This window comes from Marinobacter sp. F3R11 (assembly GCF_003318275.1).
Taxonomy (GTDB): domain Bacteria; phylum Pseudomonadota; class Gammaproteobacteria; order Pseudomonadales; family Oleiphilaceae; genus Marinobacter.
Genome location: NZ_QOCH01000003.1, coordinates 64,618 through 122,288 on the forward strand (window position 1 = coordinate 64,618; position 57,671 = coordinate 122,288).

Genomic DNA, 57,671 nt, shown 5'->3' on the forward strand with positions numbered 1-57,671 from the left:
GGAAGCGGCCCATTATTGTCAAACCCATACCAGCAAAAACTGAAGACTCCTGAAATACTACCCCCGCCCTTCCAGTGCAGCGCGCATCTTCAGAGTAACCAGCACAGTATTCAGGTGAGGTACTGGAATTCCATGATGCCGGGCTAATGCCACCACATTTCCCAATACAGCTTCCCGCTCAATCGGGCGATCGTTCAGATAATCCAGGGCCATGCTGTTCTTGTAGGCAGGCATTTTGCGGGTACCCTCGATGTTCTGATCGATCAATTCGTCAGCCATCGGATAGCCTTCCGCTGCAGCCACATCCATCACCTCACGCATCATTGCCCGGATCAGTTCTTCACCACCTTCAGTATCCAGAATGGTTCGGGTATCCGCACCATTGGCAATAACCGACAAAGGATTGAAAGGTGTGTTCCAGAGGCACTTGCGCCAGCGTTCGCCTACAACACGCTCAGTCAGATCGACCTTGATACCCCCTTCCGTAAACAGCCGGGACAAAGCCTGGCAGTTTTCGTCCACGCCTTCCGGGTAGCGCCCCATGACCAGTTTGCCATAAGCCTTATGCTCTACCACTCCGGACTCGGTACGGCTCACTGCAATAAATGCCAGGCAGCTTATAAGAGGGTTGTCCGGATAGGCAGCAGTCATTTCCTTCTCAATATCCAGACCGTTTTCGATCAACACCAGACGGGTATTCTCACCCATCCAGGGTGCAACCAGTGCAACCCGGTCTACACCGGGCAGAACTTTAACGCACAGGATCAGAAAGTCTGGAGCTTCATCTGGCAAGTCGCCATCACGGTATACATGATCGGGCTTGTAGGAAAGGTCTCCGAGTGGACTGTTGATACGAACACCCCTGGCTCTGACTGCCTCATAATCTGAGCGCAACACAGTGCTCACAGAGCATCCTGCTCTTTTCAGTATGGCTCCATAGAAACTGCCGATAGCTCCCGCACCAACAATCAGAATACTGGGGGTGTTTTTCATGATCCCGTCCTGTCTTTCCATTCTTCTTCCTGAAGCGCTCGCCACATGAGTTTACCCGTAGGGGATTTCGGCAAAGCCGTTACAAATTCAACAATAGTGGGCACTTTATAGACCGCCATCTGCTCCCTGCACCAGCTGGTAATGTCTTCAACACTGGTATTCGCCTCAGCTTCAGGCGTCAGCACTATGCAGGCCTTCACTGTTTCACCACGCTTGGGGTCAGGCGCAGAGATGATACACACTTCATGAATGGCGGGGTGGCGGTACATCAGTGCCTCAACTTCCGACGGCCATACCTTGAATCCGGACGCGTTGATCATTCGCTTGAGGCGGTCAACCATGAAGAAATACCCATCTTCATCGTAATACGCCAGGTCGCCGGTGCGGAAGAAACGCTTACCATCAATTTCGATAAACGCCGCATCAGTTTCAGCTGGCCGGTTCCAGTATCCAAGTGTTACTTGCGGCCCAAAGGACACAATCTCACCGGTTTCCCCTGGCCCCACTTCTTTTAATGTCTCCGGATCAATAATCCGGCTATCCACATCAAATACAGGAATTCCCAGGCACTGGGTTTTGGGGCGGGCATTGGGGTTGATGTGGGTTGCCGCCATGGTTTCTGACATGCCGTAACCTTCAATATAATCAAGCCCCGTAAGCCTTTTCAGCTTTTCCGCAACAGCGGCAGGCATGGCTGCTCCTCCACCACCGATCATACTGAGACTGGAGAGGTCGTAGTTGTCAATATCCGGATTAGAGAGAAAATCCACTGCCATGGTAACGATATTGGTCCAGCTAGTGACCTTGTAACGTTCAATAAGCCTTGAGGCAGTAGTGCGATCCCAGCGCGTCATAATCACCGCCGTGGACCCTGAAAAAATTGGTCCGTTCATGGAACCTGTCATGCCGGTTACGTGGAAAAATGGCAGCGTAGCCAGCTGCACGCTGTTGGCGGTGCTCAGATTCCAGAAAGCCCGGTGTACTGTGGTTGCCATTACCGAACGATGGGTGTGCATACAGCCTTTGGGCGCGCCGGTTGTGCCGGAGCTGTATGGAAACACCGCCAGATCATCCGGGCCCGCCGTGTGTTCTGAAGGGCTGTGGCCAGCCCCCATAGCCTCCTCCCAGCTCACCACACCAGGCTCATTACCCGACCAGACCGGCGCTGCCACCTCGGCAGGCAAATCCAGGTCGGTATCAGGTTTGATATAGGTATTGTATGAGGCCACCACCACCTGTTCCAGATCGGTTGTTTCCAACAGTGGCGAAATGTAATCCACAAGTTCCTGACCAGCCATGCACAAAGCCGAACTGGTATCTGCAATATAGTGTTCCAGCTCTGCTGCACGGTTCATCGGGTTTACCGGAATCACGATGGCATCAGCACGCAGAATTGCATAATAGGAAATCACATATTGCGGTGAATTCTGCATATACAGCAGTACCCGATCACCTTTTTTGACACCCTGAGCCTGCAGGTACCCAGCCATCGCTTCCACCTCTGCCAACAGGCGACGGTATGTGATGGGCGCATCATAAAAAATAATAGCCGTATGATCAGGATAACGCAGCGCCGAGATTTCCAGGTTGGTAAAAACACTGGTGTTCGGCAGGGTCAGGGTTTTGGGCAACTCTTTGGGCCAAAAGGCATAATGACGTGTGAACATGGTAATTGTTCTCTTCAGGTTAAAGTCACAGTAATGCGGACAGATCAAGTTCTCTGGTATTCCCCGGCAAGGGCTCTTCGTGTCGCAGTGGTGCAATGGCGATGGCCTTATCTCTCAACACAGACACGTCGGAGTCAGGTGCAACTATGTGCCGGGAGCTACGATCAAATCCAAGCCACCAGTAAGGCAGGCTGCGGGCATCCTGCCCAGCCTGCAGCCGGGCATGCCGGATGGAACCGCTGGACTGATGGCACAAACGCGCAGAGACAATATCTTCAGCGTTGCAGGCTGGAAAATTCACGTTCCAGGCCAGGCACTCGCCCGGTTGCCAAAGCTGCCGGATTATCGTCTCTCCGAAATGTTCTACGGGCGACCACAGAACGCCATCCCTGGATAAAAAAGCCTGACTCAGGGCAATGGCAGGAACATTCATATGCCGGGCGCTGAGCACAGCCCCCACAGTGCCCGAATATTGTACGGAATCACTGATGTTAGCCCCGCAATTAACGCCAGACAGCACCAGATCCGGGGGCGATTCGCCAAACCACCGGGCAAGTGAATAGAGCACACAATCTGCCGGAGTACCGGAAACCGCATAACGCTTGTCCCCGGTTTCGTATACGCGCAAAGGATCGTGGATAGAAATACTCTGTCCTGCACCGCTACGGTCGTGTTCGGGAGCAACCACCCAGACCTCTTCCGCCAGGTTGCGTGCTATCTTTTCCAGCCTTGCCAACCCCGGGGCATTGATTCCGTCGTCGTTGGTTATGAGGATACGCCGCACTATAGGCCCATTCATTTCCGCTCTCCCTCGCAAGCAATTTTCCAACCTGTTTCAGCCAGAAGGCTCGCCCGCTTTCCTACATCCAGAGCATTGGAGTTGGCGGCATTGCCATCCAGCGCACGTTTATAGACACCCTGAACAATAGAGGCTAACCGGAACAACGAAAACGCCAGATAGACATGCCAGTCGGCTATTCCTTCACGGCCAGTTCTCGCACAGTAACGGGCGATGGTTTCCTGCTCATCAGGAACGCCCAGCGCTTCAAGGTCCTCGCCTTTCAACCCACGCATACCTGGCATGTCCGATGGCATGTGGTATGGCAGGCAATAGTAGGCAAGATCTGCCAGGGGGTGCCCAAGTGTAGAAAGCTCCCAGTCCAGTATGGCAATCACCTCCGGCTTGTCCGGGGCCAGCATCAGGTTGCCGAAACGATAATCACCGTGGGCAATCCCACACTCATCCGTCGAGGGAAGGTTTTCCGGCAGCCATGCCATAAGTTTGTCCATGGCGGGCATTTCATGGGTCTTTGCAGCCAGGTATTGTTTGCTCCAACGGGCAACCTGCCGGGCCACATAACCTTCCGGGCGGCCATAGTCCCCCAGACCTATCGCATTCACATCAACGGAATGCAGATCTGCCAGGGTATCAATGGCGGAGTGATGGGCCGGCAGCCTGTCCCTGCGGTCCAGCGCGCGCAGGGCAGAGTGGCTGATGATGCGACCTTCCAGAAAGTCCATCACATAAAAAGGGGTACCGATAATATCACTGTCTTCACAGAGAACTCTGGCCCTGGGCACTGGCAAGCTGGTGTTGTCTGAGAGCGCACGGATAACCTTGTACTCCCGCTCAACCATATGGGCAGAAGGCAGTGTTTTTCCCGGCGGTTTCTTGCGCAGGACATAGCGCCCTCTTTCACTGTCCAGAAGGAACGTGGGGTTCGATTGGCCACCCTGAAACTGTTTTACTACAAGGCGATTGCCAAAATCCGGCATGGCTTTCTGGAGCCAGGACAGGAGTTTGGCTTCGTCAAATTTGTGGGCCGGGAGGACGTCTACCAGCTCTGGGGTTATGCTCATGTTTTGTTGCCTTCAATTGGGATGGCGGCAGGTACTGGTGGTAATGGGCTGCGGGTTCGGGCGCTTTTCTTCCGGGAAAAACAACTCGCTGCGCTCAGACATTTTTTCCCTGCAGAAAAACGCCCGCACCCACGGACCTCAAGCTATCTTCGTACTGTCATGCTCAACAGATGGTTTCGCCGCCGTCGGCTACTATCGTCTGTCCCGTTATGTATGCACTGGCTTTGGTTGACAGGAATACGGCCAGGCCCGCGATATCTACCGGATCACCAATTCTTCTCAATGGTGTTTTGTCTTCTGCACGCTTCACACGCTCGGGATCTTCCCAGAGGGCCTTGGCAAAATCGGTTTTGATCAGGCCAGGGGCAATGCTGTTGATGCGGATGCCTTTCGGGCCCCATTCCACAGCCAGATTTCTTGCCAGTGCAGCTTCTGCGGCTTTGGATACACCGTAGGTTCCGATGGTGGTGTTGCCGCGGATTCCTGCAATGCTCGACAGCAGCACAACGGCACCCTCACCTTTCTCTGCCATCTGCGGCAGTACCATTCCGGTAAGCCAGAAGGTGCCTTTAACGTTGGTGTCCATAATCTTGTCCCAGGCCTCATCCGTCATTTCGGAGGTTGGGCCATAAACCGGGTTGGTGGCGGCGTTGCAAACCAGTACGTCGATAGAGCCCCAGGCTTCGTTTGTCTTGTTCACCAGGTTCTGCAGGTCGTCTTTTTTACCAACGTGGCAGGGTATGGCCATAGCCTCATACCCCCGGGCTTTCAGCTCACTTGCAACCTGCTCGCAGGCATCGGCTTTGCGGCTGGAGATAACAACTTTTGCGCCCAGGCTAGCCATTTCTTCGGCAATTGAACGGCCTATGCCTTTGGTGGACCCTGTAATAAGGGCTACCTTGCCGGTCATATCAAAAAGTGGGTTGTTCATATCATGCTCCTCATACTCGCCGGGGAGGCTGACAGGAAGAGAGCTCTTCCCGTCAGAGTGCCGGTTCGGTTAGCGATACTGGCGCAGTTCAATTTTTGCGACCGAATCCAGATGCACCTCATCCGGGCCATCCGCGAGCCTCAATGTCCGAACCTTGGCCCAGGCTGCCGCAAGGAAGGTGTCCTGGCTCACGCCAGCCCCGCCGTGTACCTGAATGGCGCGGTCGAGGATCTTCAGCGCCATGCTGGGAGCAATCACCTTGATCATGGCAATTTCCTGGCGGGCTACCTTGTTACCGACGGTATCCATCATGTGAGCAGCCTTGAGTGTTAACAGACGAGCCTGCTCGATCTCGATACGGCTACGGGCAATGTCCTTACGAACAGAGTCAAAGCCGGACAGAGGTTTGCCAAAAGCCTCGCGCTCACTGGCACGTTTGCACATCAACTCCAGCGCACGTTCCGCCACACCAATGGTGCGCATGCAATGGTGAATTCGGCCAGGCCCAAGACGGCCCTGGGCAATTTCAAAGCCGCGGCCTTCACCAAGCAGAATGTTGCTGACGGGCACCCGTACATTTTCATAATGAATCTCAGCATGACCATGAGGCGCGTGATCGTATCCGAATACAGTCAGCGGCCGGACCAGCTTTACACCAGGCGCGTCCAGCGGTACCAGAATCATGGACTGCTGCTGATGCTTTGGCGCGGTCGGATCGGTCTTGCCCATGACGATGGCAATTTTGGAGGAGGTCGTCATGGCACCTGACGACCACCATTTTTTGCCGTTAATCACGTACTCATCACCCTCACGACGAATCTCGCAGGCAATGTTGGTGGCATCTGAAGAGGCTACGTCAGGCTCTGTCATGGAAAAGCAGGAGCGAATTTCACCTGCAAGCAAAGGTTTCAGCCACTGCTCCTGTTGCTCTTCATTACCGTAACGGGCAATAGTTTCCATGTTGCCGGTGTCTGGAGCCGAGCAGTTGAATACTTCCGGTGCCATTTCGGAACGGCCCATAATTTCGCACAGGTGAGCGTATTCAAAGTTGGTAAGGCCGGCACCCAGATCGCTCTCAGGCAGGAACAGATTCCAGAGCCCTTCGGCCTTCGCCTTTGCCTTCAGCTCTTCAATGATCGGAACCGGTGCCCAGCGGTTCTCTGCCTGTTCAATCTGTTGGTGATGCGTATGTTCGTTGGGATAAATGTACGCATCCATAAAATCCTTCAACTGCACCTGAAGCTTCTTGGCTTTATCAGATAACTCAAACATGTCGATTTCCTTTTATTGATATTGATTCGACGGCCGGTCTTTGCAACCGATCTCTTTTGTTTCATGAATTGGTGGTCAGATAGGAACGCCTTCTGGCTTATCACTGCCAGAGCGGATTCGGAACGTACCTTCAGCGATGGCAAGCAGATTACCCTTATCATCATGAACTTCGCCGGTGCTGTTAAAGATTCGCGTACCACCTGCCCTCTTTCGGGCGCTCACTCGAATGGTTCCACCAGAACACTGGCCGGTGAAGGTCGTCGTCAGGGACAAGGTTATGGCTTTACGCAACCGCCCGGGATAGGGGCAATAGGTGCCGGCCTGAGCCAGGGCAATATCAAGCAGTGACGTGAGCACACCGCCGTGAATCACACCACCAAGATTCAGGTGTTTAGGCTGCAACTTCAGCTCAATAACGGCTTCCTCTTCCTCCCAGGAAACCTGTTGATAACCAAGCAGATTGTGAAAGCCCGGTAATTCGGAGCTGTCGGCATAAAGGGGTTCTTGTTTACTCATTACACTTTCATTCCTGGCAGGTTCAGGGAAGCCGTATTGCCGCCATCCACCGGTAGCGCCTGACCGGTGACATAACTGGCGTCATCACTTGCGAAAAACAGGATGGCAGCTGCGATTTCTTCCGGGTCGCCATAGCGACGCAGTTCACAGCGATTTCCCAGCTTGTGGGCTTTTTCATTGGCGCGGGCGTAGTCAAATACCGCTTTCGTCATACCCGTCTCTACAAGGCCAGGGCAGACTGCGTTAACCCGGATATTGTGATCACCAAGATCGCATGCAGCGGTCATGGTCAGGTTGATGACTCCTGCCTTGGACGCGCTGTAGGCATTGCCGCCGGCACCAGAGCGGATACCAGCCACCGAAGCAGTGTTGACAATGGAGCCCAGCTTGCGCGCCTGCATATGCGGGGCCACATGTTTGATGAGCAACATGGTGCCAATCAGATTAACCGCCAGCACCTTTTCCCACTCTTCCCGCTCGTTGTCCGTTACTCGTGGGTGGCCTTTACCCGTACTTGAAATACCGGCAATGTTGCACAGGACGTCGATTTTCCCGAAGGCTCTGATGGTTCCGCTTACCAGCTCCTTTACCTGAGCCTCATCGGCAACATTCACGAGATAGCGGGCGTACTCTGCACCTTCCGGCATCAGATTTTCGCTCTCAACCAGCCCCGACTCAGACGTGTCCACCATAGCCACCCGCGCTCCCTCACGGGCCAGCCGTATGGCGGTCGCGCGGCCTATGCCACTTCCAGCTCCGGTGACAATAGCCACCTTGCCATCAAAACGCCCCATACCGATGCTCCTTCTATCTTTAATTTTGTTATTGCGTTATCGGTTTTGCTTTTACATTAATTTGTCACGACTTCCGTTTTTGAGTCAATATAAACGAAAGTAAATTTCACTAGACAAAACACAATAGCAGCATAAGGAACAAAAATGAAAAATAACCTGAACGAAATGCCTGTGTACGCACCCATAATCCAGAGCGAATCCATGGAAGCCATCGGTCACAGGATCCAGGAGTTTGCATTCAGCCGCGCTGACCATCCGGCACTGATCAGCGAGCAGGGCACCCTGAGCTGGCGGGAGCTGCTTGACCGGACCAACCAGATTGCCAACCGGCTCAGGGATGCGGGGCTTGAGCGCGGTGAATCCGTTGCAGCCTTGTCGGAAAACAGTGCCGACTATGTCGCGCTCTACCTGGGCGTTATTACTGCTGGCGGCTGCATGGTGCCACTTTCAGGTATGGCCAGTGCAGAAGCACTAAGCCTGATGTTGTCCGATTGTTCCGCTCAGTTTCTGTTTGTGTCACAGAAAAACCGTGAGCTCCTGCAAAGCTTCCGCTCCGGGCTGAAGGGTTTGCCGGATGACCGTATTATTTCTCTGGATGCGGATAACGATGGTATTGGCGAAACATTGAACGACTGGCTCGCCGGCGCCTCCACCGAGGCCAGGCCTGCGGACGTCTCACTGGATGATCCTTTCAACATCATCTACAGCTCCGGAACCACAGGCACCCCCAAGGGCATCCTTCACGACTACCGGTTCCGGCAAAGACAGATGGTGCGCATGAGTCGCTTCGGACTGGATAGCGACGCCATTAATCTGGTTTCCACTCCGCTGTATTCCAACACCACACTGGTTTCAGTCTTGCCGACGATATTTCACGGTGGGACGATCGTGATCATGGCCAAGTTCGATGCACGACGGTTTCTGGAACTGGCAGAAACACACCGTGTCACTCACGCCATGCTGGTACCTGTGCAATACCAGAGAATCCTGGCCGACAAGGAGTTTGACCGTTTTGACCTTTCCAGCTTCAAGCTGAAACTGTGCACCAGCGCACCGCTACGAGCAGACGTCATAGGGGAAGCCATGGCCCGCTGGCCAGGCAACATCCGCGAAGTCTACGGCCTGACAGAAGGCGGCATATCCACCAGCCTGGACTGTGGCGCGCACCCGGACAAATGGAACACCGTGGGCGTACCCACTGAAGGCGCGGAAGTGCGCGTGATTGACGAAGATGGCCATGAGCTGCCCAAAGGCGAAACCGGTGAATTGGTGGGCCGCGCTATTTCAATGATGCGAGGTTACGTAAACCGGCCTGAGCAGACTCAGGAAATGTTATGGACCAGCCCTGAAGGTGAGGTCTTCTATCGCAGTGGTGATATGGGGCGAATCGACGAGGACGGGTTTATCCATATTCTCGACCGCCGCAAAGACATGATCATTTCCGGTGGATTCAATATTTACGCAGTAGATCTCGAAAAAGCTCTGCTGACCCACCCTGCGGTGGATGATGCAGCCGTCATCGGCATTCCCAGCGAACAATGGGGTGAAACTCCTCTGGGGCTGGTGGTTCTTAAGCCCGGACACAAGAATTCCGGGCCTGAGATACTCGAATGGGCCAACGAGCAGCTTGGGAAAAGCCAGCGCATCTCGGCTATTGAGTTCCGCCATGAACTACCCCGCTCCACCATAGGCAAGATCCTGAAGCGGGAACTGCGTGAACCCTACTGGCAAAAGACTGCGCTTTAAGCCTCCCTTCAGCGCCGGGCCAGCTTATCCAGAGCGGCCCGGCAATCCTCGGACCGGAGACGCTCAGAAAACACATCCCGCTCCCGCTCCAGCGCCTGCATCACCTGTTCGCGCCAGGGAGCCCGGATCAGCCGTTTGCTGGCCCGCAGCGCTTCACGGGGCTTGCCTGCCAGGCTTGCGGCAACAGCCATCGCCTCAACCAGAGCCTGCCCATCGTCCACAACCCGGCTTACGAGCCCGCACTCTCTTGCATCATTGCCACTGAGCACTTCACCCAACAACAGAAAATCCGTGGCTCTTCGAGCCCCAAGATGCAGGGGCATGGTTACCGTAGATGCGGCCTCCGGAACCAGCCCGAGATCCACAAAGGCTGTTTTGAATTTTGCATTTTCTCCAGCTACCACCACGTCCACATGCAACAGCAAAGTGGTGCCGATACCAATAGCCAGGCCCTCAACTGCGACTATTACCGGTGTATCACAGTTGATCAGCGCCTCGATAAATGCCAGCCCGGCAGAAGGCTTAGGATTAGCATCAGTAGCACGGGCACGAAAATCATCCAGGTCATTTCCAGCGGTAAAAACCCCTCCCGCACCCGAGATAACAATAGCGTTAACTGTCTCGTCATTATTGGCGCGGAAAATAGCATCGCCTAGCTGCTGGTACATATCCCGGGTCAGAGCGTTCTTCTTCTCTGGCCGGTTAATAACGAGTTGGAACACACCTTGAGACTGCTGAGATTCAATCATTAAACTACCTCTTTAGAAAAATTCTGACGCCTAAGCTTAAAACATCCTATTGCAAAAACCCGATCTTGTGATAGATTCAGAAAACATTAATCCACCATGCAGTCGTTAGTTCTGCACAGTGAAATAACAATAAGTACCATTACAACAACGAACGAGGCACAGCTATGAAACTCTTTGCCAAAGCACGCAAGACACTGACCGTTTACGCGTCAGCCCTGACTCTGGGCATCACCGCCGCCTTGAGTGCCGCACCCGCAGCTGCTCAGGAAACCTTCACCTGGAAAGTACAGTCTCACTGGCCTGGCGCCAGCAGCTCCTACACCGACAGCCTCGTAAGACTGCAACGGGTTCTGGAGGAGCGCACCGACGGACGCCTGAAGCTTAATCTTTATGAAGCCGGCGCACTGTTCAAGGCGAAGGACACATTCAATGCCGTCAGCCGCGGCATTCTGGAAATGGGCACCATTTCCCCCTCCTACGCTCAGGACAAAATCTCTCTGGCAGGCATTGCGTCCGGCCTGCCTTTCGCGTTCCGTAACGTCTGGGAAGCGGCCTACTTCCATCAGGGCAAAGGCTTTGAACAAATGCTTCGTGACGAAGCCGCAGAGCACGGCGTTTATTGGGCAACTGACAAGGTGTACCCCACTGAAATGGTCATCAAGAAGCCGATCAACAACTGGGATGATTTCACCAGCCTGAAGATCCGCTCCTCCGGCGCTCTGCAAAAATTCCTGACCGAAGCTGGCGCGGCAGCATCTTACATCCCGGGCAGCGAACTCTACTCTGCACTCGACTCCGGCATTGTTGACGGCGCCCACTGGGGCGCAGCTCAGGGCGCAGCCAGCATGGCTCTGTATGAAGTGGCCAAGTACCACGTTCAACCGGCCCTGAACATCGCCGGAACGGACGTGATCATTGTCAGCCAGAAAGCACTGAACAAACTGCCGGAAGACATGCAAAAGATCGTCAAAGATGCGCTTGACGAGCAGTTCTGGATTCGGACCAATGAGTACCTGTTTAAAGAGCGTACAACGCTGGCCAAGGTCATCGCTGAACAGGGTGTGCAGGTAAACATTATGCCGGACGACGTTCAGGACAAGCTGGTACAGGCCGCTCAGGGGATGTGGGACGAGGAAGGAGAGCGAAGCGACAACGCCAAGAAGGCGCTGGCTATGCTGAAAGACTACCTGGTCGAACTCGGCTACCTCTAAACCACAATTCCAGCAAGTAAGTAAGGGCCGGAGTTTTTACCTCCGGCCTTTTTATCCCTAAAAAAAATCAACGTCCTCCCGGAGAATGCCATGAGTGTACTGACCGCATTCATAAAAGGGGTAACCCGTCTTAACGATTTTGTCGGGCGCTGGATAGCCCTGCTCGTCTTTGCCATGTTCGTCCTCCTGCTTCTGGAGGTGGGGTTCCGTTACCTGTTTAGCGCACCTACAGTCTGGACCAACGAGCTTACCCAGATGCTGTTCGGCGTTTATGCGGTTATGTCCGGGGGCTACATCATGGCTCACCGGGGCCACGTCAATGTCGACCTCCTGCACGCCAAACTTCCCCCTCGCAAGCGGGCGTTTATGGACATAGTTACATCACTCATATTTTTCATTTTCACCCTTGCCCTGCTGTGGTTCGGTATCGATATGGCGAGCGAATCCATATCAGGCTGGGAGACCTCATACTCTGCCTGGAACCCCCCTATCTGGCCGGTCAAACTAGCTATTCCTGTCGGCACAGGCCTGCTAGTGCTGCAAGGCCTGGCAAAGCTCCTGGAAGACATCGCCATTGCGTTTAACCTGGATTACTACCGCCCGGATCAGAGCATTTCAGAAGGAGAGCAGCTGTGAGCATTGAAATCCTGACCCTCCTGTTTTTTGGTTCCCTGCTGTTCTTCCTGTTACTTGGCCTGCCACTGGCGTTTGTTCTTGGCGGCGTTTCGGTGGTCTTCCTCTATTTCACCTGGGGATTCGACTCCTTCTACATGGTGGCCTCACAGATCTGGGGCACCATGGAAAGCTTTACCCTGGTAGCCATACCCCTGTTTGTCTTTATGGCCATGGTGCTGGAGCGGACCGGTGTCGCTAAGGATCTGTACAGGATGATGCACCTGTGGTTTGGCGGCCTTCGCGGCGGTCTGGCTATAGGAACGCTGGTTATCTGTGCGGTATTTGCAGCTATGGTCGGTATAAGTGGCGCAGCAGTGGTTGCAATGGGAACCATCGCACTGCCCTCCATGCTGGAACGGGGCTATGACCGGAAAATGGCACTGGGCGTTATCAATACCGGTGGCGGCTGGGGCATTCTGATCCCACCCAGCATCCTGATGATCCTCTACGCTTTGATTACCGGTGTATCCGTAGGCCAGATGTTTGCCGCCGGCATTATGCCGGGAGTGCTTCTGATGGTGCTCACCGTTATTTACATTCTGGTGCGCTCTACTCTTCAGCCACATCTGGCACCGGCCCTGCCTCCGGAAGAGCGAGGCACCTGGTCCGAGAAGCTGCGCGCACTCAGAGCTGTACTGCTTCCCATCGGCGTTGTATTCATGGTGCTCGGATCCATTATCGGCGGCATCACTACGCCAACAGAAGCCGCCGCCATGGGCGTACTAGGATCACTGATATCAGCGGCAGTCTATCGCCAACTCAAGTGGAGCATCCTGCAGGAAGCCGCAATCCGCACATTCAAGCTGACAGGTATGATCATGTGGATCCTGTTTGCTGCTCATGCATTCAGTGCGGCATATCAAAGCATGGGCGCACAGGATCTTATTGAAGGCATGATGCAGCATATTCCCGGCGGCCCCTGGGGCATCATCATTGCCATGATGATCATCATATTCTTCCTGGCCATGGTGCTCGACCCGGTCGGAATCATGCTGATCACTCTGCCGGTGTTCATGCCGATTGTGAAATCCCTGGGATTCGACCCCATCTGGTTCGGCATCCTGTTCGTGATCAACATGGAAATCGGCTATAAAACACCTCCCTTCGGCTTTAATCTGTTCTATCTCAAAGGTGTTGTTCCGCCAGGTATTACGATGAAGGACATCTATACCTCCGTCATCCCATTCGTGATCATCGAGATACTGGCTATTGCCATCATCATGGTCTTTCCACAAATCGCAACCTGGCTTCCAGGCGTGTTTTTCTGACCACCGCTAACCCCGCTTGAGCACTCGTTGCGAGTGCTCAAGCGCCCCTGACACCCAAACGGTCAAGATAGACGTGTAGCTCAGCCTCACTCATATCAACGTATTCAAGCACCCGGCCATATAGCATGACCGTAGGTACATTACGCCCGTTCAGCTCTTTCTGAGTCTCATGTATGACGTACAGAATCAGCCTCTCGGTGCGCGTCAGCCCATCACGAACATCCGGGATGACCTCCAGAACAGACTGCCACTCTTCAGGGCTCATATCACTCCCATGCGCAAGCCATTGTCTTCTGCATAACCCGAACAGGCATAAAGCATGTCGGGCGTTATGCCTTGTCCTTCAGATCATGTCCACCAACCCGCAGCTTCGGCCGGCCGGAATCTACTTCAGTAAGAGGCGAGCATTCTCTCATATTCTCCAGACACCGCTGTGTCAGTACCTGATATTCCCGGGTACCGTTCAGCTTCCAGCTAACTTCCTTGTCGCTCAACTGGCGCAGTACCCTGGCCGGCGAGCCCACGATTAATGATGCAGGCTCACAACTGAATCCACTTTTCACAAACGCTGCTGCCCCGACAATAGAGCGGGCTGCTATCACGGCTTCATCCATTACAACCGCATTCATCCCCACCATGGCGTCTTCTTCAATCACACAACCGTGCAAAACGGCCCCGTGGCCTATGTGGCCGTTGCGTTGAATAATGGCATCTCGCCCGGGAAACGCATGAACGACACAGGTATCCTGAAGGTTGGCCCCCTGTTCCATCTCAATGCGGCCAAAGTCACCACGCAAGGACGCACAGGGGCCAACATAACAATCGGGTCCGATATGCACGTCACCGATAACCACGGCCGTGGGATGCACATAAGCCGATGGATGTACCACTGGCGTCACACCATCAATCCGGTAATAGGGCATAAAACTCTCCTTATAACGTGTTTGTTTTTTTGTATTTTAATCTACATTTTCTGTATCAGAATGATCAACTCGTGACTCACAGGCTTACAAAGAGCGACAGCTCTCTGTTTTAGCATCATCTACGACTAAAGGCTAACATTTGAAATAACCATAAAAATCATAAATCTACAGATAAATCCCTTACAAGAATATCAACGTGATACAAAAAACCGCCCTCATATTCTTGACCGGTATCAATTCAAACCTATACTCTTTCCTGATATCGAACAAGGCCGGACGCTCTCGTGCGGAAGCTGCCTTGATCATTGTCAGGCTTTACCGACAAACCATTAAAACAACGCAATGCCGGAATCGCTATGCCACAGATACTGCTCCCAGAAGGGCCAGATCAGGGCGTTCACCTGTTAACGCTTTATCGCCCTGAAACCACCCCGGAACCCAGAATAAATTCAAACACCCGCACAAATTAACCAAAGCGGATTTCACTGCTACAACAAGGATTCTTCCATGACCGAGCAGAGTGTGCTTCTCGATATCGATCAGGGGATTGCAAAACTAACCCTGAACCGCCCCAAGAGCCTCAACAGCTTTAACGTCGAAATGCATGAACAGATGCGTGCCGCACTGAACACCATCAGCAATGACCACACCGTGCGCGTATTGCTGCTTACCGGTAACGGCCGTGGTTTCTGTGCAGGCCAGGATCTGTCGGATCGAAACGTAAAGCCCGGAGCTGAAGCTCCGGATCTGGGGTTCTCTATCGAGAACTACTACAACCCTCTGCTGCAGACCCTTCGGGATCTGCCCATGCCAGTGATTTGTGCGGTAAATGGCGTTGCCGCCGGTGCTGGCGCAAACATCGCTCTGGCTTGTGACATTACGATTGCAGCACGTTCTGCAAATTTTGTTCAGGCTTTTTGCAAGATTGGCCTTATTCCTGATTGCGGCGGCACCTGGACCCTGCCGCGCGCAGTAGGAATGGCTCGTGCAAAAGGCCTGGCCTTATTGGGTGACAAGCTGAGTGCTGAAAAGGCAGAGCAGTGGGGCATGATCTGGCAATGCGTAGATGACGATGCCCTGCAGGACGAAGCCATGAAACTGGCCCGTCATTTTGCCACCCAGCCCACCAAAGGCCTGGCGATGATAAAGCGTGCCCTGCACGCAAGCGCCAATAACAGCTTTGAAGAACAGTCGCTGGTTGAACGGGATTTGCAGCGCCTGGCTGGCCGCACGGATGACTACCGTGAAGGCGTTACCGCTTTCATGGAAAAGCGCGCACCTGAATTCAAGGGGAAATAGGCATGCAGTCACTTGCCACTGACATTGCTGTAGCAGTCATCGGCGCCGGCGCCATGGGTTCCGGCATTGCTCAGGTAGCCGCTCAGGCAGGCCACCGGGTTTTTCTGCTGGATCAGCGCGAAGGTGCAGCTGAAGCCGGGCGCCAGAGCATTGCAAAGCAACTGCAGCGCCGGGTTGATAAAGGAAAGATGGAGCAATCCGCACTGGACGCACTTCTTGATCGCATCAAGCCGGTTAACCAACTCAGCGAGCTTGCATCAGCGGGCCTGGTGATCGAAGCCATCGTTGAGGATCTGGAAATCAAGCGTGGCTTGCTCGCCAACCTGGAAGAAGTTTGTGGTGACAACGCCATTCTGGCTACCAACACCTCGTCCATCTCAGTAACGGCTCTGGGCGCCAAAATGAAGTGCCCTGAGCGCCTGGTGGGCATGCACTTCTTTAACCCGGCACCGCTGATGGCACTGGTTGAAGTCATCAAAGGCCTGGCCACCAGCGACGAGGTAGCACAGCGGGTTTATGCCACAGCCACCCAATGGGGCAAAAAACCTGTAACCGCCACGTCCACTCCAGGATTTATTGTTAACCGGGTTGCACGGCCGTTTTATGCCGAAAGCCTGCGCCTGCTACAGGAACAGGCAGCTGACAGCGCAACACTGGACGCCATCCTGCGCGAAGCCGGCGGCTTTCGCATGGGCGCCTTCGAACTGACCGATCTGATCGGTCACGATGTCAACTACGCGGTTACCTCCTCGGTTTTCAATTCCTACTATCAGGACACTCGCTTTTTGCCTTCTCTGGTACAGAAGGAGCTGGTTGAAGCCGGGCGCCTGGGCCGTAAGAGTGGTCAGGGCTTTTATAGCTATGCGGAAGGTTCGCAAAAACCTGAACCAGTAGCCGAAGCAACGGCCAGCAGCGGGGCCAACACGCTTATCGTAGAGGGCAACCCGGGGCCTCTGACAGCACTGATAACGCGCCTGAAAGAAAGCGGCTTCAACATCATTGAGCGCGACGGCTCAGGCCGCCTGCGTTTCGGCGAAGCCGTTCTGGCACTGACTGATGGTCGCATGGCAACTGAGCGCGCCGCAGCAGAAGCCTGCAACAACCTTATTCTTCTGGACCTGGCGTTCGATTATGCCAAAGCCAGCCGTCTCGCTATCACCGCTGCCGATCAGGCTTCCTCTCAGGCTGTAGCTGACGCCTGCGCCCTGCTGCAAAAAGCAGGAATATCCGTCAACCAGATCGCTGACCGGCCGGGTCTGGTAGTTATGCGAACTGTGGCCACCCTGGCGAATGAAGCTGCCGATGCGGCTCTGCAGGGTGTTGCTTCTGTCGGTGATATCGACCTTGCCATGAAAGCCGGCCTGAACTACCCGGAAGGCCCGCTTCGCTGGAGCGACAACCTCGGTTTCAGCCTTGTGCATACAGTACTGACAAACATCCAGCAGAGCTACGGTGAAGACCGTTACCGGCCGGCATTGCTGCTGAGGAAAAACCGGTTCTCTGAAAAGGGGTTCTATTCATGAGCAACGAACATCACACACCCGATGCGCAAAAATTAGCGCAGGACTGTGCCGAATCCATGTACCAGCGGGACGCGGCCAGTCGCAACCTAGGCATGAAAATAACCCATGTGTCCCCGGGCAAAGCCACCGTCACCATGCCGGTCACCAGCATAATGATTCAGGGCCACGGCTCCTGCCATGGCGGCTACCTGTTTACCCTTGCTGACTCCGCGTTTGCCTTCGCCTGCAACAGCTACAACAAAGCTACAGTGGCATCAGGCTGCACCATCGATTACATGCTCGGCGCCCGGGAAGGCGACCTGCTTACCGCCAATGCAGTTGAGCAGTCCCGGGGCAACCGCACCGGCGTGTATGACATTACTATCACCAACCAGAACGGCCACGTGATTGCCCTGTTTCGCGGCAAGTCCTATCAGGTACGCGGCGAAGTCATCCAGTCGGAGAACGATCAATGAGTAACGAAAAGCGCTTGCAAGATGCCTACATAGTGGACGCAGTACGCACGCCAATCGGCCGCTACGGCGGTTCCCTTGCAACCGTGCGGGCCGATGACCTGGGTGCCATTCCCATCAGGGCACTGAAAGACCGCTACAGCGACCTGGACTGGACTGCCATTGACGACGTGCTGTACGGCTGCGCCAACCAGGCTGGCGAAGACAACCGCGATGTAGCCCGCATGTCGCTGCTACTGGCCGGCCTGCCCGTTGATGTCCCGGGTAGCACGATAAACCGCCTTTGTGGCTCAGGCATGGATGCCATTGGCAGCGCCGCACGCGCGCTGCGTACAGGCGAAGCTGGCCTGATGCTGGCCGGCGGCGTGGAATCCATGTCCCGGGCGCCTTTCGTTATGGGAAAGGCAGACTCCGCGTTCAGCCGTAAAGCCGAAATGTTCGACACTACCATCGGCTGGCGTTTCGTTAACCCTCTGCTGAAGAAACAGTACGGCATCGATTCCATGCCGGAAACTGCCGAAAACGTCGCTGCCGACTTCAATATATCCCGTGAAGACCAGGATGCCTTTGCTGTGCGCAGTCAGCAACGTACCGCTGCTGCCCAGAAAGCCGGCCGGTTTGATAATGAAATCGTGCCGGTGAGCGTACCCCGCCGCAGGCAGGAGCCCCTGATCGTTGATACCGACGAACATCCCCGGGAAACCAGTCTGGAAAAGCTCGCCAGCCTGGCAGCCCCCTTCCGTGAGAACGGCAGTGTCACCGCGGGCAATGCCTCTGGTGTAAACGACGGCGCATGCGCCCTGCTGCTGGCCAGCAGCGATGCACTTGAACAGCACAATCTCAAGCCCCGGGCCCGGGTCGTTGCCATGGCAACTGCTGGTGTCGAACCGCGCATCATGGGCATGGGCCCGGCTCCCGCCACCCGCAAGGTACTGAAGACTGCCGGGCTGGAACTGGCCGATATGGATGTGATCGAGCTGAATGAAGCCTTCGCCGCCCAGGCTTTGGCCGTGCTGCGTGACCTGGGCCTGCCTGATGATGCCGGACATGTGAACCCGAATGGCGGAGCCATCGCCTTGGGCCACCCTCTGGGCATGAGTGGTGCGCGCCTTGTGACCACTGCACTGAATGAACTGGAGCACCGTCATCAGCAAGGCCTGAGCGCCCGCTATGCCCTGTGCACCATGTGCATCGGTGTAGGCCAGGGCATAGCCTTGATCATCGAACGCGTAGACAGTGCTGAGTAGTAGTTGAAGCAGCCCGGAAAATCCGGGGCGTGACACAAACTGAAGCTGCCCCCGGCCCTGAGCCGGGGCAACAAGAACAAGACAGGAAACAACAATGAGTCTACCCATGCAGAAACTCGGAAAACTGGACCGGATGGAAACCGCCAGTGTCGACGAACTTCGTCACGAGCAACTTCAGCGCCTGCGCTGGAGCGTTTGGCATGCTTATACAAACGTACCCCATTACCGCAATGCGTTTGACGCTGTCGGCCTGAAGCCGATGGATATAAAAACCCTTGAAGACATCGCCAAAATTCCCTTTACCGGAAAAAACGACCTTCGGGATAACTACCCGTTCGGCATGTTTGCAGTGCCCATGAAAGAAGTCGTCCGGGTTCACGCATCCAGCGGCACCACCGGCAAACCCACAGTAGTGGGCTACACCCAGAGCGACATTGAGACCTGGTCAGACATAGTTGCACGCTCCATCCGTGCTGGTGGCGGCAGCGCCGGAGACAAAATCCATATTGCCTATGGCTACGGTCTGTTCACCGGTGGCCTGGGTGCCCATTACGGTGCTGAGCGCCTGGGCTGTACTGTGATCCCCATGTCGGGCGGCCAGACCGAGAAACAGGTTCAGCTGATCAAGGATTTCGAGCCTGACATCATCATGGTCACGCCTTCCTACATGCTGAACATTGCGGATGAGCTGGACCGTCAGGGCATTGATCCCAGGAAACTTCCATTGCGACTTGGCATTTTTGGCGCAGAGCCCTGGACCAACGAAATGCGCACAGAACTGGAAACCCGTCTGGGCATTCAGGCTCTGGATATCTACGGCCTGTCTGAAGTAATGGGCCCCGGCGTGGGCATGGAATGTCTGGAAACAAAAGATGGCCCGACCATCTGGGAAGACCATTTCTACCCGGAGATTATCAACCCGGAAACCGGTGAAGTGCTGCCCGACGGTGAATACGGCGAGTTGGTATTCACCTCCCTCACCAAAGTGGCCATGCCGGTGCTGCGCTACCGCACACGGGATCTCACCCGCTTGCTACCGGGTACAGCCCGCCCCATGCGCCGTATCGACAAGATCACTGGTCGCAGCGACGACATGCTGATTATCCGCGGCGTGAACGTATTCCCCACTCAGATTGAAGAGCAGGTGCTGAAATGCCGTGCGCTGGCACCACACTACGAAATCGAAGTTTACAAAGAAGGAAACCTGGACTGCGTTGATGTCCGGGTCGAGCTGAAACTGGATGCAGAAGGTACCGGCCTGAAAGAAAACGCAGCAAAAGAGCTTGCGCACCACATCAAGTCGTACATCGGCATAAGCACAAAAATACAGGTGCAGGATGCGGGAACCCTGAGCCGCTCAGAAGGCAAAGCCAGGCGAGTGTTTGATCGCCGCAAGGACTAAAACCCACGAAACCGGGGCAGGTAGTAGTGACGCCCCGGTGATTTATTTTTCCTTAGGACCTCAATCATCCAAAACAAATCATAAATGCAAAACATTTAGTTGTTATTTTTCAACCATATAAATGCACAAGCAACGCCACAAAAAGCAAACATGATACAAAATACGACTCCTTGATATTTATTCAGTATCATATAATATGGAGACATCGACCGTGATCCGTCACGGCGCCCTGCTGCACAACTCCAGCAGACCAAAATAAGCCAGATTCGGAGAGAGAGTTATGTACGCACAGCTCGTTGATACCGGTACCAAGCGCCTTAAGACCCTGGAAGAAATGTCTCCCGAAGAACGGGAATTCCAGGAAAAGGTAGACGCAGAAATCAAGATTGAAGCAAAAAACTGGATGCCCGACGGCTATCGCAAAACCCTGATTCGCCAGATTTCCCAACATGCCCACTCAGAAATTGTCGGCATGCTACCGGAAGGCAACTGGGTGACCCGGGCACCCACGCTGAAACGCAAGCTGCAGTTAATGGCCAAGATTCAGGATGAAGCAGGCCACGGCCTTTACCTGTATAGCGCCATGGAAACTCTGGGCGCTGACCGGGATGAAGAAATCCAGAAGCTGCATGACGGCAAGGCCAAATATTCCAGCATTTTCAATTATCCAACCCTGAACTGGGCCGACATGGGTGCGGTTGGCTGGCTCGTTGATGGTGCTGCCATTGTCAATCAGGTGGTTCTTCAGCGAACGTCCTACGGCCCGTACTCCCGTGCCATGGTTCGCATCTGTAAAGAAGAAAGTTTCCACCAACGTCAGGGTTACCAGATCCTGCTGGACATGATGCGCGAAGGCACCCAAGAGCAGAAGGATATGGTTCAGGACGCTATCAACCGTCTTTGGTGGCCAGCGCTGATGATGTTCGGTCCGCACGACGATGAATCCCCCAATTCCCAGCAGTCCATGGTCTGGAAGATCAAGCGCAAAAGTAACGACGAACTGCGCCAGATGTTTATTGACCAGACAATTCCACAACTTGAATTCCTCGGTTGCACCGCACCCGATCCGGATCTGAAGTGGAACGAAGAAACAGGTCATTACGACTTCGGCGACATCAACTGGAAAGAGTTCTACGACGTGCTGAAGGGTGATGGCCCTTGCAACCGTGAGCGTCTGGCCACCCGTCGCAAAGCAATTGATGAAGGTGCCTGGGTGCGGGAAGCCGCCGTTGCCTACGCAGCAAAACAAAAACAGCGCGCAGCCGCGTAAACAGGAGAAACAACCATGTCTGAATGGCGCCTCTACGAAGTATTCGTTCGCAGCAAGCACGGCCTCAACCACAAACACGTTGGCAGCGTTCACGCCGCCGATAATGAAATGGCCATGGAAAATGCCCGTGACCTTTACACCCGCCGCAGTGAAGGCGTAAGCATCTGGGTGGTTCCGTCGGACACCATCACCGCCTCTGCCTCGGATGAAAAGGAAGTCCTGTTTGATCCATCAGAAGACAAGGTGTACCGGCATGCATCCTTCTACAAACTGCCCGACGAAGTCGGGCACATGTAAGGAGTGCATCCAATGACCGAACAACAAGCTCTGCAGAACTACCTGCTACGCCTTGCGGATTCAGACATGATTCTGGGTCAGCGCCTTTGTGAACTGTGCGGCAAGGCGCCGGCGGTAGAAGAAGAGCTGGCACTGATGAACGTCGCACTCGACCTCGTAGGCCAGGCCCGCAACTGGTACGAATACGCCGCGGAACTGATTGACGACGGGCGCGATGCCGACAAGCTCTGCTTCCTCCGGGATGCACACGACTACCGCAACCTGTTGCTGGTCGAGCAGCCAAACGGTGACTACGCAGTGACCATGGCACGCCAGTTTTTCTTCGACGTGTGGCACTACTTCACGATGAAAAGCCTGGAAAACGCCAATGACGAGCGCATTGCCAACATCGCGGCAAAAGCGGTCAAGGAGGCGACCTATCACCTGCGTCGCTCCTCTGAGTGGGTCAAGCGTATGGGAGACGGCACCGAAGAAAGCCACCGCCGCATTCAGGATGCCTTTGATCTGCTGTGGCGTTTCACCGGCGAACTGGTAACCCCGGACGACACAGATCACGCCATGTTCAAAGCCGGCATTGGCCCGGATCCCGAACAGCTGAAGAAAGACTGGTTCGGCATGGTACGCGAGGTTGCAGCCCAGGCCACTCTTACAACCGGTGCGGAAGACGCCTGGATGTATATGGGCGGCAAGAAGGGCGTTCACACCGAGCATCTGGGGTTCATCCTGGCCGAAATGCAGTTCCTGCCTCGCGCCTACCCGGATGCGACCACCTGGTAAGTCCGCCTGTTAATAGGAGCACATCCGGTGACTGAACACGAACCATCGTCTGTTGACGTATTGATTGCCAGTGACCGGGTGCCGGCCAACGCCCACCCGGAACTGCTGACAGAAGAGGCCATCTGGGAACTTCTGGATAAGGTTCTGGATCCGGAAGTGCCCGCAGTCAGTGTTGTGGAACTGGGCATAGTGCGCGGCCTTAGCTGGGATGGTAAACACCTGAGCGTGGACGTAACACCAACCTACTCCGGCTGCCCCGCAACCGAGCTCATCGAAGAGCTGATCGCCGAGGCCCTGCGCGCAGCCGGCATTCGCGACCCGCACATTAACCGCGTGCTGACACCAGCCTGGACCACAGACTGGATAACCGACGAAGGTCGGGAAAAACTCAGGGTATTTGGCATAGCCCCGCCCCAGGGCAGTGCCAGCAAAATGAGCCTGCTGGGTGCTGATGAGGTTGTTATCTGCCCGCTTTGTGGCAGCGAGCATACCGAGCGCATCAGTGAATTCGGCTCTACTGCCTGCAAGGCGCTTTATCGCTGTCGCGATTGCCTTGAACCCTTCGACTACTTCAAATGCATATAGAGCCGATACGATCATGAATAAATTCTACTCGCTGGCCCTCAAAGAGGTCAGACCGGAAACAAGAAACGCCGTATCCCTTAGCTTTGACCTGCCTGCCGATGTGGCGGAAAAATTCAAGTACAAGCAAGGTCAGCATATTGTCGTTCGTACCAACCTGGACGGAGAAGAAGTCCGGCGCACCTATTCCATTTGCACCAGTGTGAATGACGAAGAATTGCGCATTGCCGTGAAACGCGTACCCGGCGGCGTGTTCTCCGGTTTTGCCAACGAACAGCTGAAACCCGGATCCACCCTGGACGTCATGCCACCACAAGGCCATTTCTCCACTGATCTGGACCCGGAACGGGAAGGCAACTACCTGGCAGTGGCTGCAGGTAGCGGTATTACCCCGATTCTGTCTATTGTTAAAACCACACTGGAAACAGAACCGAAAAGTCAGGTCACTCTTTTCTACGGCAACAAGGGCACCAGCAGCACCATGTTCCGTGATCAACTTCAGGACCTGAAAAACGAATACATGACCCGTTTCAACCTGGTGTATATCTTCACCCGGGAAGAACAGGACATAGATCTGTACAACGGACGCATTGATGCCGAGAAATGCGACCAGCTGTTTGATCACTGGATCGACGCCAAAAACCTCACCGCGGCTTTCCTCTGCGGCCCCCAGATGATGACCGAAACCGTGCGTGACTCCCTGGTCCGCCATGGTCTGGAAAAAACAAAGGTGCACTACGAGCTGTTTACACCTGCCGGTGGCACCCCACAGTCCCGCAAGGACCGCGCAGAAAACAAAGTAGATCCCCAGGCCGTCAGCGTTGTTACCGTCAAAGCCGATGGCCGCTCGCTGACTTTTGAGCTGGTCCGCGATACCAAGAGCATTCTTGATGCAGGTAACGATGAAGGTGCTGATCTGCCCTACTCCTGCAAAGCCGGAGTTTGCTCCACCTGCCGCGCCAAAGTGGTGGAAGGCGAAGTGGAAATGGACCAGAACTTTGCCCTGGAAGACTACGAAGTGGACGCCGGCTACGTGTTGTCGTGCCAGTGCTACCCCGTCAGCGACAAGGTCGTCCTAGACTACGACGAAATGTGATTCTGGAGTTTTCTTACATGTCAGTTCTCAAGAGTTTTATTGCCGGAGAATGGGTTGGTTCCGAGCAGGGCAAAGCCCTGCCCAGCGCCATCAACGGCGAGATCGTTGCCTATACACACAGTGACACCCTGGATTTCAGAAAAGCAGCGGAATATGGTCGCAGGGTCGGCGGGAAAAACCTGCTGGCCATGGACTTCCAGGAGCGCGCCCTGGCCCTCAAAGCCATGGCTCTGTATCTGCAAGAACACAAGAAAGAGCTTTATGCCCTCTCTATGCATACCGGTTCCAGCAAAGCAGACAACGGTATCGACATCGATGGCGGCTTCGGCACATTGTTTTCCTACGCCAGCATGGGCCGCCGTGAGCTCCCATCCGGTAATGTGATCCACGAAGGCCCGGTAACACCTCTGGGCAAAAACAATCACTTCGCGGGCACCCATATTATGGTGCCCCGGGGTGGTGTCGCACTGCATATTGATGCCTACAACTTCCCTGTATGGGGAATGCTGGAGAAGTTTGCGCCTACCTTCCTGGCGGGCATGCCCTCCATTGTAAAGCCGGCCACGTCTACCTGCTATGTGACCGAGCTGGCCGTGCACCTGATGCACGAATCCGGCGCTTTGCCAGAAGGCAGCCTGCAGCTGATCATCGGCAGCACAGGCGATCTTTTCGAGCATCTTGAAGAGCAGGATGTGGTTACCTTTACCGGCTCGGCCAATACTGCCCGGATGCTGCGTAACCACCCCAACATCATCAACCGGTCCATTCCTTTCAATGCAGAAGCAGACTCGCTCAACAGCGCTGTTCTGGCTCCGGATGTAAAACCGGAACACGAAGAGTTCAATCTGTTTGTGCGGGAAGTGGGCCGTGAAATGGTCGCTAAAGCCGGCCAGAAATGTACAGCAATACGCCGGATCATAGTACCTGAGGATCAGGTTCAGACCGTATGCGACAAGCTTAAAGAGCGGTTATCCAAAATCACCATCGGTGATCCTTCGGTCGAAGGCGTACGCATGGGTGCCCTGGCATCACTAGATCAACTGGAAGACGTCAAAGCCAATATCCAGGAACTGATGAAAACCAGTGAGCTGGTTTTCGGTGGAGATGGCAGCTTCAGTCCGGTGGGCGAAGGCACGGAAAAAGGTGCATTTATCGAACCGCACCTGCTGCTCTGCCGTAATCCCGAAAACGGTTGTGGCGCCCACGATATCGAAGCCTTTGGCCCGGTTGCCACGGTTATTCCATACAATACCCTCGACGAAGCAGTTGAACTGGTCGCCAAGGGCCGGGGCTCGCTCGTTACCACAGTAACCTCCCGCGACCCGGCAACCATTGCCAGACTCGCGCCCGCACTGGCCGCCTTTCACGGCCGCCTGCACCTGCTCGATGCAGAAGCTGCAAAGGAATCTACCGGCCACGGCTCTCCCCTGCCGATGCTGAAGCATGGTGGCCCGGGCCGCGCCGGTGGTGGTGAAGAACTCGGTGGTATCCGCGCCGTGCATCACTACCTGCAGCGCACAGCCATTCAGGGCTCTCCCACTATGCTGTCAGCCGTCACTGGCGAGTATGTCCGTGGCGCGAAGCTTATGGAAAACGATATACACCCGTTCCGGTATCACTTCGAAGACCTGCAGATCAGCCAGTCATTGCTGACCCACCGTCGAACGGTTACTGAGGCAGATCTGGTGAACTTCGGTTGCCTGTCGGGCGATCACTTCTACATGCACTTCGATGAAATCGCCGCCAAAAACAGCCAGTTCGGCAAACGCATCGCCCACGGCTATTTCGTGCTGTCTGCTGCAGCGGGAATGTTCGTGGACCCCGGCGAAGGCCCGGTACTGGCGAACTATGGTCTGGACACGCTGCGCTTTATTGAGCCGGTCGCGCCGGGTGATACCATTCGCGCCCGCCTGACCTGCAAACGCAAGATTGATCAGGGCCGCACGTCGCCAGATGGCCACCCGCAAGGCGTTGTTGTATGGGATGTTCAGGTTACTAATCAGAACGACGAGCTGGTTGCCAGCTACGACATTCTGACCCTGGTTGCCAAAAAGCCGCAATAAACTTCCGGCCATAAAAAAACCGCCAGCAGCTTAATGCTCTGGCGGTTTTTTATGGTGTGTTTATGGTGTGCCATTACATACCCAGATACGCCTCCCGCACCTTCTCGTTGCTCAGCAACTCACGCCCGGAACCTTCGACCACCACACGGCCGGTTTCCAGCACATAACCACGATCTGCCAGTGCAAGCGCCTGGGAGGCATTCTGCTCCACCAGGAAAATGGTCATGCCTTCGTTTTTCAGCTCTTTGATGATGTTGAAGATTTCCTCAATTATCAACGGTGCCAGGCCCATGCTGGGCTCGTCCAGCAGTAGTAACCTGGGCCGGGCCATCAGGGCCCGCCCCATCGCCAGCATCTGCTGCTGGCCGCCGGACAGTTCACCCGCCAGGTTTCTCCGCTTCTGCCGCAATATGGGGAATTTTTCGTACATGCGCTCAATGTCTTCCTCCACTTCCTGGCTGCGACCACGGGTGTAGGCACCCAGCAGGAGGTTGTCTTCAACACTCAGGTCCTTGAACACCTGCCGGCCTTCAGGCACCTGCACAATGCCATTGGCCACACGTTGGTCGGTGCCGATTTTCAGCAGGTCTTTACCCTCAAAGACAATACTGCCGCTATCGGCCGGCTGCAGGCCGGAGATGGTCATCAACAGCGTAGACTTGCCGGCACCATTGGCACCAACCAGAGAAACAATTTCACCGCTGTTAATACAGATATCAATTCCGTGCAGCGCCTCGATCTGGCCATAGGATGTTTTCAGCCCTTTGATGCTCAGCATTTCCTCTGTGGCGTGCGCAGCTGTTCTGCGCTGGGCGTGATGCAGCCCCAGGCCGCCCAGACGCTCCGGCGTAAAGCTTACGATGCGATGGCGCAGCTCACGGAATTCATCCCGTACCCGCTCGCCAAACAGGGGATCATTGGCCTGATCGCGGGATTCAGTAATCAGACGCCAGTCATCTTCGCTCAGAAGTTTTCGCGCCCTGGGTATAACAACACCTTCCTCTTTTTTGATGTGTTTGCGCAGAGCTTCAGTAAACCGTGCCAATGCGTGACTGAAATCTTCCCGGCCATCGGGCCAGCGTTCCATGCACACCATCAGCAAGCGGCGCAGCTCGTTGATCTTTTCATCGCCAATCACGTAACCGTGCGCAAGCTTGTCCAGCAGTGGTTTGGTCTCGGGAGACTTCTCCCCCAGCACGCGATACAACACTATCTCTTCCGGAGAACTGTGTACGCGCCGTGCAAAATGCTGAATGTAATCAAAAATATTATTGAACAACGTTTCATCGGGCTGCTGTTCATTTATGTTCATATCGTGCTGAAGCTGGTCCAGCAAATCGAGTATGCGCCACAGGGCCTGGTGCTCCTGAACAATCGTACTTACGGCTTGCAGGCTATAACTGTTTTCAGGCGCAACCTTGGTCGGTATTTGTGTCATTATGGTTATCCCTCGCTCCGTTTAACCGCCCAGATAGGCTGCGATCACATCCGGGTTTGCACGAATCTGTTCTGGTGTGCCTTCTGCCAGTACGCGCCCGTAGTTAAGCACCAGCAAACGGTCGGAAATCCCCATCACCAGTTTCATGTCGTGCTCTACCAGCATTACCGTAATGCCCTGCTCTGCGATCTTGCGGATCAGTTCTTCCAGCGCGGCAGTTTCCACGGCATTCAGGCCTGCAGCCGGTTCATCCAGCAAGACAACTTTAGGCTCTGCGGCCAGCGCCCGGGCAATCTCAAGGCGTTTAAGCGCGCCATAAGACATCGCCGAGGCGTCAGTATCGAGATACTCACCACAACCGACAAACTCCATCAGCTCGGCCGCTTTCTCCCGTGCAGCTTTTTCACCCCGGGTGAGCGCAGGCAAGCGGAACAGGGTGGTAAAAAGATTACTTTTCAGGGTCAGGTGCCGGCCAAGCATGACGTTTTCAATGGCAGTCATGTTCATACAGATCTGCATCTGCTGGAACGTACGGCACATACCCCGCTCTGCCAGTTGATTGGGCTGTAACCTGGCAGTGCTTTCACCGTTCAGCTTCACTTCGCCACTGGTAGGCGTGTAGAGCCCGGTAATCAGATTAAAGAGGGTGGTTTTACCCGCACCATTGGGGCCGATAACCGAGTACACCTGGCCAGCATCAACTGAAAAACTCACATCCTCAACAGCGTGTACGCCACCAAAAGCCTTGGACAAATTATTGATTTCCACCAAAGCGGTCATGCATCACCTCCGGCAGATCTGGCCCGTCGTTTGTTCAGGTAACCGGTCAGGGTTGGCAGCAAGCCTTTGGGCATGAAGATCATGGTCAGCATAAGGATCAGACCAAACATAACCATTTCCATCTCCTGAAAATCTGCCAGCACTTGTGGCAGAACTTCCAGAACCACTGCGCCGATAATCACCCCGATGGTAGACCCCATACCACCCAGGACCACCATGGTGATCAACAAAATGGAGAAATCGAAACTGGCCACAGAGGGTGTGATAAACCCCTGAAAGTGGCCGTAAAGCGCGCCCATCACGCTGGCGTATACCGCAGAGATCACGAACACCAGGCTTTTATATTTTGCAGTGTTCACACCTACCACACTGGCAGCAACTTCCGAGCCGTGGACAGAACGTAAAGCCCGGCCAATAGGAGAATCAATCAGGTTCTGTGCCAGCCAGACTGCAACCAGCAACACCACACCCGCGAACAGATACCAGGCCAGATCACCACTGATTTCCATACCAAACAGGGAATACTGGCCAAAGGGACTGAGCTCCCAGCCGAATACATCAAACGGAGGCACTGGCATGCCGTCTGGCCCACCGGTTATTTCCCGCTCGTTGTTCAGAATAATGGCGATGATAAAACCCACAGCGAGGGTGGCCATGGAAAGGTAGTGGCCTTTGAGGCGCAGAATCGGACGGCCAACAGCCCAGGCAATGATGGCGACACCAACGGCCCCGACGACCAGCGCAGGAATTGCCGACCAACCGTAATTACTGGTCATCAGGGCGCTGAAATAAGCCCCCATCCCGAAAAATCCGGCATGACCAAGACTGATCTGGCCGGCAAAACCTACAAGCAGGTTCAGGCCTACGACCGCGCCGGCAATCAGCGCGATTTGCGTGGCGAGGCCATAGTGAAAGGGGTTGGTGATGAACAGTGGCAGAGCAAAGATGACGATGGCCAGGAACACCAGACCCTTGAGACGGAATTGCGAAAATGAAGCCATCATCACACCCGCTCCACAATCTTGGCGCCAAACAGGCCCCGGGGCATGAAGAACAACACCAGAAGTATCATTGAGAAGGCCACGGCATCCTTATAATCAGACGACAGATAACCCGCCGCCATGGCTTCAACCACCCCCAGAGCCAGTCCACCCACAACGGCACCCATGCCGCTGCCTAATCCACCAATGGCCGCGGCCACAAAGCCCTTCAAGCCCAGGATGATGCCGATGTCATAGGAGGTAAAGGTGATCGGCGCTACCACAATTCCGGCTATTGACCCCAGCAGCGCGGATACCATAAACGCCAGCATCAGCACGACCTGGGTGCGAATGCCTACAAGGCGGGCAGCATCTTTATTCATTGACGTAGCAAGAATTGCCTTGCCGGTCAGCGTGCGGGTAAAGAAATACACCAGCACCGCAACAAGTACCGCACCAATACCCAACACCCATAGGCTCTGGCTGTTAAGCACGGCGCCAAAAATCTCAATCGGCTCATCGCTGCTGAAGTTAGGCATCACATGGTATTCCTTGCCCCATACCAGCTGGGCCAGGCCACGGATAAAAATAGACGCACCGATGGTAATAATAATCAGGGTCACCACATCCGCGTTTTTAGCGGGCGCTATAGCCAGACGCTGCAGAGCAATACCCAACACTCCGGCAAGAATCACGGCAAGCACAATCGCGAGCAGCATGGGCACACCCATGGCTGTTAAAGATACAGTCGCCATACCGCCAATCATCAGGAATTCGCCCTGGGCGAAATTGATGACATGGCTGGCGTTATAAATCAGCGTAAAGCCCAGCGCAATCAGGGCGTAGGTGGCACCGATGGTGATACCCGTAAACAGGTATTGCAGAAATTCAGAGAACATAATCAGGTCCGCTCGCGCAGCGGCAGACAGCCTCCCCCTATGGGTGGCTGTCTGCCTGTGGTACGGATGGGAATAGGCTTAGTTAATCAGTTTCCAGCCGCCATCCTGAACTTCCAGGATGCGGAAGGAGTCAGCTTCCAGACCGTTATGGTCATCAGCTGACATATTGAACGTGCCGGTCACACCCACGTGACCCTGAATGCTTTCGAGAGCATCGCGCACAGCTTCTTTATCCGTGCTGCCCGCTTTCTCAATGGCTTCAACCGCCAGCATCAGGCCATCATAGGCGTAGGCTCCAAAGGTAGAGACCTTTGAGTTCCAGCGTGCTTCGTACTCACTTTTGTAAGCCTCAACCACTGGCTTTTGTGGGTCCGATTCCGGAAGGGATTCCGGCACCAGCAAGGGCGATGCGGGCAACCTCAGGCCATCAGCACTGCTACCCGCCAGTTCCAGAAAGCCATCTGAGGCAACACCGTGGGACTGATAGAAAGGAAGCTCAATACCCAGCTGAGCATAGTTACGTGTAACAATTGCCGGGCCCTGGCCAAAGCCGAAGTTGAGAATAGTCTGCACACCTTCTGTGCTGCGGATATTGGTGAGCTGTGCAGTCATGTCGGTATCTGAACCGCCATAGGTTTCATCAGCAACAATCTCGATTCCGCCCATTTCCTGGACTGCAGCAAGCGTCTGCTCACGTCCGGAGCTACCAAAACCGCCAGTACCCGAGATCAGACCAACCTTGGTCAGGCCACGTGCTTTCATATCATTCAGGACACGCTCTGCCGCCATACGGTCAGTTTGCGGGGTTTTGAAAACCCACTTTTTAACCGGGGAGGTAATAACAACTGCGCCTGCCAGGGAAATAAAAGGGATCTTCGCCTGCTCAACCATCGGTACAGCCGCCATAGTGGCACCTGTTGTACTACCGCCTACGATGATATCTACCCGGTCTGAACGGATAAGCCGGCTTGCGAAGTTACGGGCCTTGGAAGCATTACCTGCGTCATCGTAATGAACAAGCTCAAGCTGACGCCCCAGAACACCACCGTCCTTGTTGATTTTTTCAACATACATCTCCAGAGTTTTCAGCTCTGGATCGCCCAGGAAAGAAGCAGGGCCGGTAACAGAAAGAAAGGAACCAATACGTATAGGGTCAGCTGCCTGAACGTTCATTGCCAGCAGGCCAGCCGCTGCAATGGCTGTTAATTTGCCAGCACGACGCGTGATCTTTTTGAACATTTTTGTTGTTCTCCCATGTGTGGTGGGGGCATTTTGGTTTTATAGGCCCCCGAATTTCTGAAAACAGAACGATTTTCCCTGAAAAGGCTGTGTATTTTCGTATCACATGCAGCCTTACAGCGCCCCATTCTCAGCGCAGTGTGACAGACATCTGTCTATCACCACCATTACTGACTATCCGTCAAACCAATAATACGATACCGTTGACGAATATCAATTGAAAATATTGTATCATTAAACCGGTGTCAACTGGGGACTGTCTTGAGGCACACAACTTTTACAACAATCTATACCAATGTATTAGTACACTAGTGCCTTTTCGACATTTCGTCCTGAACACATACCACTTTACCCACTGGCTGTATCAGGGATAATGAGCACCCGAACGCCGTCAAGCCAGCAGAAACAGCACGGCGGAAAGTCTTGAAGGAATAAGGGAACCATGTCTGCAAAACAACAGCTCGAGAGCCTTATCCGGGACTTCCAGAAAAAGCGCCCTTTGCGTGCAGGGTCCCTGATCATCACAACCTATGGAGACATCGTTCATCCCCGAGGCGGTAACGTCTGGCTCGGGAGCCTGATGAAACTGCTTAAATCCATGGGTGTGAGTGAACGGCTCATTCGCACGTCCGTCTACAGATTGGTCCAGGACGGCTGGCTACAGGCTGAAAAAGTGGGCAGGTGCAGCTATTACAGTGTAACGGGCGCTGGCCTGAGGCGTTTCCAGCAGGCGTTCGAACATGTTTACACGCTTGGCACCGACGACTGGGATGGCAGCTGGTGCCTGGTTTTCCTTAACCAGCTCGAACCGGAAACCCGTGCCAGGGTGCGTGAAGAACTGAAATGGCTGAGCTTCGGCAGTATGGCAACGGGTGTCATGGAGCATCCGCGCTTTACGCGCAATGAACTGCTGCCACTGCTTCAGGAATGGGGTGCACTGGAAGACACCATCGTTATGCAGACCCAGCCACTGGAACAGCGGAGCCCCCGGGCTTTGCGCAGGCAAGTAAAAGAGAGCTGGAATCTGGACGAGCTTGGTTTCAGGTATAAGCGCTTTCTGGAGACCTTCCGGCCGCTATGGCGGGAGCTCAGCACCAACGACAACCTGAGCCCGGAAGACTGCGTTACCGCACGCATTCTGTTGATTCATGAATACCGGAAAATACTGCTGCGGGATCCTTTATTACCAGACGAACTCCTGCCGGGAGACTGGGAAGGACGCAGTGCCAAACAGCTGTGCCGCAACCTCTACCGGGCCATATACAGCCGCGCAGATCAGCACCTTGCAAGCGCATTGGAAAACGCTTCCGGCCCACTACCCGGGCCAAGCCAGGGTTTTTACCGCCGCTTCGGTGGTCTTACTGAAGAAACCGCAAGCAATCACAGTGCACTGGCTGCGGAAGAGTCGGCCTGACTCTTCCGCCAATCCTTCAACCAGCGGGCCGGCCCTGATCTGGCTGGGAGTAGTCACAAACACCGTCCGGGAAGATCTCGTGCAAGCGCGTAATTTCATCTTCCGTAAATGACACGCCCTGATAGGTGCCATCCGTCAGTGCCGTTGTTACCGGCTTCAAGCTACACTTGAACACACTGCCTTCAATCGGTCCGCCAGCCACAATACGAGATGTAGCGTAGGTTTCAAACTTCGCAGTGCAGGCACCGTCAGGCTGATCATCAAGGATGCCATTCCAGACACCCTCTCCGGAGGCGATGACTGCACCGTCAGAGTCATAGCAGGTATCCACAGCCAATGCCGGTTTGTTTTCAGCGATACTCCGTTCAGGATTCGCTCTTATATTCATCAGCCACTCATGCAGTACCTCCAGAGCCGCCCAGGTTGGATCTGATTCATCCTGCGGCTCAGGTTTGCCCGGGTCCGATGTATCCGTAGGCCGGGTATCGGTAAACCAGATCACCTGATTGTCTGCATTTCCCATTTTGTTGATTATGCGCTGGCGCACAGAGAAAGACTGGTGGCTATTGTGCATATCCAGCACTTCCTCCAGGTAATGTCTCCAGTCTATAACCGGCATATTAAGCTGGCCATCAAAGACCATACCTGAGGTATAGGCAGCTGCCATGGCCTCCAGATCTCCCTGGGTCCGGGGAGCGGGTTGCGTACCATCCGGGCTCAGGTTCATATTTCGGGCGCTCCAGGGGTCGAATCCGACTAGACCAGCCATAACATCATCTTCCGAACCAATAAACGGAAAGCCCTCCTGCACCATCTCCGAAGGATGCTTCCAGCCACCGACCTGAGCGTTCAGTTTCAAAAACTCTGACTTTGAAATATTGCCTTCCAGGAGTGCTCCAAGCCCGTATTGCACACCAACATTGTCAAACAGGGCGCGGGGATTGCCATTGCCATCAAGGCCATAGATATTTCTAAGGTCGTCGTAGTGAGTCCACTGAACGTCATCCATCACTCCAGCAGGCTGCATCAGCTCCTGGTTTTCAGCCCAGCCAAAAGCAGGATTCATCACCAGTGGCGTCAGTCCACGCCATGCCGGGACGCACTCTGTCATTCCGGGCGCGGAGCTGAAACCGAGCATTCGTTTCACATCCGCAAACGGATCCGCGTATGCGTCGGTGGCATTCAGGCCCACAAGCCAGCTTCGATTCGTGGTTGTCTGCCACTTGGCATTATCCTTGTCAGTGACATCCATGTAGTACTCCAGCAACTCACAGTCCGCGACGTGAATGGTCTGGGTCACCATGTCCGGGTATGAGTACTGGGGCACACCTGCATCCAGCAGATCCGGGTGGTTCTGTGAATAGATATACTGCTGGATGCCGCCACCAGACCCGCCAATGGCCACAGTGTACTCCGGCACACCAAAGCGTTTGATAAAGTGCTCTTTCACCATCAGTGCGGTTTCTCCACCAACCTGGAGGTTATAGTGGGTGTCGGTCCGGGTACCGGTGGAATAGATAACTGCATAGCCTTTTTTGAGCACCTCCGGCTCAAGCGCCCGGCCACTGATTCGGCCCTGGGAATGCCCTATGGCAACGCCGCCTTCAAACTGGAACAGCAACCGGCCGTTCCAGTTTTCTGTAGAGGCATCATCTGCCTCATCGCCCAACGAAGCCAGCGTGGCAAAACTGTAGATAAAGCGGTTAATGGTGCCGCGCTCCTGACGCACAATGAAATCAACACTGCGGCCATCCGTCAGCTCGGTAGTGGCCATATCCGCAGGCCGCGAGCCATCAGCCGGCAAAGGTGCCCAGCTTCCTCCGGTTGTGCGATAGACAAACTCAACATAAGACTCAATCGAACAGTCCTTGCTCCAGCCAGTCAGGGTGCCACTTTCATCCATTACCGGGAAGCCAGTCGCCTCGGTTGTATCCTCCTCAGGCTGCCTGCCCAGTTCTGTGGTTACTGTGCAGACAAACGGATACTGGTGAGGCCCCGAGAAAATCGGCCCGGTTATTGGATGAACATCCAGAGTAAGGTCGCTCAGCGGGCCCTGCTCAGCATGGTGCAACTCCAGCCGGTTTTCACCTTCGACAAGCCCGGTTACAAGTATTTCCGGACCATGTCGCCCTTCTCTTATCACCGGGCTGATTTTGGTGTCATTGAGCCAGAACTCCAGATTGTTTTTTTCCGCTGTAATCGTGGCAGGGTCACCGTCCAGGCCGACCAGAATGTCATCACCGCTGACCTGATCCGGTGCACTGGACAGACTGGTGAGGGCAAGATCAGGCAAGCTGGATGAGTTGTCGCTGTCAGAACCGTCGAAACACCCACTGAGTAAGAATGCAGTCAATCCCGCCATCAGGCTAAACCGCACTGCTGGTTTGTTATGCATAGAAAGTTCCTTTTTCATTATGTTGTCAGGCATATCAAAGAGCACAGAAACCGCCAGCAAATCGCAAAAGATACAGACCTGATCAAAATATTCAGAAAGATCAACCAGTCATCTCGCAGGATTTGCGTCTGCTAAATCCTAGACCAGCTCCTGCTCTGGGTACAGAACCAGCCGACAGATCAACGCATATGAGATACAACCCGATCGCCGGCATACACCAATATCGATTTATCAGGATTATTTTATGGATTTTACCTGTTTTATAAATTATTTATTCCTGTGCATTCTATCCATATATCAATTTTGAAGGGGCTAATTTTTGTGTGGAAAGGATTAGGAGTCTGCGCACTACTCACAGCCGGCGGGTTCACCCTCACAGGTATCCCCGTCATTCAACAAAGCGGCATCAGCCCTCTGGTCTTCGCACTGTTGCTGGGGATATTTGCGGGGAATCTGCCATGGGCCCGCAAAACCGGAAGCCTTGAGCAGGGTTTGAAATTCGCCACTCGCTGGCTGCTGCGGGGAGGCATTGTACTTTTCGGCTTCTCCATCACCCTCGGCCAGATTCTGGCCCTTGGCCCGGGAGTAGTTGTACTGGACATCATGGTTATGACCACAATACTCGTGCTTGGTTACCAACTGGGCACCCGGGTTCTGAAACTGGATGCAGAAACGGCTTTGCTCACCAGTGCCGGTAGTGCCATCTGCGGGGCCGCTGCCATTCTTGCCACTGAGGCCACCATACGCTCCAAGCCTGCAGCAACCTCTATGGCTGTTGCAACGGTTGTTCTCTTCGGTAGCCTGGCAATGTTCATCTACCCGGCGCTGTATTCTGTTCTGGGCTGGGATGAAAGCCTCTATGGCATCTATATCGGCGCCACGGTACACGAAGTCGCACAGGTGGTCGCAGCCGCAGATGCTGTCGGCACCGATGCTCTGGCAAATGCGGTTATCGTCAAGCTTGTGCGGGTTATGCTTCTGGTTCCGTTTCTGCTGATTGTTGGCCAGTGGTGGTTAAAGCGCGATAACACACGGCAACCGGACCAGGCAGGTGTCAGCAGCCTTACGATTCCATGGTTTGCCTTCGGATTTGTTGCCATGGTTATTGTTAACAGCATGATTACTCTGCCGCCAATGGTCCATCAAAGCCTTGTTCTGACGGGCCAGATAGCTCTGGCAATGGCAATGGCAGCTCTGGGCTACGAAACACGGATCGACAAGCTCCGCAGCCTGGGATTCAAACCCTTCTTTTTGGCTCTGATATTGTTTGTGGTTCTGATCAGTGGAGGCATGCTGCTTACGCCCCTTCTGCTAGGCGCATGAACCAGCCAGGGGAAGCGGTTACATACTTGATCGGATTTCCTGTTCATCTTTCTCAAAATACTTCGTTTGATCTCGCATGCCCGGGCCTTTAGATTCAATTGCGGTTAAAAACTGCTATATCTAGTCTGGCACTTACACTCACCTGGAGCATCGTTTATGGCGCTTAAACTGAACATCATAATCTGCAGCACACGACCCGGCCGCATAGGGCCGTCTGTAGCAAACTGGTTTCATGACTTTGCTGCAGGCACGTCCGGTTTTGATTGCGAACTGGTGGATCTGGCGGAGTTTGACCTTCCGGTTTATAACGAAGCCAATCACCCACGCTCAGGCATTTACGAGCATGCTCACACCCGAAAGTGGTCTGAAAGCGTAAACGCTGCAGATGCGTATGTATTTGTGATGCCGGAATATAATTTCTGCCCGCCACCGGCATTTGTGAACGCACTGAATTACCTGTACACCGAGTGGAACTACAAGCCTTGCGGATTCGTGAGCTATGGAGGGGCATCCGGCGGTGTTCGTGCAGCAACTCTGGCCCGCCAACTGGTGACGACACTGAAGATGATGCCAATGGTTGAAGGGGTTATGGTGCCCATGGCATGGAACCAGCTGGATGACAACAAGGTGTTCCATTCCAACGATCTGATCGATCCATCAGCCACCGCCATGCTGGCCGAGCTGGAAAAGTGGGCCAGGGCCCTGAAAACCATGCGCTGACGGACTTTGCTGCACGGAGCCTGTTCAGGGCTCCGTGCAGGCGCAGTCAGAACAGGTTAGCGTTAATCCACATATGCGTGGCTATGGATGCCGCGTAGCCAAGCATGATTACCGGCGTCCAGCGCAGGTGCGTCATGATGGTGTAATAGCCCCGGGCCTGGCCCATAAGCGCAACACCTGCCGCTGATCCGATTGACAGCATGGAACCACCAACCCCTGCGGTGAGCGTAACCAGAAGCCACTGGCCATGAGACATATCCGGCTCCATTGAAAGCACGGCGAACATCACCGGAATATTATCAACGATGGCAGACATAACGCCCACTGCAATGTTGGCCCCTGTAGCGTTCCAGTCACCATATATCAGCTGGGATACTTCAGCCAGATAACCGATATAGCCAAGCCCGCCCACACAAAGCACAACACCGTAGAAAAACAGGAGCGTATCCCACTCCGTACGGGCCATGGGATTAAAAATGTCGAAAGGTACCGCTTTGTCGAGCCGCTCAAGCAGGCGGGTATTCTTGTGATTTTCCGCCCAGACCCGTTCGCGGGCCACTCCACGCTTGAAACTGAGCTGCAGGTAGTAGCCCAGCAACTGCAGATACGCGAGCCCCATCATCATGCCCACGACTGCAGGCAGATGCAGGAAGTTGTGGCCCAGTACCGCGGTAGTGATGGTGAGCAGGAACAGTACCACCGTGCGACGGGCACCACGTTTCATGATTACAGGTTCCGAAGCATCTTTGGGTGGTTGACTCGGAATGGCAAAACTCATGATCACGGCAGGCACCAGGAAGTTGACCGCGGCAGGAACAAACAGCCTGAAAAACTCTGTGAACTCAACCACTCCTTTCTGCCAGACCATCAGAGTTGTGATGTCCCCAAATGGGGAGAAGGCCCCTCCGGCGTTTGCCGCGATAACGATATTGATGCAGCCAAGACCTATAAACCGGGGGCTGTCTTCACCTACTTTCATCAATACCGCACACATCAGGAGCGCAGTAGTCAGATTGTCGGCGATGGGCGAGATGAAGAATGCCAATAAGCCTGTAATCCAGAACAGGCTGAGGTAACTGAAGCCTTTGCTCACCAGCCAGCCACGAAGTGCATCAAAAAGCTGACGCTCTTCCATGGCGTTTATGTAAGTCATCGCCACCAGCAGGAACAACAGGAGTTCAGAGTATTCCAGAAGGTTGTGCTTCAATGCTTCGTTGGCACTTTCGGTATCGCCATTCATGGCCGCTACACCAGCAACCAGGAACCAGATAAGACCCGCCGCCAGGAGCACCGGCTTGGACTTGCGAAGGTGCAGCTTTTCTTCAAGCATTACAAACGCATATGCAACAACGAATATGGCTATAGCCATATAACCCACCGGATGGCGGGTAAGGCTCTGGGCACCGGATTCAGCAGCGCTGGCAAACGCGCTGAATCCCATGGAAAAGAGAAAGGACAAGACCAGTGCCATGGTTGTGACGATGCCATGCCGGGCAAAGCACCGCCGGTGGACCCACGGGACAGGTAGTTTTTCGAAGCTGTGATTTTCAGTCATGATAGCTGGCTCAAAAGTTTGGGGAGGTCATTATCAATCAAAATAACCTCTGCAAACCATAGCTTCGGTCAAATGGGCTTGACCCAGGTCGTTCGCTAGCTATCAGATTTGACTTTTCTCATACCATTTAACTTTTGAGCCCTGCCCATGGCTTCTCAGCCATAGAGCGTTTCTATCACCTCCGCATATTTCTCGTAGATTTTGCTTCGGCGCACTTTCATGGTGGCGGTCACTTCATCGTCGTCGTGATCCAGCTCCTTGCTCAAAAGGTGGAAACGCTTGATCTGCGCCACTTGCGGCAGCCTGTCATTGCCCTTGCTCACCTCTTTCTGGATCAGCTCCTGCACCTTTTCGTGTTCGGTCAGGCTACGGAATGTTGTGTAAGCAATGCGTTCCTGCTCTGCCCACTTTGCAGCCGTTTCGAAATCGACCTGAATCAACGCCGAGACATATTTCCGCGCCTCGCCGATGACAATACATTCCTTGATATAGGGACTCGCCTTGATCGTGTTTTCAATTTCCGTGGGCGACAGGTTCTTTCCTCCTGCAGTAATCATTATGTCCTTGAGCCGGTCAACGATCCTCAGCTGCCCTTCCTGCCACTCGCCGACATCTCCGGTATGCAGCCAGCCGTCCCTGAGTGTAGCTTCTGTCGCCTCATCATTTTTGTAGTAGCCTTTAAAAACCGTGCCGCCACGCATGATGATCTCATTCTGCTCACCGAGAGTTACCTCAAGCCCGGAAATTGCTGTACCGACCGTACCAAGGCAAACATTATCCACTCGCTGTGCGGTTGCCACACCGGTACTTTCAGTCTGGCCGTATACTTCAACCAGAGGAATACCCAGGGTGCGGAAGAACTTGAGGATTCCCGTAGAAATCGGTGCCGCACCGGTCAGTGCGATGGTGCAGCGGCGCAGCCCGATAAAGTTCTGCAAAGCACGGAAAACCAGCCAATAGTAAATACTGTAGGTAAGGCGTTCCCCAAGGCTCCACTTTGTTTTCGGCTTTGCCATCATTGGTTCGCAGGCTGTCATGGCGCTGTTAAAAAGCCGCTGCCGGAAACGGCCCGTCTCCTGCATTTTGATGTAAATAGCAGAATGTAGCTTTTCCCAGATTCGCGGAACCCCCAGGAAAAACGTTGGGGCAATCTCCCGAAGATCCTCCTGAATTGTCCGCAGGCTTTCGCCAAAACTCACGGCACTGCCCACATAAACAGGTGCAATGTTAGTCAAAGCCTGCTCGGCCACGTGGCATAACGGCAGGTAAGAAAGGCTGGTACTGTGCTGATCCACGCCCAACAACTCGATCAGCCCGGGTGCGGCAGCCTGTAGATTGCCCCAGCTGATCATCGCACCTTTGGGCCGGCCGGTAGACCCGGAGGTATAGACCATCAGCGCAATATCATCCATCTGCTGGCTGTCCAGCAGTTCATCAATCAATCCGGGATGGCTGCTTTCAAACTCCCGCCCCAGGGTCTCGATTTCTTCAAACGAAGATGGCGGTGACGAGTAGGATCGTAGCCCTTTGGGATCAATAACAATGTTGTGCTTGAGGTGTGGTAGCTGGGGCCAGGCTTCCAGAACCTTGTCGGTCTGCTCCTGATCTTCACATACCACCATTTCGGCATCGCTGTGTTCAAGTACATAGGCCACTTCGTTCCATGGGCTTGTGGGATATACCCCGACACAGATACCTTTCACCAGACCTATGCCCATCTGGGCAATCACCCACTCCACCCGGTTTTCCGAAAGTATGGCAACGTGACCACCCTCAGAAAGGCCCAGGGCACGCAGGCCAAGCCCGAAATGCCGGGCACGCAGGTAATAGTCCTGCCAGGAGTATGCTTGCCAGATACCAAAATCTTTCTGGCGAAGGGCCAGCATGTCCGGCCGTTCCTTTGCGTGGGCCCGGAGCATTTGGACCATTGTAAGTTCACGAATGTGCGGATTTGTCATGACAGCCACCGCTTACGGCGTTTGTAGTGCTTGATATCCCGGTAACTGCGGGCCTCCCCATCCTTCCCTCCTACCCCGAGATAAAATTCCTGCACATCCTCGTTGGATGACAGTTTGTCCGCCGGACCATCAATAACGATTTTGCCGTTTTCCATGATGTATCCATAGGAAGCAATTGCGAGAGATACAGCCGCATTCTGCTCCACCAGCAGTATTGCTGTGCCCTGCTCCCGGTTTATCCGCGCGATAATAGTAAATATCTCCTCCACCAGCTGCGGTGCCAGGCCCAGAGAGGGTTCATCCAGCATGATCAGTTCTGGCTGGGCTATCAGTGCCCGACCAAGTGCAAGCATCTGTTGCTCACCGCCGGACAAGTAACCCGCCAACTGCTTGCGACGCTCCCTGAGGCGAGGAAAATAGTCGTAGACGAGTTCATAGGAGTCGCCCAGCGACGTTTTCCGGCCGCTGAGAGCGTAGGTTGCCGCAACGAGGTTTTCCTCTACGGTAAGGTCCTCAAACACCCGACGACCTTCCATTACATGAAACAGGCCATCGCGAACCAGTTTTTCCGGCGGCCGCCCCTTTAGAGAATGGCCCTTGAAGCGGATCTCCCCGGCGGTCACTTCGCCATCTTCAAGCGCCAGCAATCCCGATACACTTTTCAGTGTGGTGGACTTACCAGCACCATTGGATCCCAACAGCGCCACAATGGCCCCCCGGGGAACACGCAGTGACAGGCCCCTGAGGACCTGCACCGCCTTGTTGTAAACCACTTCTATGTTATCGATTTCCAGCAAGGCTTCCATACGGTGTCTCAGTCGAGGTGAATCCAGTCAGATACCGGCTCGTAGCGGCCTTCTTTGGCATTTACACGCCAGATACGACCAACCGGGAACGACATGTCTTTCACGGTAACCGGAATACCGATAATGCCGCCTGTGTCCCAGTCTTTAATAGAAGCAAGAGACTCAGCCATGTTTTCGGCCGTCAACTCTTTACCCGCATCCATGGTGCGTTTGATCACCTCGGTCCAGACCATGGCGTTAAACCAGCCCTGCATGTAGCCTGTAGGACGGTAGCCTGCCTCCGGATCGCTCTTTTCTGCCGTGGCGCGCAATGCATCGAGCATGGGTCCGCCTTCTGCGCTGTCATAGTAGTTGTAGGGCATAACACCCATATAACCATCAGCGTCTGCGCCCATCTTGTTGATGATGAGTTTGTCCGTAGACCAGAAGGTACCCATGAACTGGGTATCCAGGCCCATCTGCCGCATCTGCACCATGAACTCGTTGATTGGCGATAGTACATAGCCATGGAATACCACGAAGTCAGGTCGCGCCCGGCGCATTTTCAGCACCTCCGCAGATACGTCCACGCTCCCCGGCTTGGTAACAATTTCCTCTACAACTTCGATGCCCATCTCGGCCGCTTTGGCCTTCCCGTTTGCAATGGGATCCTTACCAAACTCGGTATCGCTGTACACAAAAGCAACAGTCGGTTTCTTGCCATCTTTTCCCTGGGTCGCGATGTATTCGAGAATGATCCCGAACATCTGGGTGTAGTTAGGACCGGGGACAAACTGATACGGGTACTGTTCATTGTCTGTCAGAGCAGTCGCAAAAGAAGCACCGCTCATAAGCGTAGTGCCCCTGCTGTTCAGTTCAGAGGCAATGGTTTTCATGAACCCGGTGCTGTCACCGTAGTAAACGGGAACTGTGTTACTGCCAGTGATTTTCTTGAACGCAGCAACGGACCGGTCCACTTCATAGCCGGTGTCTTCCATTACATACTTCACCGGGTGACCGTTAATGCCACCTTCGCTGTTAATCCAGGTTGTATAGTCAGTCAGGCCGGCGTGGAGGTGCACACCGGCAAAGGCAAATACACCAGACAGAGGGATAGAACCACCAAATACAATGGGCTCCTTATCCTGCGCCATCGCAGGTGCCGCTGCCACCAGAGCAGCGGCAATACTACCGATACCTGCGAGCCTTCGGCCTTTGCTGAAGATATTTTTGAGCATACTTCTTCTCCTTGCGGCTTCTTGTTGTTAAATCCACTAGTTTCTGAAGGGCCATATACTGAAAAAGCGCCGTATGCGGTGCCAGATCTCCGCCAGCCCGTGCGGTTCAAAAATAAGAAACCCGACAATCAAAGCGCCGAAAATGATTTCGAGCATCGGCGACATGAAAATCGGTGCGTTTGGATAAAACGGTGTTAGGGCTGCCGTGAGCAGCTTGAGAACTTCGGGGATCAGTGTCATGAAGGCCGCGCCCAGAATACCGCCGAGCAGGTTACCCATGCCGCCAACGATGACCGCAGCCAGATAGAAAATGGACATGGATAACGGGAAGCTTTCAGGCGTAACAACACGGTAAAAATAAGCAAACAGGCCACCGGCCACACCGGCATAAAACGAACTGAGCGCAAAAGACATCAGCTTGTAGCGCAGCAGGTTGATACCGAGTATTTCTGCCGAGATATCCCTGTCCCGGATCGCAATAAATGCCCGGCCAATACGGGTCCGGAACACGTTTTTGGCCGCAAACACCATCAGTACCGCCAGCGGTACAATGATGAAGTACATCCCAAAGTCGCTCTGGAACGTGAGCCCGAACAGATGCGCCGGCTCCAGACTCAAGCCGCCCATACCACCGGTTACAGACTCCCACTCCGCAAAGATGAAATGAAGGAAAACACTGGCAGCCAGGGTAGCAATTGCCAGGTACAGACCTTTTACCCTCAGGGAAGGCAGCCCCACCAGAATACCCACGGCAGCGGCAAGCAATCCGGCAAGCAACAATGTTACGGGGAAAGGCAAGGCGGTGTTCATGGACAACCAGGCAACCGTATAACCACCCACTCCCATAAAGCCTGCCTGCCCCAGGGAAATCAGACCGGTAAATCCGGTCAGTATGTTAAGCCCGGTAGTACTGATAACTGCAATGCCGACGAGACAACCCAGATACAGCAAGTAGGCATCGGCTATAAAGGGAAATACAGCGAGGGTTAACAATAAAGCTGCAAACCAGATTTTCTGGGTAGAGCTCGTCCAGATAGCTTCGTCAGCTTCATAACTTTGTTTGGCGTCACCAATGCGCATCTTACACTCGCTCTATTTCGTGGGTGCCAAAAAGGCCATAGGGCCGTAGCACAAGAATCACGGCAAGCACTGCAAATGTTGCGGGCATCCGGTACTCGCCACCCAGGTATGCGCCGGCAACTGTTTCCAGCCAGCCGATAAATACTCCCGCAATCAGCGCACCGACAATGCTGTCCAGTCCTCCGACAATCACCACTACCAGCACACTCAGACCAATGGCACCAAATTGCGGGCTAAGCCCGCCAGTGGCTGCCACCAGCACCCCCGCGAGTGAGGCTGCAAGTGAGCCAAACACCCAGGCCAGGTTGAATACCCGGCGCACGTTTATCCCCATGGAATAGGCTGCAGCCTGATCGGAGGCTGTGGCCCTCAATGCAACACCACCGCGGGAAAAACGGAAATACAGCAGATAGACAATGAGCACTGCGGCACCAATGAGAAAGCCGTACGCAATCTTGGGGGCCAGGTACATCTCCCCGATAAACACAGGCTTGCGCGGCAAAAAGCCCGGAAGCAGCTGCGGATCAGCCCCCCACACCATCTCCACCAACCCCACCAGAATACTGGCGATGCCAATTGTGACCATAACCACAGAAATGGAAGACTCCCCCAACATCGGGCGGATCATCACCTTTTCAATCACCCCGCCCAGCACACTCCCGCCAAGTACCGCCAGTGGCAGAGCTACCCAGGGCGACATTTCCATACCCCCGGCAAAGGCGAGAAACAGATAAGCCGCAAACATCATGATTTCGCCAATAGCGAAATTGATGACCCGTGTGGCTTTGTAAATAATCACAAAGCCCAGACCGATCAGGGCGTAGAGGCCACCCATGGCCAGACCTGCGAGGCTGATTTCCCCGAAAAATAGCCAATCCATTCAGGCCACCTCCCGCTCTGGATTCAGCTTTTTGCGCAGGCTGTCCATATCACTGGTCCCCAGATAGGCCTCGATAACCTGCGGATTGTTCTGCACCTCTTCCGGCAGACCTTCCGTGATTATCTGGCCAAAGTTGAGTACCGCAATATGGTCGGAAATATCCATGACCATGCCCATATCATGCTCAACCATAAGTACAGTCACGCCCCATTCTTCACGAATATCGAGAATAAACCGCGCCATATCTTCTTTTTCTTCCCGGTTCATTCCGGCGACAGGCTCATCCAGCATGAGCACTTTTGGACGCATGGCCAGAGCACGCGCCAGCTCCACTCGTTTCTGGAGGCCATAGGACAGACTGGCTACCGGCTGGCGTCGGATATGGTCAATCTCCAGAAAATCAATAATGTGCTGTTCCACGTGCCTGCGGACTGCCATTTCCTCCCGGCGCGCCGCGCCGAAGTAGGCCAGCGAGCCCAGCAGACCGCTTTTCATATGCACGTGGGCACCAAGTTTGATGTTGTCGAGCACAGTCATACCCCGGAACAGGGCAATATTCTGAAAGGTACGCGCAAGCCCCATGGCAGCCCGGACCGGCGGTTTGATTCCGCCAAGCACTTCTCCCTGATAACGGATAGAGCCCTGCTGAGGCTTGTAAAAACCCGAGATGCAATTAAAGAGGGAAGTCTTGCCGGCACCGTTCGGGCCAATGACCGTGGTAACCGTATTTTCCGGCACGTGGAAGCTCACATCCTGTAATGCCTTAACACCACCGAACGAAAGCGACAGATTAGTAATTTCGAGGATACTGGACATTATTCCCCGCACATGAGCGATTATGGTTATTGTTGTTTACGTCAACGTCAGGTTATCTTCCTGATTGAAATTTAAAATAGCCTACTTTCATCGTAAAAACCAAAAGAGTCTGTTCTATAGTTACCTGAGCACTCTCCTCAACGGAACCCAGCACCATGACAACCAGCCCGATAATCTCCGTTTTTGATGACCTCACCGGTGTGGCCACCCTCACATTCAACCGCCCTGAAGTGCTGAATGCGATCAGTGTGCCTATGGCGGATGCATTTCTGGAGGCTGTCAAAACGCTGAGTGGTCAGCCGGGTTTACGCTGCATTGTGCTGACTGGTTCCGGGAGAGCGTTTATGGCTGGTGGCGATGTTGCCAGTATGGCGGGCACTCCGGAACAGATCAGGGACTTTATCAACGGCCTGCTGCTGCCACTCAACGAAGCCATCCTCCTGCTCAGGAACATGGAAGCTCCGATTATTGCCGCAGTGAAGGGCCCGGCTGCAGGTGCCGGGCTGAGCCTGGCACTGATGGCAGACATCATCGTAGCGGAAGAGAATGCGAAATTTCTTATCGCCTATAACGGCATAGGTGCTGTGCCAGACTGCGGCTGCACCTGGTTTCTGCCACACAAGATCGGGGCTACACGGGCCGCTGAAATGATGATGCTTGGCCGGCAACTCAGTGCAGAGGAAGCCAAAGGCTGGGGCCTGATCACCAGTGTTGCCTCCGCGGATTCGTATGATGCGGTTTTGGCAACCACTGTAAAGCAGGTTGCGAACGGCCCGACCAAAGCTTTCGGGGCCTTTCGCCAACTCCTTGATCAGGCGAGTGGCCGACCCCTGGCCGCACAACTTGAAGCCGAGCGTCAGGCGTTCCTGAAGGCCTCGCACACAAAGGACTTTGCCGAAGGCGTATCGGCTTTCCTCGCCAAGCGGCCTGCCGCTTTTTCCGGACACTAGTCCGGCTCGGAGCTGGCTGAGGATGATTCTTTGCAGCTTGCCCGCAAACAACTTATCCTCGGCGCTAAACATCGTTCGTATGCTATCTGAAACCACCCTTAGCGAGGCGTCATGAACCCGACCATAGAACTACTTAACTCCCACCGCTCAATCAGGAAGTATACAGACCAGAAGATTCCCCGCGAGCTGCTCCTGGAGCTTATTCGTGCCGGCCAGAGCGCTGCCACATCCAATCACGTTCAGGCCTATTCCGTGATTCATGTAGTTAATCCGGAGAACAGGGAGAAAATCGCAGCTCTGGCAGGTGGTCAGGCCTACATTGCAAGCTGCTCGGATTTCCTGGTGTTCTGTGCCGACATGAAACGATCCACGGAAGCAGCGGAAAGAGCCGGTGCAGATGTAATCCGCGGTATGACAGAGCAGCTGGTGGTTGCCAGTGTCGACACTGCATTGATGGCCCAGAATGTTGCTATTGCTGCAGAATCTGAAGGCCTTGGGCTGTGCTATATCGGCGGCATACGAAATAATCCTGCCGAAATCAGTGAACTTCTTCGACTGCCAGAGCACGTTTATCCTGTGTTCGGCATGTGTCTCGGTTACCCAGACCAGAACCCGGAAGTGAAGCCCCGGCTGCCTACAGAAACCATCCTCAAGGAAGACTACTACCAGGACGCACAGGATGAAGCGCAGGTTGCAAGTTTCGACAAGACCATGAGCAAGTATTACATGGCGCGCACCGGCAATAACAAGGAGACAAGCTGGTCAGAGCAACTCAAACCCCTGTTCACCAGCAAACTACGTCCGCATATGAAAGACTTTCTGCAGAAGCAGGGCTTCAAAATGCTATGACACACGGAGTTTCATGAACAACTCACCCGACTACTCGCTGCTGGAGCTCGCCTCGGTTCGCGAAGGTGATTCCGTGGGAGCCACGCTGAGGAACAGTGTGGCGTATGCCCGGCATGCGGAAAAGCTCGGTTTTAAACGGTTCTGGCTCGCAGAACACCACAATATGGAAGGCATCAGCAGCTCTGCCACGTCCGTGCTGATTGGTCATATTGCGGGCCAGACCCGGACTATTCGGGTTGGCTCCGGGGGCGTAATGCTACCCAATCATCCTCCGCTGGTGATCGCCGAACAGTTCGGCACACTGGAATGCCTCTACCCGGGCCGGATAGACCTGGGCCTGGGACGGGCGCCGGGCACTGACCCGGTAACAGCCCGGGCCCTGCGTCGCGACGGCCTTGGCGCTGAGCAGTTCCCCGAGGACGTAGCAACATTGCAGGCCCTGCTCGCTCCTCTGCAGCCGGGCCAGGCAGTTAAAGCCATTCCCGGTGCCGGTACCAGAGTCCCCATCTGGCTGCTTGGCTCCAGTCTCTACAGCGCCCAGCTGGCGGCCCTACGCGGCTTACCCTATGCCTTCGCCGGACACTTCGCCCCAGGCCTTTACCGCGAGGCTCTGAAGGTCTACCGGGATAATTTCCAGCCTTCTGAACAACTGCAACAGCCCTATTCCATTCTTGCGCTTCCCGCCGTTCCTGCTGATTCCATGGAAGAAGCGCGATTCCTGGCAACTACCAGCTACCAGCGTATCCTCGCCCTCTTCAGAGGCCAGCCGCTCTGGATGAAGCCTCCGGTGGAATCCATGGACGGACTATGGAACGCCGGCGAACAGGCAGGAGTTAAGGATTTTCTGGCGCTCCAGTTGCTCGGTGATGCCGCTGCCATAAAAAACCAGCTAAGGGAACGACTGGCGGATGTAAGGGTTGACGAGCTTATGTTCACGGTGGACATATACGATCCGGAAAAACGTCGTCATGGGCTGGATATACTCAACGACACCCGACAGGGCTGACGCTCCATGAAAACCGACACAACTCATATTTTTCTCTCGCACGGCCTCGAAAGCGGCCCGGGCGGTACCAAAATCCAGGCCCTGAAAGCATTGGCAGAAACATTCGTTAACGTTCAGGCACATGCAATCGACCACCGGAGCAGCAGAGACCCGGCTGTTCGCCTTGCCCAGATGCAGGACGCCATTGTCTCCAGCGGTGCTGCCCCGGAAAACATCATCCTGGCCGGCTCCAGCATGGGTGGCTGGGTCTGTGCTCAGACCAGTGAGCAGACACCGGTTCTCGGCTGTTTCCTGCTGGCTCCGGCACTCGCACTGCCACACTATCCTCAATCCAGCCCGGACATCCGGGCCCAACACGTACAGATCATTCACGGCTGGGATGATGACATTGTGCCGCCCATGCCGGTTATTGAACTCGCCAGGCAACAGACACTTCCTGTGTTGATGCTGCCCGACGGTCACCGGCTCGCAAAGAGTCTTGACCGGGTGGTTGAAGAGTTCTGCGCATTTTTATCAAGAGCAGGGATAGAAAAAACAGGTACTGGTCAGAAATAAACCAATAAGGCCAATTTCTTGCGAAAGTCGCTGAGTTTTGCCAGTCTTTAGTGATGTAACAAAAGATATCTGAAAAAAACGAACGGAGAAAACCCGATGAGCAGCATGAGTAAATTCAAGAAACTGGCCGGACTTTCAGCGTTCGCATTCGCGGCATTGACCGCCGCAAACTCAGTGAATGCAGCCAACTGGCGTTACGCACACGAAGAATATGAAGGCGACGTTCAGGACGTTTATGCCTACAAATTCAAGGAATACATCGAAGATAACTCCGATCACACTTTGCAGATATACCGATTCGGTGAACTTGGTGAATCCGACGACATCATGGAGCAAACCCAGGCTGGTATTCTGAACTTTGTTAACCAGTCACCAGGTTTTACCGGCGCACTGATCCCGGAAGCGCAGATCTTTTTCATTCCGTACCTCATGCCCACCGATATAAACACCGTTGTTAAGTTCTTCCGTGAAAGTGACGCCATCAACAAGGACTTCCCGAAGCTTTATGCTGAGAAAGGTCTTGAGCTTCTGCAGATGTATCCGGAAGGCGAATTTGTAATCACACTGGACGAGCCAATCACAACTCCAGAAGAACTGAAAAACAAAAAAATCCGGGTTATGACCAACCCGCTGCTGTCGGAAACCTATTCTGCATTCGGCGCTACCCCGACACCGCTGCCCTGGGGTGAGGTATACGGCGCTCTGCAAACCAACATGATCAACGGCCAGGAAAACCCGATCTTCTGGATTGAGTCTGGTGGTCTGTATGAAGTGTCGCCCAACCTGGTCTACACAGGCCACGGCTGGTTCACCACTGCAGCCATGGCCAACAAGAATTTCTACGATGGTCTGTCAGACGAAGACCAGAAACTGATTCAGGATGCTGCAGACTACGCGTTCGAACAGATTGTTGTGCACATCGACGGTCTGGCTGATGAAGCTCTGGCAAAAATCCAGAAAGCCAGTGACAAAGTAACTGTCACCCGCCTGAATGAAGAACAGATCAAAGCCTTCAAGGACCGTGCTCCTCAGGTTGAGAAAAAGTTCATCGAGATGACTGGTAAAGGCGGTGAAGACCTGCTGAATCAGTTCAAGAAGGATCTTGAGGCAGTACAGAACGACTGAGAACCAATCGTTCATGTCCGCCGGCGCCCGCCGGCGGATGCTTGGTTGAATTAACCGCGCCCTGCCGAACCCGGTGACCGGCAGGAAGCGATATGATCTGGAGCAACCCCCATGCCCGAGAATTCTCCGGAGTTAGAAGACGATACCGGAACTTTTGAGTCCGGCCTGCCCGGGTTTCTGGGAACACTGGACGGATGGATAGCCAACGCTGAAGCCGTCATCCTGGCTGCCGGGGTAATCCTGATGGCCGTTAACACTTGCGTAAATGTCATCGCACGATTTGTATTTGGAGAAGGCCTGTTCTTTTCCGGGGAAATCAACCGCATCCTCATTATCCTGGTCACGTTTGCCGGCATTGGCTACGCAGCCAGATACGGACGTCACATCCGGATGTCCGCGCTTTACGATTCACTTCCGCCAAAGGGCCGCAAAGTACTGATGATTTTCATTGCCCTTTTCACCTCAGTGGTGATGTTTTTCCTTTGCTACCATTCCTATGGATACATAGAAACACTGTATAGCCGTGGTCGTATTTTGCCGGCTCTGGGTTTTGAGATCTGGTGGATTTATATATGGGCACCCGTAGGCTTCGCCGTTACCGGTATCCAGTATTTCCTCACCGCCATCAAGAATTTCACCAGTGAGGATGTTTATCTCTCCACCGGTGTGATTGACGGCTACGCTGACACAGAATCGGAGGTCTGACCCGGTTTCCCACCGGTCACGACAAAAAGGGCGCACCTATGGCGACAATTCTAATGCTCATCATGATCGGGTTGCTGCTCCTCGGCTTCCCGATGATGATTCCACTGACGACCGCCGCCGTCGTTGGTTTTGTAATGATGTTCGATGGCTTCGGCCAGATGGGCACGTTTATTCAGCAAATGATGGGAGGCATCCGGCCCGCATCCCTCATTGCCGTCCCCATGTTCATTCTCGCCGCAGATATCATGACCCGGGGCCAGTCAGCTGACCGGCTTATAAACATGGTAATGGCCTTCATCGGACATATAAAAGGCGGGCTGGCAATAAGCACGGCAACATCCTGCACGCTTTTTGGTGCTGTTTCCGGCTCTACTCAGGCAACCGTTGTGGCCGTAGGGTCGCCTCTGCGCCCGAAGATGCTCAAAGCCGGCTACTCTGATTCTTTTACTCTGGCATTGATCATTAACGCCAGCGACATCGCCTTCCTCATACCCCCCAGTATCGGCATGATCATCTACGGGGTCATCTCCCAGACATCCATTGCCGAGTTGTTCATCGCAGGTGTCGGGCCAGGCCTCCTGATCCTGTTCATGTTCTCGCTCTACTGCCTGTTTTACGCCTACAAAAACAATGTTCCTACAGAGCCCAAGGCGACCTGGAGCCAGCGTGCTGTCTCTGTGCGAGACGCCATATGGCCACTGTTTTTCCCGGTCATTATCGTTGGCGGTATCTACGGCGGTATTTTCAGCCCGACCGAGGCTGCAGCCGTCTGCGTACTGTACGCTTTCCTGCTGGAATTCATCATCTTCCGATCTTTGAAGCTTGGAGAGATTTACAAGATCGCCAAATCCACCGGTTTGATCACCGCCGTGGTCTTCATTCTGGTGGCCGTAGGTAATGGTTTTTCCTGGATTATTTCGTTTGCCCAGATCCCTCAGGCAATACTGGAATCTGTGGGGGTTAACGAAGCAGGACCGGTAGGCGTGCTTATCGCAATCTGTGTCTCGTTCTTCATAGCCTGTATGTTTGTTGACCCCATTGTTGTCATCCTGGTACTGACACCTATCTTTGCCCCTGCCATTCAGGCAACGGGACTGGACCCGGTGTTGGTCGGGGTACTCATTACACTGCAGGTTGCAATCGGCTCCGCCACCCCTCCGTTTGGCTGCGATATTTTTACAGCCATCGCGATTTTCAAGCGGCCGTATCTGGAAGTTATCCGGGGAACGCCTCCGTTTATCTTCATGCTGATCGCAGCTGCCGGGCTGATCATTGCCTTCCCGGACATAGCTCTGTTCCTGCGTGACCTCGCCTTTGCAGACTGACAGGCAACCGGATCTGGATTTTCAAGGAGAAAACAATGTTCAAGCGGATACTGGTAGCGGTGGACGGCTCCAAAACCTCGCTCAAGGCTTTGGACAAGGCCATAGGGCTGCAAAAGCTGATCCCGGATGCGGAGATCTTTATTATCTGTGTCTACAAGCACCACAGCCTGTTTGAGGCCTCTCTCTCCATCGGCCGGCCGGCAGACATGGAGATCCCCGACAAGGTTCTTTCAGAATATGCCAAAGAAGTGGTCAATCACGCCAAGAATATGGCGAAAGAGCATGGAGCGACCAAGGTGCGCGGCTTCGTCAAAGCAGGGCGCCCTTCAAAAGTCATTATCAAATTCGCTCAGGAGAAAGAAGCTGATCTGATCGTGGTAGGTACCCGGGGCACTCACAGCGACAAGGACGGTATGATCCTGGGTAGCGTTTCACACCGAGTTGCCTCTCACGCCAAGTGCCCGGTACTTGTAGTCTGAAATCTGGCTCGCGCCGGTTAATGGCTAGGACTCTGAAAACACCGCAACATTATCGCGGCCACCAGCCTTGGCCCGGTAAAGGGCTTCATCTGCCAGCTTCAACAACTGTGCAGGCTCGTCCGTACTCTCCGGCCAGTTAGCTACGCCGATGGAAATGGTCAGGTTGCCCATGTCGTTGCCTTCAGATACTACCGTTTCTCTTCTCGCCGCTTCACACAGTTCTTCCGCACGATCTTTGGCTCCAGCCAGATCTGAACCGGGCAGAATTACCACAAATTCTTCTCCACCGTAACGACAGACAATATCGCTTCCGCGGAAACGGGACTTCAGTATCGAGGCAAATGCCTTCAGGGCCATATCCCCCGCTTCGTGGCCGTGAGTATCGTTAAAGTGCTTGAAATGATCGATATCCATCAGCAAAAGCGATAGTGGCAAGTTGTTGCGCTGCGCCACGGCCGCTTCATGCACAAAGAGCTGATCAAAATACCGGCGGTTTTTAAGGCCAGTGAGCGCATCCTCATAGGACAACCGCTGCAGATCTTCCCTTAAGGAGATGCCAGACAGTGTAATCCCGATACGTTCAGCCACCAGGTTCATGGATGACATCAACCGTGCGGCACCATATTCCGTATATACAGAGTTGTTGATGCTCCCGCCATCAAGCAGCAGTATGCCTTCCAGCCTGGCGCCATGACTTGCAAATTCAACATTGACAGGAAAACTCAGCAATTCCTGAAAGCGCCTTGCGGCTTCAGCATCCCCGGAAGAGTCCGGCATCCGTTGAGCCGGGGCGGGCAGGTCATCGAGCGTCGCACTCACGGGAGGAAACTCCGGGGGCTCTTCACCATAACCCCAGTGCATCAGACGTTCATAACGGCTGTTGCCCGTGTGCCGGTATACCATTCCCTTGAGCGGGCTGCAGAGCCTGGGCAATGCTTCAGCGAGAACCTGAAACGCCTGGTTCAGGCCCCCACACGCCTGTAACTCGGCAATAATACCCGCAAATACCCTGCTCTTCTCATTCTCGAATGCCAGTAAACCTGCTCTTGCCCGTTCCCTCCGCAAAAGGGTTTCTGCTTTTTCAGTTCGGTTGGCCACCTGCTGCTCCAGAGTCACCGTCAACTCCTGCAGCGCTTTCTGTGTGCCGGCATAGTGCCTCAGAGAAATAAGTACCACTGACAGCGTAAAGGCAAACAGACCAAGGCTGACAGGGACCTGCCCCCAGGGCAGAATAGCGTGAGCTACCGCCATGTCGGCAACGAGCAGAACACCAAACACACCGCACGCCAGCACAAGCACCTGCTGCTCCCCCGCTAATGAACGCAGGCGAGGCACTGTCAGTGCGCCCATGGCTGACAATGAAATAAGAAGCAGAACATCAAATACCGGAAAGGTAGACGACAGAGACACTACTCCAGCCAATGCCAGACCCAGCGCACCCACCACGTACCCCAGGTGCAGCTTCCAGATCAGGCTGATCGCCAGGCGGGACGAGCGGTCAGCCAGCCATTGATCCAGCATGAGCCCCAGCGCTACAGGCAACAGGTAGTAGCTTCCAGCTGCCAGATAATTCCATAACAAGGCATGAGGAATAATGAGCTGACTGGCCTGACTCTCTGCCACCAGCATGACGGATGACGCCAGTGCAAACAGCGCAATACTGGAAAACGTTTTTTTACCCCCCTGAAGCAAGGAAAGGATCAGCGCAAGCAGTGCGACCAGCAGCGAAAAGACAGCAACAAATAAGGCTTCAAGAGAGTTTTCCAGAACATAAAGAATGAGTGCGGAGTGATCAAGAATACCTATTTCGCCCCAGAAACCAATATCCTTGTAGTCAGAGAAAACACGAAAATAGAGCGTTTTGTTCTCGTAGTCCTCAGGCAGCGGGATCTCATGCCAGGGCCAGCCTTCGAATTTGCCACGCCCATGTTTATCAAACGTCCCATATTGATAGATCTTCTCGCCATCCAGCCAGGCCTGGACAAGCAAATCAATACTCAATATGTAAAAGACAGGGGCCTGCCAGTCACCTGCCGGCAGGTTTACCCGGAACCACACTTGATCCCGACCGTCACGGCCAGGGGGGTTGGCGGGGAAATCGATGGTCTGCCATAGCTCTGACTGTTCAGCAACCGACCAGTCAGGCTCTCCTTCGGCAGTATAAGGCAGGTCACCCCAATGGTATTCCCATGTCTGGGTCACAGGCTGAGGCACAACTGCAGCGGCAGCAGGTCCAGACCCGCACAGAGCACCAAACACGATAATCAGAATGCCCAGAAACGATGAGGCCATTGACTCTGAGGGGTCCTGCCAGTTAGAGCGTTGCAGGCAAGTATAGATTACCTGCCCAGCCACGTGTACAAATATAATACAGTAAAGCCCATAAAAAGACCTGAGACAACAGGATCTGACCGTGCTCTGATCCCGCCATCTCAAGCCTGGAAGCTGACATCTAGAGTCCGGATTTCAGCTTTTCCCAATACCTTGCGTAGATCTGCAAGGCTTCATCACCTATATCTGCCTGGAACTCTGCGTTCACCATATCTTCTGCTGCAGGATAGCTGGCACGATCCCCTGAAACCTCATCTCCCAGCAACTCGCGGGCGGCCAGCACTGGTGTAGCGTAGCCAATATCTTCGCTGATCAGTGCCGCAATCTCCGGCTGCAGAACAAAGCTGATGAATTTGTGAGCAGCTTCCGGGTTTTTGGCATTTTTCGGAATTACAAAACTGTCCAGCCAGGCAATAACGCCTTCCTCCGGATACACATACTCAAGCGATTCCATGCTTTCCTTGCCCATTACTGCCTCGCCATTCCAGATCATGCCCACGTCAGTCTCGCCTTCAAGGAACGGCATGCGTGGCGCATCGGAGTTAAAGGTTCGTACAGAAGGCATCAACTCTGTCAGCTTTTCATAGGCCTCTTCAATCTGCTGCGGATCCGTACTGTTACCGGAGTAGCCAAGTACACGCAGACCCACGTGGAAGACTTCACGCATGTCGTTTGTCAGATTCACACGACCCTTGAAGCGCTCTCCCCAGAGATCTTCCCAGGCTGTAACCGGTTCACCTTCAATATCTGCGATATCAACACCAATACCTGTCGTACCCCAGAGGTAAGGGACGCTGTACTGGTTGTCCGGGTCTATATCCAGGCCGGTAAGCTCGGGGTCAACCTGATCAAGCCCGCTGATCTTGCTTTTATCAATGGGCATCAGCAGACCTTCGTTGCGCATTTTGCTGACGTAGTATGTGGAGGGCACAGCAAGATCATAGGCGGCGCTCTCGTCGAGCAGCTTCAGCCGGGCGTACATGGCTTCGTTGCTGTCATAAGTGGTGTACACCACCTGAATGCCGGTTTCTTCCTGAAAGCGGGTCAAAACTTCCTGAGGCATATATTCCGACCAGTTATACAGGTTCAGAACCTGCGGATCGTCGGAACTGCAACCAGTCAGGCCCAGTGCCAGCATGCCGGCCAGTGCGATCTTTTTCATTGTTTGCTCCTTGAAAGAATCCAGTGCGAAAACATCAGCATTACCAGTGAAAACACCAGCAACAGAGTACCCAGTGCATTAACTTCAGGCTTAAGACCTACACGCACCATAGAATAGATGCGCAAAGGAAGAATTTCATAACTCGGGCCGCTGACAAAGGTGCTCACCACAACGTCGTCCATGGAAAGCGTAAAGCCCAGCATCCATCCCGCCATCAGCGCAGGCATGATAACCGGGATCAGCACGGTTCGGGTCATAGTGAAATCACTGGCACCAAGATCCCGTGCCGCTTCCGGCAAGCGCTCATCAAAACCGGCGAGCCGGGCCATAACCGTTATCACGACAAACGGCAGACAAAAGGTAACGTGGGCCAGCAGCAGCGATACATAGCCGAGCTTCAGCCCCAGCAACAGAAACAGCCCGAGCAGTGAAATGGCCAGTACAATCTCCGGCGACATCATGACAACAAACAACATCCCGTTCAGGACTTTCTTGCCACGAAAGCGGTAACGATGCAGAGCCAGCGCGGTCAGCGCTCCGATCAGTGTCGATACGGTGGCCGCAGTAAGTGCCAGCCACAACGAATTCCACATGGCCTGAACCATAGCGTGGTTATTGAACAGCGATTCGTACCAGCGCAGACTCAGACCACCCCAGCTATAGCCGGTACGGGAATCGTTGAAGGAAAACACAACCAGCACAATAATCGGCACGTACAGAAGCAGATACACCAGCGCGAGATATGTGCGGGGAAGCCATCGCATCAGGCACCCTCCTCGCCCAGTCGGCGTTTACTCAACCGGTGGGCAAACATCAGCAGCGCCATGGCAACCGTCAGCATGATGCTGGCAGCAGCGCCAAACGGCCAGTTGCGGGCATCCAGGAACTGGTTCTTGATCACATTCCCTACCAGCAGGTTGCGCGAGCCACCCAGAATATCCGGCACAAAAAACAGCCCCATCGCAGGCAGCAATACCAGCATAACGCCAGCCAGAACACCAGGAAGGGTCAAGGGAACAATAACGTTTTTAAAGGTCGCAAACCGGCCTGCACCCAAATCGTGGGAGGCAA

General features: G+C 54.2%; 54 protein-coding genes and 1 pseudogene (1 of these 55 running past the window's edge). 26 read left to right on the forward strand and 29 right to left on the reverse strand.

Features of this window, described 5'->3' with window-relative positions; translation table 11 throughout:
- Positions 1–57 precede the first annotated feature (57 nt).
- The 8 genes from DS878_RS00350 to DS878_RS00385 all read right to left on the reverse strand — a co-directional run bounded on the left by DS878_RS00350 (position 58) and on the right by DS878_RS00385 (position 8,033).
- Entirely contained in the window at positions 58–993 is a 936-nt protein-coding gene (locus DS878_RS00350; protein WP_113814284.1) for a ketopantoate reductase family protein, read from the reverse strand.
- The gene (locus tag DS878_RS00355) at positions 990–2,660 is read right to left on the reverse strand and encodes a long-chain fatty acid--CoA ligase (RefSeq protein ID WP_113813958.1); all 1,671 of its coding nucleotides are present in this window, start codon (positions 2,658–2,660) and stop codon (positions 990–992) included. Before DS878_RS00355 ends, DS878_RS00350 begins: the two co-directional genes overlap by 4 nt.
- 25 nt (positions 2,661–2,685) lie before the next feature.
- Complete coding sequence (surE, locus tag DS878_RS00360) at positions 2,686–3,459, reverse strand: 5'/3'-nucleotidase SurE (RefSeq protein WP_113813959.1); 774 nt, start codon at positions 3,457–3,459, stop codon at positions 2,686–2,688.
- Positions 3,456–4,520, reverse strand: coding sequence for a phosphotransferase (locus DS878_RS00365; RefSeq protein ID WP_113813960.1), 1,065 nt, complete (start codon positions 4,518–4,520; stop codon positions 3,456–3,458). The genes surE and DS878_RS00365 overlap by 4 nt, the downstream gene beginning before the upstream one ends.
- Positions 4,521–4,683: 163 nt before the next feature.
- Entirely contained in the window at positions 4,684–5,451 is a 768-nt protein-coding gene (locus tag DS878_RS00370) for an SDR family NAD(P)-dependent oxidoreductase (RefSeq protein ID WP_113813961.1), read from the reverse strand.
- Between the two features lie 69 nt (positions 5,452–5,520).
- The gene (locus tag DS878_RS00375; RefSeq protein ID WP_113813962.1) at positions 5,521–6,723 is read right to left on the reverse strand and encodes an acyl-CoA dehydrogenase family protein; all 1,203 of its coding nucleotides are present in this window, start codon (positions 6,721–6,723) and stop codon (positions 5,521–5,523) included.
- 75 nt (positions 6,724–6,798) lie between these two features.
- Positions 6,799–7,239, reverse strand: coding sequence for a PaaI family thioesterase (locus DS878_RS00380; protein WP_113813963.1), 441 nt, complete (start codon positions 7,237–7,239; stop codon positions 6,799–6,801).
- Positions 7,239–8,033 carry an SDR family NAD(P)-dependent oxidoreductase gene (locus DS878_RS00385; protein WP_113813964.1) on the reverse strand — a complete coding sequence of 265 codons (795 nt, stop codon included), beginning with the start codon at positions 8,031–8,033 and terminating at the stop codon, positions 7,239–7,241. Before DS878_RS00385 ends, DS878_RS00380 begins: the two co-directional genes overlap by 1 nt.
- Before the next feature lie 144 nt (positions 8,034–8,177).
- Here DS878_RS00385 and DS878_RS00390 point away from each other — a divergent pair, with 144 nt between their 5' ends.
- Positions 8,178–9,779, forward strand: coding sequence for a class I adenylate-forming enzyme family protein (locus tag DS878_RS00390; RefSeq protein WP_113813965.1), 1,602 nt, complete (start codon positions 8,178–8,180; stop codon positions 9,777–9,779).
- 8 nt (positions 9,780–9,787) lie between these two features.
- Here the strand turns inward: DS878_RS00390 and DS878_RS00395 are convergent, their stop codons facing one another.
- Positions 9,788–10,528 (reverse strand): enoyl-CoA hydratase-related protein, encoded by a 741-nt coding sequence (locus tag DS878_RS00395; RefSeq protein ID WP_113813966.1) that lies wholly within the window; start codon positions 10,526–10,528, stop codon positions 9,788–9,790.
- A gap of 164 nt (positions 10,529–10,692) precedes the next feature.
- On the opposite strand from DS878_RS00395, the gene dctP (DS878_RS00400) reads away from it, so the two are divergent.
- From dctP (DS878_RS00400) to DS878_RS00410, 3 genes are all read left to right on the forward strand, one after another.
- Entirely contained in the window at positions 10,693–11,739 is a 1,047-nt protein-coding gene (gene dctP, locus DS878_RS00400; protein WP_113813967.1) for a TRAP transporter substrate-binding protein DctP, read from the forward strand.
- A 90-nt stretch (positions 11,740–11,829) separates the two neighbouring features.
- Positions 11,830–12,375 (forward strand): TRAP transporter small permease subunit, encoded by a 546-nt coding sequence (locus DS878_RS00405; protein ID WP_113813968.1) that lies wholly within the window; start codon positions 11,830–11,832, stop codon positions 12,373–12,375.
- Complete coding sequence (locus DS878_RS00410) at positions 12,372–13,682, forward strand: TRAP transporter large permease subunit (RefSeq protein ID WP_113813969.1); 1,311 nt, start codon at positions 12,372–12,374, stop codon at positions 13,680–13,682. The genes DS878_RS00405 and DS878_RS00410 overlap by 4 nt, the downstream gene beginning before the upstream one ends.
- A gap of 37 nt (positions 13,683–13,719) precedes the next feature.
- Here the strand turns inward: DS878_RS00410 and DS878_RS00415 are convergent, their stop codons facing one another.
- Entirely contained in the window at positions 13,720–13,947 is a 228-nt protein-coding gene (locus tag DS878_RS00415; protein ID WP_113813970.1) for a hypothetical protein, read from the reverse strand.
- A 64-nt stretch (positions 13,948–14,011) separates the two neighbouring features.
- Positions 14,012–14,605: a phenylacetic acid degradation protein PaaY gene (locus DS878_RS00420; RefSeq protein ID WP_113813971.1), complete on the reverse strand. Its 594-nt coding sequence runs from the start codon at positions 14,603–14,605 to the stop codon at positions 14,012–14,014.
- Positions 14,606–15,112: 507 nt separating this feature from the next.
- Here DS878_RS00420 and paaG point away from each other — a divergent pair.
- The 11 genes from paaG (at position 15,113) to paaZ (ending at position 26,613) form a co-directional block, all read left to right on the forward strand.
- Positions 15,113–15,904, forward strand: a complete 792-nt coding sequence (paaG, locus tag DS878_RS00425; protein WP_113813972.1) for a 2-(1,2-epoxy-1,2-dihydrophenyl)acetyl-CoA isomerase PaaG — start codon at positions 15,113–15,115, stop codon at positions 15,902–15,904.
- A gap of 2 nt (positions 15,905–15,906) precedes the next feature.
- Positions 15,907–17,427: a 3-hydroxyacyl-CoA dehydrogenase PaaH gene (gene paaH / locus DS878_RS00430; protein WP_113813973.1), complete on the forward strand. Its 1,521-nt coding sequence runs from the start codon at positions 15,907–15,909 to the stop codon at positions 17,425–17,427.
- Positions 17,424–17,882, forward strand: coding sequence for a hydroxyphenylacetyl-CoA thioesterase PaaI (gene paaI / locus DS878_RS00435; RefSeq protein WP_113813974.1), 459 nt, complete (start codon positions 17,424–17,426; stop codon positions 17,880–17,882). Before paaH ends, paaI begins: the two co-directional genes overlap by 4 nt.
- On the forward strand, positions 17,879–19,126 hold the full coding sequence (gene pcaF / locus DS878_RS00440; protein WP_113813975.1) for a 3-oxoadipyl-CoA thiolase: 1,248 nt from the start codon (positions 17,879–17,881) through the stop codon (positions 19,124–19,126). Before paaI ends, pcaF begins: the two co-directional genes overlap by 4 nt.
- Before the next feature lie 94 nt (positions 19,127–19,220).
- Positions 19,221–20,528 (forward strand): phenylacetate--CoA ligase PaaK, encoded by a 1,308-nt coding sequence (paaK, locus tag DS878_RS00445; RefSeq protein WP_113813976.1) that lies wholly within the window; start codon positions 19,221–19,223, stop codon positions 20,526–20,528.
- A 280-nt stretch (positions 20,529–20,808) separates the two neighbouring features.
- Positions 20,809–21,798 carry a 1,2-phenylacetyl-CoA epoxidase subunit PaaA gene (gene paaA / locus DS878_RS00450; protein WP_113813977.1) on the forward strand — a complete coding sequence of 330 codons (990 nt, stop codon included), beginning with the start codon at positions 20,809–20,811 and terminating at the stop codon, positions 21,796–21,798.
- A gap of 15 nt (positions 21,799–21,813) precedes the next feature.
- Complete coding sequence (gene paaB, locus DS878_RS00455; protein ID WP_096782890.1) at positions 21,814–22,095, forward strand: 1,2-phenylacetyl-CoA epoxidase subunit PaaB; 282 nt, start codon at positions 21,814–21,816, stop codon at positions 22,093–22,095.
- A 12-nt stretch (positions 22,096–22,107) separates the two neighbouring features.
- The gene (paaC, locus tag DS878_RS00460; RefSeq protein WP_113813978.1) at positions 22,108–22,872 is read left to right on the forward strand and encodes a 1,2-phenylacetyl-CoA epoxidase subunit PaaC; all 765 of its coding nucleotides are present in this window, start codon (positions 22,108–22,110) and stop codon (positions 22,870–22,872) included.
- 27 nt (positions 22,873–22,899) lie between these two features.
- Positions 22,900–23,457 carry a 1,2-phenylacetyl-CoA epoxidase subunit PaaD gene (gene paaD / locus DS878_RS00465; protein WP_113813979.1) on the forward strand — a complete coding sequence of 186 codons (558 nt, stop codon included), beginning with the start codon at positions 22,900–22,902 and terminating at the stop codon, positions 23,455–23,457.
- 13 nt (positions 23,458–23,470) lie between these two features.
- Positions 23,471–24,550 (forward strand): 1,2-phenylacetyl-CoA epoxidase subunit PaaE, encoded by a 1,080-nt coding sequence (gene paaE, locus DS878_RS00470; protein WP_113813980.1) that lies wholly within the window; start codon positions 23,471–23,473, stop codon positions 24,548–24,550.
- A gap of 17 nt (positions 24,551–24,567) precedes the next feature.
- The gene (paaZ, locus tag DS878_RS00475) at positions 24,568–26,613 is read left to right on the forward strand and encodes a phenylacetic acid degradation bifunctional protein PaaZ (protein WP_113813981.1); all 2,046 of its coding nucleotides are present in this window, start codon (positions 24,568–24,570) and stop codon (positions 26,611–26,613) included.
- Positions 26,614–26,686: 73 nt separating this feature from the next.
- On the opposite strand, the gene DS878_RS15555 is transcribed toward paaZ, so the two are convergent.
- The 6 genes and pseudogenes from DS878_RS15555 to DS878_RS00500 form a co-directional block, all read right to left on the reverse strand.
- On the reverse strand, positions 26,687–27,391 hold the full coding sequence (locus DS878_RS15555) for an ABC transporter ATP-binding protein (RefSeq protein WP_261977554.1): 705 nt from the start codon (positions 27,389–27,391) through the stop codon (positions 26,687–26,689).
- Between the two features lie 210 nt (positions 27,392–27,601).
- A pseudogene (locus DS878_RS15560) lies at positions 27,602–28,051 on the reverse strand (hemerythrin domain-containing protein); the annotation flags it as partial.
- A gap of 21 nt (positions 28,052–28,072) precedes the next feature.
- Positions 28,073–28,831 (reverse strand): ABC transporter ATP-binding protein, encoded by a 759-nt coding sequence (locus DS878_RS00485; RefSeq protein ID WP_113813983.1) that lies wholly within the window; start codon positions 28,829–28,831, stop codon positions 28,073–28,075.
- Positions 28,828–29,835 carry a branched-chain amino acid ABC transporter permease gene (locus tag DS878_RS00490; RefSeq protein WP_113813984.1) on the reverse strand — a complete coding sequence of 336 codons (1,008 nt, stop codon included), beginning with the start codon at positions 29,833–29,835 and terminating at the stop codon, positions 28,828–28,830. The genes DS878_RS00485 and DS878_RS00490 overlap by 4 nt, the downstream gene beginning before the upstream one ends.
- Positions 29,835–30,710, reverse strand: a complete 876-nt coding sequence (locus DS878_RS00495; protein ID WP_113813985.1) for a branched-chain amino acid ABC transporter permease — start codon at positions 30,708–30,710, stop codon at positions 29,835–29,837. Before DS878_RS00495 ends, DS878_RS00490 begins: the two co-directional genes overlap by 1 nt.
- A 78-nt stretch (positions 30,711–30,788) precedes the next feature.
- Positions 30,789–31,949 (reverse strand): ABC transporter substrate-binding protein, encoded by a 1,161-nt coding sequence (locus DS878_RS00500; RefSeq protein WP_113813986.1) that lies wholly within the window; start codon positions 31,947–31,949, stop codon positions 30,789–30,791.
- A gap of 442 nt (positions 31,950–32,391) precedes the next feature.
- Here DS878_RS00500 and paaX point away from each other — a divergent pair, with 442 nt between their 5' ends.
- Positions 32,392–33,363: a phenylacetic acid degradation operon negative regulatory protein PaaX gene (gene paaX / locus DS878_RS00505; RefSeq protein ID WP_113813987.1), complete on the forward strand. Its 972-nt coding sequence runs from the start codon at positions 32,392–32,394 to the stop codon at positions 33,361–33,363.
- 16 nt (positions 33,364–33,379) lie between these two features.
- On the opposite strand, the gene DS878_RS00510 is transcribed toward paaX, so the two are convergent.
- Positions 33,380–35,758, reverse strand: coding sequence for a DUF6351 family protein (locus DS878_RS00510; protein ID WP_222837413.1), 2,379 nt, complete (start codon positions 35,756–35,758; stop codon positions 33,380–33,382).
- A 321-nt stretch (positions 35,759–36,079) separates the two neighbouring features.
- Between DS878_RS00510 and DS878_RS00515 the strand changes: the two genes are divergently transcribed.
- Together DS878_RS00515 and DS878_RS00520 are read left to right on the forward strand one after the other, a co-directional pair.
- Positions 36,080–37,081 (forward strand): YeiH family protein, encoded by a 1,002-nt coding sequence (locus DS878_RS00515; RefSeq protein ID WP_113813988.1) that lies wholly within the window; start codon positions 36,080–36,082, stop codon positions 37,079–37,081.
- 156 nt (positions 37,082–37,237) lie between these two features.
- The gene (locus DS878_RS00520) at positions 37,238–37,801 is read left to right on the forward strand and encodes an NADPH-dependent FMN reductase (RefSeq protein ID WP_113813989.1); all 564 of its coding nucleotides are present in this window, start codon (positions 37,238–37,240) and stop codon (positions 37,799–37,801) included.
- Between the two features lie 46 nt (positions 37,802–37,847).
- Here the strand turns inward: DS878_RS00520 and nhaD are convergent, their stop codons facing one another.
- The 7 genes from nhaD to DS878_RS00555 all read right to left on the reverse strand — a co-directional run bounded on the left by nhaD (position 37,848) and on the right by DS878_RS00555 (position 46,113).
- Entirely contained in the window at positions 37,848–39,356 is a 1,509-nt protein-coding gene (gene nhaD / locus DS878_RS00525; protein WP_261977534.1) for a sodium:proton antiporter NhaD, read from the reverse strand.
- Between the two features lie 155 nt (positions 39,357–39,511).
- Positions 39,512–41,314, reverse strand: a complete 1,803-nt coding sequence (locus DS878_RS00530; protein WP_113813991.1) for an AMP-dependent synthetase/ligase — start codon at positions 41,312–41,314, stop codon at positions 39,512–39,514.
- Positions 41,311–42,120 carry an ABC transporter ATP-binding protein gene (locus tag DS878_RS00535; protein WP_113813992.1) on the reverse strand — a complete coding sequence of 270 codons (810 nt, stop codon included), beginning with the start codon at positions 42,118–42,120 and terminating at the stop codon, positions 41,311–41,313. Before DS878_RS00535 ends, DS878_RS00530 begins: the two co-directional genes overlap by 4 nt.
- 8 nt (positions 42,121–42,128) lie before the next feature.
- Complete coding sequence (locus tag DS878_RS00540) at positions 42,129–43,337, reverse strand: ABC transporter substrate-binding protein (RefSeq protein WP_113813993.1); 1,209 nt, start codon at positions 43,335–43,337, stop codon at positions 42,129–42,131.
- Between the two features lie 36 nt (positions 43,338–43,373).
- Positions 43,374–44,417 (reverse strand): branched-chain amino acid ABC transporter permease, encoded by a 1,044-nt coding sequence (locus DS878_RS00545; protein ID WP_113813994.1) that lies wholly within the window; start codon positions 44,415–44,417, stop codon positions 43,374–43,376.
- Position 44,418: 1 nt separating this feature from the next.
- Entirely contained in the window at positions 44,419–45,297 is an 879-nt protein-coding gene (locus tag DS878_RS00550; protein WP_113813995.1) for a branched-chain amino acid ABC transporter permease, read from the reverse strand.
- Positions 45,298–46,113 carry an ABC transporter ATP-binding protein gene (locus DS878_RS00555; RefSeq protein WP_113813996.1) on the reverse strand — a complete coding sequence of 272 codons (816 nt, stop codon included), beginning with the start codon at positions 46,111–46,113 and terminating at the stop codon, positions 45,298–45,300.
- 155 nt (positions 46,114–46,268) lie between these two features.
- On the opposite strand from DS878_RS00555, the gene DS878_RS00560 reads away from it, so the two are divergent.
- The 8 genes from DS878_RS00560 (at position 46,269) to DS878_RS00595 (ending at position 53,107) form a co-directional block, all read left to right on the forward strand.
- The gene (locus DS878_RS00560) at positions 46,269–47,063 is read left to right on the forward strand and encodes an enoyl-CoA hydratase/isomerase family protein (RefSeq protein WP_113813997.1); all 795 of its coding nucleotides are present in this window, start codon (positions 46,269–46,271) and stop codon (positions 47,061–47,063) included.
- Positions 47,064–47,174: 111 nt separating this feature from the next.
- A complete protein-coding gene (gene nfsA, locus DS878_RS00565) occupies positions 47,175–47,912 on the forward strand; it encodes an oxygen-insensitive NADPH nitroreductase (protein WP_113813998.1) in 738 nt (245 codons plus the stop codon).
- A gap of 13 nt (positions 47,913–47,925) precedes the next feature.
- On the forward strand, positions 47,926–48,918 hold the full coding sequence (locus DS878_RS00570) for an LLM class flavin-dependent oxidoreductase (protein WP_113813999.1): 993 nt from the start codon (positions 47,926–47,928) through the stop codon (positions 48,916–48,918).
- 6 nt (positions 48,919–48,924) lie between these two features.
- Positions 48,925–49,473, forward strand: coding sequence for a YqiA/YcfP family alpha/beta fold hydrolase (locus DS878_RS00575; RefSeq protein WP_113814000.1), 549 nt, complete (start codon positions 48,925–48,927; stop codon positions 49,471–49,473).
- Positions 49,474–49,569: 96 nt separating this feature from the next.
- On the forward strand, positions 49,570–50,598 hold the full coding sequence (dctP, locus tag DS878_RS00580) for a TRAP transporter substrate-binding protein DctP (RefSeq protein WP_113814001.1): 1,029 nt from the start codon (positions 49,570–49,572) through the stop codon (positions 50,596–50,598).
- 111 nt (positions 50,599–50,709) lie between these two features.
- Complete coding sequence (locus DS878_RS00585) at positions 50,710–51,303, forward strand: TRAP transporter small permease (RefSeq protein WP_113814002.1); 594 nt, start codon at positions 50,710–50,712, stop codon at positions 51,301–51,303.
- Positions 51,304–51,341: 38 nt separating this feature from the next.
- The gene (locus DS878_RS00590; RefSeq protein WP_113814003.1) at positions 51,342–52,628 is read left to right on the forward strand and encodes a TRAP transporter large permease; all 1,287 of its coding nucleotides are present in this window, start codon (positions 51,342–51,344) and stop codon (positions 52,626–52,628) included.
- Between the two features lie 35 nt (positions 52,629–52,663).
- The gene (locus DS878_RS00595) at positions 52,664–53,107 is read left to right on the forward strand and encodes a universal stress protein (RefSeq protein WP_113814004.1); all 444 of its coding nucleotides are present in this window, start codon (positions 52,664–52,666) and stop codon (positions 53,105–53,107) included.
- A gap of 24 nt (positions 53,108–53,131) precedes the next feature.
- Here the strand turns inward: DS878_RS00595 and DS878_RS00600 are convergent, their stop codons facing one another.
- From DS878_RS00600 to potB, 4 genes are all read right to left on the reverse strand, one after another.
- Entirely contained in the window at positions 53,132–55,399 is a 2,268-nt protein-coding gene (locus DS878_RS00600) for a GGDEF domain-containing protein (protein ID WP_261977535.1), read from the reverse strand.
- 160 nt (positions 55,400–55,559) lie between these two features.
- Positions 55,560–56,600 carry an extracellular solute-binding protein gene (locus tag DS878_RS00605; protein ID WP_113814005.1) on the reverse strand — a complete coding sequence of 347 codons (1,041 nt, stop codon included), beginning with the start codon at positions 56,598–56,600 and terminating at the stop codon, positions 55,560–55,562.
- Positions 56,597–57,364, reverse strand: coding sequence for a spermidine/putrescine ABC transporter permease PotC (gene potC / locus DS878_RS00610; RefSeq protein WP_187298701.1), 768 nt, complete (start codon positions 57,362–57,364; stop codon positions 56,597–56,599). Before potC ends, DS878_RS00605 begins: the two co-directional genes overlap by 4 nt.
- Positions 57,364–57,671, reverse strand: partial view of a spermidine/putrescine ABC transporter permease PotB gene (potB, locus tag DS878_RS00615; RefSeq protein WP_113814007.1) — the 3' portion only. 553 nt of this gene lie beyond the right edge of the window; only the last 308 of its 861 coding nucleotides appear in the window; its start codon lies off the right edge, out of view; its stop codon occupies positions 57,364–57,366. Before potB ends, potC begins: the two co-directional genes overlap by 1 nt.

What these genes read in the sequence shown, in the direction of transcription:
- paaE (WP_113813980.1), top strand. Translation starts at nt 23,471, where the DNA reads ATGAATAAATTCTACTCGCTGGCCCTCAAAGAGGTCAGACCGGAAACA.
- DS878_RS00370 (WP_113813961.1), bottom strand. Translation starts at nt 5,451, where the DNA reads ATGAACAACCCACTTTTTGATATGACCGGCAAGGTAGCCCTTATTACA.
- DS878_RS15555 (WP_261977554.1), bottom strand. Translation starts at nt 27,391, where the DNA reads ATGCTGAGCATCAAAGGGCTGAAAACATCCTATGGCCAGATCGAGGCG.
- paaB (WP_096782890.1), top strand. Translation starts at nt 21,814, where the DNA reads ATGTCTGAATGGCGCCTCTACGAAGTATTCGTTCGCAGCAAGCACGGC.
- paaG (WP_113813972.1), top strand. Translation starts at nt 15,113, where the DNA reads ATGACCGAGCAGAGTGTGCTTCTCGATATCGATCAGGGGATTGCAAAA.
- DS878_RS00530 (WP_113813991.1), bottom strand. Translation starts at nt 41,314, where the DNA reads ATGACAAATCCGCACATTCGTGAACTTACAATGGTCCAAATGCTCCGG.
- DS878_RS00540 (WP_113813993.1), bottom strand. Translation starts at nt 43,337, where the DNA reads ATGCTCAAAAATATCTTCAGCAAAGGCCGAAGGCTCGCAGGTATCGGT.
- dctP (WP_113814001.1), top strand. Translation starts at nt 49,570, where the DNA reads ATGAGCAGCATGAGTAAATTCAAGAAACTGGCCGGACTTTCAGCGTTC.
- DS878_RS00570 (WP_113813999.1), top strand. Translation starts at nt 47,926, where the DNA reads ATGAACAACTCACCCGACTACTCGCTGCTGGAGCTCGCCTCGGTTCGC.
- DS878_RS00535 (WP_113813992.1), bottom strand. Translation starts at nt 42,120, where the DNA reads ATGGAAGCCTTGCTGGAAATCGATAACATAGAAGTGGTTTACAACAAG.
- dctP (WP_113813967.1), top strand. Translation starts at nt 10,693, where the DNA reads ATGAAACTCTTTGCCAAAGCACGCAAGACACTGACCGTTTACGCGTCA.
- DS878_RS00575 (WP_113814000.1), top strand. Translation starts at nt 48,925, where the DNA reads ATGAAAACCGACACAACTCATATTTTTCTCTCGCACGGCCTCGAAAGC.
- DS878_RS00555 (WP_113813996.1), bottom strand. Translation starts at nt 46,113, where the DNA reads ATGTCCAGTATCCTCGAAATTACTAATCTGTCGCTTTCGTTCGGTGGT.
- DS878_RS00375 (WP_113813962.1), bottom strand. Translation starts at nt 6,723, where the DNA reads ATGTTTGAGTTATCTGATAAAGCCAAGAAGCTTCAGGTGCAGTTGAAG.
- DS878_RS00585 (WP_113814002.1), top strand. Translation starts at nt 50,710, where the DNA reads ATGCCCGAGAATTCTCCGGAGTTAGAAGACGATACCGGAACTTTTGAG.
- paaH (WP_113813973.1), top strand. Translation starts at nt 15,907, where the DNA reads ATGCAGTCACTTGCCACTGACATTGCTGTAGCAGTCATCGGCGCCGGC.
- DS878_RS00550 (WP_113813995.1), bottom strand. Translation starts at nt 45,297, where the DNA reads ATGGATTGGCTATTTTTCGGGGAAATCAGCCTCGCAGGTCTGGCCATG.
- potC (WP_187298701.1), bottom strand. Translation starts at nt 57,364, where the DNA reads ATGCGATGGCTTCCCCGCACATATCTCGCGCTGGTGTATCTGCTTCTG.
- paaK (WP_113813976.1), top strand. Translation starts at nt 19,221, where the DNA reads ATGAGTCTACCCATGCAGAAACTCGGAAAACTGGACCGGATGGAAACC.
- DS878_RS00405 (WP_113813968.1), top strand. Translation starts at nt 11,830, where the DNA reads ATGAGTGTACTGACCGCATTCATAAAAGGGGTAACCCGTCTTAACGAT.
- DS878_RS00365 (WP_113813960.1), bottom strand. Translation starts at nt 4,520, where the DNA reads ATGAGCATAACCCCAGAGCTGGTAGACGTCCTCCCGGCCCACAAATTT.
- surE (WP_113813959.1), bottom strand. Translation starts at nt 3,459, where the DNA reads ATGAATGGGCCTATAGTGCGGCGTATCCTCATAACCAACGACGACGGA.
- DS878_RS00485 (WP_113813983.1), bottom strand. Translation starts at nt 28,831, where the DNA reads ATGACCGCTTTGGTGGAAATCAATAATTTGTCCAAGGCTTTTGGTGGC.
- DS878_RS00600 (WP_261977535.1), bottom strand. Translation starts at nt 55,399, where the DNA reads ATGGCCTCATCGTTTCTGGGCATTCTGATTATCGTGTTTGGTGCTCTG.
- DS878_RS00395 (WP_113813966.1), bottom strand. Translation starts at nt 10,528, where the DNA reads ATGATTGAATCTCAGCAGTCTCAAGGTGTGTTCCAACTCGTTATTAAC.
- DS878_RS00420 (WP_113813971.1), bottom strand. Translation starts at nt 14,605, where the DNA reads ATGCCCTATTACCGGATTGATGGTGTGACGCCAGTGGTACATCCATCG.
- DS878_RS00350 (WP_113814284.1), bottom strand. Translation starts at nt 993, where the DNA reads ATGAAAAACACCCCCAGTATTCTGATTGTTGGTGCGGGAGCTATCGGC.
- paaA (WP_113813977.1), top strand. Translation starts at nt 20,809, where the DNA reads ATGTACGCACAGCTCGTTGATACCGGTACCAAGCGCCTTAAGACCCTG.
- DS878_RS00520 (WP_113813989.1), top strand. Translation starts at nt 37,238, where the DNA reads ATGGCGCTTAAACTGAACATCATAATCTGCAGCACACGACCCGGCCGC.
- paaZ (WP_113813981.1), top strand. Translation starts at nt 24,568, where the DNA reads ATGTCAGTTCTCAAGAGTTTTATTGCCGGAGAATGGGTTGGTTCCGAG.
- DS878_RS00545 (WP_113813994.1), bottom strand. Translation starts at nt 44,417, where the DNA reads ATGCGCATTGGTGACGCCAAACAAAGTTATGAAGCTGACGAAGCTATC.
- nfsA (WP_113813998.1), top strand. Translation starts at nt 47,175, where the DNA reads ATGAACCCGACCATAGAACTACTTAACTCCCACCGCTCAATCAGGAAG.
- paaI (WP_113813974.1), top strand. Translation starts at nt 17,424, where the DNA reads ATGAGCAACGAACATCACACACCCGATGCGCAAAAATTAGCGCAGGAC.
- DS878_RS00355 (WP_113813958.1), bottom strand. Translation starts at nt 2,660, where the DNA reads ATGTTCACACGTCATTATGCCTTTTGGCCCAAAGAGTTGCCCAAAACC.
- DS878_RS00495 (WP_113813985.1), bottom strand. Translation starts at nt 30,710, where the DNA reads ATGTTCTCTGAATTTCTGCAATACCTGTTTACGGGTATCACCATCGGT.
- DS878_RS00385 (WP_113813964.1), bottom strand. Translation starts at nt 8,033, where the DNA reads ATGGGGCGTTTTGATGGCAAGGTGGCTATTGTCACCGGAGCTGGAAGT.
- paaX (WP_113813987.1), top strand. Translation starts at nt 32,392, where the DNA reads ATGTCTGCAAAACAACAGCTCGAGAGCCTTATCCGGGACTTCCAGAAA.
- DS878_RS00415 (WP_113813970.1), bottom strand. Translation starts at nt 13,947, where the DNA reads ATGAGCCCTGAAGAGTGGCAGTCTGTTCTGGAGGTCATCCCGGATGTT.
- DS878_RS00605 (WP_113814005.1), bottom strand. Translation starts at nt 56,600, where the DNA reads ATGAAAAAGATCGCACTGGCCGGCATGCTGGCACTGGGCCTGACTGGT.
- DS878_RS00590 (WP_113814003.1), top strand. Translation starts at nt 51,342, where the DNA reads ATGGCGACAATTCTAATGCTCATCATGATCGGGTTGCTGCTCCTCGGC.
- DS878_RS00510 (WP_222837413.1), bottom strand. Translation starts at nt 35,758, where the DNA reads ATGCATAACAAACCAGCAGTGCGGTTTAGCCTGATGGCGGGATTGACT.
- DS878_RS00560 (WP_113813997.1), top strand. Translation starts at nt 46,269, where the DNA reads ATGACAACCAGCCCGATAATCTCCGTTTTTGATGACCTCACCGGTGTG.
- DS878_RS00595 (WP_113814004.1), top strand. Translation starts at nt 52,664, where the DNA reads ATGTTCAAGCGGATACTGGTAGCGGTGGACGGCTCCAAAACCTCGCTC.
- DS878_RS00390 (WP_113813965.1), top strand. Translation starts at nt 8,178, where the DNA reads ATGAAAAATAACCTGAACGAAATGCCTGTGTACGCACCCATAATCCAG.
- nhaD (WP_261977534.1), bottom strand. Translation starts at nt 39,356, where the DNA reads ATGACTGAAAATCACAGCTTCGAAAAACTACCTGTCCCGTGGGTCCAC.
- paaC (WP_113813978.1), top strand. Translation starts at nt 22,108, where the DNA reads ATGACCGAACAACAAGCTCTGCAGAACTACCTGCTACGCCTTGCGGAT.
- DS878_RS00380 (WP_113813963.1), bottom strand. Translation starts at nt 7,239, where the DNA reads ATGAGTAAACAAGAACCCCTTTATGCCGACAGCTCCGAATTACCGGGC.
- pcaF (WP_113813975.1), top strand. Translation starts at nt 17,879, where the DNA reads ATGAGTAACGAAAAGCGCTTGCAAGATGCCTACATAGTGGACGCAGTA.
- DS878_RS00500 (WP_113813986.1), bottom strand. Translation starts at nt 31,949, where the DNA reads ATGTTCAAAAAGATCACGCGTCGTGCTGGCAAATTAACAGCCATTGCA.
- DS878_RS00490 (WP_113813984.1), bottom strand. Translation starts at nt 29,835, where the DNA reads ATGATGGCTTCATTTTCGCAATTCCGTCTCAAGGGTCTGGTGTTCCTG.